Here is a 47,322-nt window from a genome sequence, read left to right on the forward strand (position 1 = left end):
CCCGCCCACGCCGCGCCCGACCCGCACGGCGCCACCGGCTTGCTGGTGGTGGACGACCACGACCTGCTGCGCCTGGGCCTGCTCACCCTGGTGCAGGCCCACGCCACCGACAGCGGGCGTCAGATCAAGGTGCTGGAATCGCGCACCCTGCAGGAGGCGATGGAGCTGTACGGCCGCTACCGGCAGCGCATCGGCCTGGTGCTGCTGGACCTGCACCTGCCCGACGCCCACGGCCTCTCGGGCCTGACGGCCTTCGTCAAGGCCTTCCCCGAGGCGCCGGTGGTGGTGCTCTCGGGCGTGAACGACCCCGGCCTGATGCGCCACGCCCTCTCGCGCGGCGCGCGCGCCTACCTCGCCAAGTCGGGCGACCTCAAGGAGGTCATCGGCTACATCCGCTCGCTGGGCCTGTTCGGGCCCGCGCCGGCGCCCGGACCCGCCGCGCCCACCGAGCCGGTGCTGCGCAGCGTGCGCAACAACGCCAATGGCGAGTCGCTGCAGCTCACCGACCGCCAGGTGCAGGTGCTGGAATGGGTGCTGGCCGGGCAGTCCAATCGCGACATCGCCGAACGCGCCCACCTCAGCGAAGGCACGGTGAAGAACCATGTCTCGGCGCTGCTGCTGCTCTTTGGCGTGAGGTCGCGCGCGCAACTCATCAGCCTGTTGCGGTGAGCGAAGCCGACACCGGCGACCTGACCCAGCAGCGCGTGCTGCGCGAGCAGGTCGCCGCGCTGTACGCCACTTCGCTGAGTTCCACCATCGCCGACGCGGTGCTGGCCTGGGCCCTGTGCGCGCTGTTCTGGTGGCAGCTGCGCGACCCCCTGATCTTCGTGTGGCTGGGCCTGCACACCATCCAGGTGCTGCGCTACCCGCTCATCCACGCCTACTTCCGCGACCGCCAGGCCGCCGCGCGCAGCGCGTTCTGGGCCCGGCGACAGTGGCGCGAGCTGCTGTACTACAGCGCCACCTGGGGCCTGGCGCCCTGGCTGTTCATGCCGGCCGACGACCTGCCCATGACCACGCTGCTCATGCTCATCATGCTCGGCCTCATCAGCGGCGGCGTGCCGTCGGTGGCGCCACGCTGGGCCTCGGTGCTGGCCTTCGTGCTGCCCATGATGACCGGCCTGATCTCCGCCCTGCTCTGGCGCGGCGACCCCACGCACCTCTTCCTCGGCGCCTGCGTCGGCATCTACACCGGCGCCATGCTGCACTTCGCGCGCCGCCAGCACCTGCTGCTCACCGCCTCGCTGCAGATGCGCTTCGAGAAAGAGGCGCTGGCCGAGCAGCTCGCCGGGCAGATGGCCGCCACCCAGCGCGCCAGCGAGGACAAGACGCGCTTCTTCGCCGCCGCCAGCCACGACCTGCGCCAGCCGCTGCACGCCATCGCGCTCTTCGGTGCCGTGCTCGACAAGGAACTGCAAGGCCAGCCCACGCACGCCCACGCGCAGCGCCTCATGGGCGCGGTGCATTCGCTGGGCACCTCGCTGGACACCATGCTCGACGTCTCGCGGCTCGACGCCGGCGTGATCGAGGCCGATGTGCAGGACGTGCCGCTCAACACCGTGCTGCAGGCCCTGCACCCCTCGTTCGCCTCGCGCGCGGAAGAGCGCGAACTGCAGCTGCGCCTGCGCGCCACGCCGGTGTGGGTGCGCACCGACCCGCACCTGCTGCGGCGCCTGCTGGGCAACCTGATCGAAAACGCCATCAAGTACACCGCGCGCGGCGGCGTGCTGGTGGTGGCGCGGCCGCGCGGCGCGCAGGTCTGGATCGACGTGGTGGACACCGGCATCGGCATCGCGCCCGAGCACGCCGACCGCGTGTTCGACGAGTTCTACCAAGTCGACAACCCGGGCCGCGACCGCACGCGCGGCCTGGGCATCGGCCTGTCCATCGTGCGCCGGCTCTCCCTGCTGTTGAACCACCCGGTGCGCCTGCGCTCCTGGCCCGGCCATGGCACGCGCTTTCGCGTCACCGTGCCCCGCGCCAAGCCCACGCCCGAGCCCACCCTCTACAGCCGGCCGGCCACCCTGGCGGCCAGCCAGGCGCTGCCGCGCCGCGTGCTGCTGGTCGACGACGAGGCCGACATCACCGATGCGCTGAGTGCCTTCCTCCAGACCTGGGGCGTGGCCTCGGAGACCGCGCGCGACGAGGACGGCGCGGCACTCGCCCTGCAGGCCGCCGCTGCGCGGCAAGAGCCCTTCGACGCGATGCTCTGCGACTACCGCCTGGCCGAGGGCGCCGACGGCCTGGCCGCCTCGCAGCGCCTGCGCGCGCGTTTCGGCCTGGCGCTGCCCGTGCTGCTGATCACCGGCGAGACCGCGCCCGATCGCCTGCAGCGCGTGCGCGACTCGGGCGTGCCGGTGCTGTTCAAGCCGGTCGATCCCGACCGCCTGCTGCAGGCCCTGGCCCGCCTCGCCCCGCCGGGCACCGCCCCCGCCGCCTTCACGTCGTGACTTTCGGCACTGTCGCGCGCACCGGGCTTTGCCTATCGTGCGGACCCAAGGGCAGCCCCACCGCCCGGAGGTCTTCATGTTCGCTGTCACACCATCCCCACGCCCACGCCTGTCCCTGCCGCTGTGGCTCATCGCCTGTGTGCTGCTGCCCGCGCTGCTCGGCGCCTGCGGCGGCAGCAGCAACCCGCCCGAGGCGCCGGCCGAGCCCGAGCGCGTGACGGCGGTGATCGGCCCGGCCGGCGGCACCCTCACCGGGCCCGATGGCGCGCAGGTGGTCATCCCGCCCGGCGCGCTGCGCGGCAACACCACCATCGGCATCGCGCGCTCCAGCGCGGGCGCGCCGGTGCGCGACGCCTTCTGGCCCGCGCCCGCCGCCACCTACGAGTTCACGCCGCACGGCATCGCTTTCGAAACCCCGGTCACGATCCGCCTGCCGGTGCCCGCCGGCACCACCGGCCCGACGGCGTGGATGGCCTCCACCGACGCCGACTGGCAGGAAAGCGAGGCCACCCTCGCCGGCGGTTTCGCCAGCGTGCGGCGCAACACCTTCTCGTGGGGCATGGTGATCGCGGCCTGTTCGACCCCCGCCAACGCGCCACCCAACCCGGACCGCTGCTTCTCCCCACGCGGGCACACCAGCGTGGTGGCCAACCCCGGCAACGCCCTCACGCTCACCGGCTACTCCAACGCCTACAACAGCTCGGGCGGCTCCTACCGGCTCGACGCCGCGGCCACGCTGACCTTCACCGCGGTCTACAACCTCTGGCCCAGTTGCGCGAGCGCGCGCGTCACCATGATCCGCCGCCAGCTCGACCGCCACCCGCAGGTGGTGGAAACGCTGTACGACCAGGCGAACATCGGCCTGACGCAGGGCGCCCATGGTGGGCGCGGCGCGGGTGGCACCACCGTGCTGCCGGTGCTCTCGCTCAGCCACCTCGACCAGGGCCGCCACGTGGTCGCCACCTACGTCGCCTGCCAGCGCGGCGACGGCTTCCAGGCGCGCTACTACGACGCCACGGTCATCAACGTGGCCGTCCCTGTGCCCACCACCACGCAGACCATCGGCGGCAACGTCAGCGGCCTCGCCGGCACGGTGGTGCTGCGCAACAACGGCGCGGACGACCTCGCCGTGAACACCGACGGCCCGTTCACCTTCCCCACGCCGGTGGCCACCGGCGTGCCCTACAACGTCACCGTCGGCACCCAGCCCGCCGGCCAGACCTGCACCGTGCAGAACGGCAGCGGCACGGCCAACGCCGACGTGAACAACGTGGCGGTGAACTGCACCGCTGGCGCGACCCAGGCCTGGCAGGGTGCGGCATTGATCGAATCGAACGATGTCGCCCGCGCCTTCAACCCCGTGGTCGCCACCGACAGCCAGGGCAACGCCTTCGCGGTCTGGGCGCAGGGCAACGGCAGCTTCGACAACATCTGGGCCGCGCGCTACACCCCAGGTGGCGGCTGGGGCGCGCCGCAGGTGATCGACGACCACTCCGGCAACGTCACCGAGCCCCGGATCGCGGTGGACAGCGCGGGCAACGCCGTCGCCATCTGGGTGCGCGAGAACATCGTCTCCCACCGCGGCCTGGTCGCGGCGAGCTACACCGCCGGCACCTGGGGCGCGCCGCAGGACGTGGAAGGCAATGCCGGCCACGCGCGCGCGCCGCAGATCGGCATGGACGCCAGCGGCGCGGCCCGCGCGATCTGGATCCAGCACGACGGCAACTTCGAGCGCGTGCGCAGCGCCCGCCTGCAAGGCGGCTCCTGGGACTCGACGGGCTCGTCCATCGACGGCGGCACGGGCGACGCCTCCGACGCGCAGATCCAGGTGTTCGCCAACGGCAGCGCCCTGGCGGTCTGGACGCAGATCAGCGCCGGGGTTCCGCGGGTCTGGCACAACCGGTTCAACGGCGTCGGCTGGTCCAGCGCCGACCTGCTGGACGACAACAACACCAGCTTCAGCCTGGGCGCACCGGCCCTCGCGGCCGACGCCACCGGCAACACCCTCGCCGTCTGGTCGCAGGGCACGGCCACCACCTCGTCCACCGTGTACGCACGGCGCTACGCCGGCGGCACCTGGGGCGCGGCCGAGGTCTTGTCGGGCGGCGGCACGGACAACAGCGCCCGGGCCCGCGTTGCGATGAACGCCAATGGCACGGCCACGGCGGTCTGGCAGGAATCGTTGGCCGACGGCCTGCAGACCTGGGCGCGCCGCCGCGTGGGCGCGGGCGCCTGGGGCGCGGCGGTGCGGCTGGACACCCCGCTGGGCGCGAGCGACAGCGAAGGCGAGCCCCAGGTGGCCATGGACCCCGCCGGCAACGCCACCGTGGTCTGGAGCCACACCCTCTCCGGCGGCAACCACCGCGACCTCTACGGCAGCCACCACCGCGTGGCCACCGGCAGCTGGAGCGCGCCCACGCTGCTCGACGCGGTGAACACCGGCGGCGTCAACCGCTGCTCGGTGGCCATGGACGCCAACGGCAACGCCCTCGTGGTGTGGGATCAGGACACCGTCAACGCGCGGCTGGACATCTGGGCCAACGTGTTCCGCTAGGGCCCTGGCCAGCAGGAAATCCCGGGCGCCGGTAGCATCGGGCCCGGTGCCGCCATCCGGCGGCGCCTTCCTGAGGACGACCACACATGAAGCTCTACTACTCCCCGGGCGCCTGCTCGCTCTCCCCGCACATCGCCCTGCACGAAGCCGGCCTGGCCTTCGAGGCCGTGCCCGCGCCCACCAAGACGCACCAGCTGCCCGACGGCACCGACTACTACACCATCAACCCGCTGGGCTACGTGCCCCTGCTCGAACTCGACGGCGGCGAGCGCCTGCGCGAAGGCCCGGCCATCGTGCAGTACATCGCCGACCAGGTGCCGCAGAAGAACCTCGCCCCGGCCAACGGCACGCTGGCGCGCTACCACCTGCAGGAATGGCTGAACTTCATCGGCACCGAGGTGCACAAGAGCTTCTCGCCGCTGTTCAACCCGGCCACGCCCGACGAGGTGAAGACCGCCACCAAGGACAAGCTGGGCCAGCGCCTGAAGTGGGTCGACAGCCAGCTCGCCGGCAAGCAGTACCTGATGGGCAACGACTTCAGCGTGGCCGACGGTTACCTGTTCACCGTCACCAACTGGGCGCCGCGCGTGGGCGTGGACATCACCGGCCTGGCCAACCTCACGGCCTACCGCGCCCGCGTGGGTGCCCGCCCGGCCGTGCAGGCCGCCATGAAGGCCGAAGGCCTGATCTAGAGAAGCACCCCCGCGCCGCCTGCGGCGTCACCCCCTCCAGGGGGCGTGCCTGGCGGCCCGGCAAAGCCGGTTCCACGGGCACCCTGGAGGGCGTTGTCTCACACCAGCGCCTTTTGCTTCATCGCGAACGCCGCGCCCAGCCACAGCGCGACGGCCGAGAACACCAGGCCGCGCGCCAGGCCGCCCGGGCCGTCGGCGATGAAGCCCACCACCGTGGGGCCGACGATCTGGCCGGCCGCGAACACGATGGTGAAGGCGCTGATGCCCGCGGCCCACTGCGCGGGCGGCAGGTTGTGCCGCACCAGCGCGGTGGTCGAGGCCACCACCGACAGGAACACCCCCCCGAACACCAGGCCCGAGGTCAGCACCAGCGGCCAGCTGCTGGTGAGCGCCGGCACGATGGCCGCCACGCCCAGCAAGGCGTTGAGCCGCGCCAGTGCCTGGCCGTCGCGGTGCCGGTCCAGCAGGCCGGCCCAGATGCGCGACGAGGCCACCACCGCCACCCCGAGCAAGGCATAGAACAGCGTGATCGAGCCGGACGAACCGCCCTGCTCGCGCAGCAGCGCGATCACGAAGGTCATGTAGCCGATGTAGCCCACGCCAAAGCCCGCGTAACCCGCGAGCGAGAACACGAAGTCGCGCACCTGGAACACACGCCCGCCGCCCGCCTGCGCGCTGGCCGATGGCACGGCGTGAGCGGCCAGCACGTGCGCCGGCCAGGCCATGAGCGCGGTGGCCAGCAGGCAGACCAGCGCCAGCCCCCACCAGGCCCAGGCCCAGCCGTGCGGCTGGGACGCCGCCGCCAGCACCGGCGGCACGCCCAGCGCCGAGACCACGATGCCCAGCCCCGTGCCGCCGTAGTACAGGCCCAGCAGGAAGCCGCTGCGCCGCGGCTGGCGCGCGCCCAGCCGCGCGGCCAGCAGCCCGCCCACGATGAACACCACCGCACTCGCCACACCCGCCAGCAGGCGCTGAGCGAGCAGCGGCGCGGCGGCCGTGAAGAAACCGCTCAGGCCCATGAACAGCGAGGCCAGCAGCGAGCCCGACAGCAGCAGGCCGGTGGGCGAAAAACGCCGCATCAGCCAGGGCGTGGCCAGCGCGCCGATCAGGTAGCCCAGCGCGTTGAAGGTGTTCATCGCGCCGGCCAGCGTGTAGCTCCAGCCCAGGTCCTCGCGCATCGGCGGCAGCAGCAGGCCGTAGGCGAAGCGCGTGATGCCCAGCGACACCGCCGCGCCGAGCGAGAGCGCCAGCGCGAGCCGCACGTAGGGCGTGGTGTCGGGCATGTCGGTGAGGGAGACGGGTTCGGTGCGTGGGTTCATGGCTGGGCCATTGTGGTCCAAGCGGTGCCCCACCGCACCGGTGCCAATTCGGCGCGCAACGAAATGTCCACTGCCACGCAGCGGCCCCACACCGCGCCACCGCGCTTAAGCTGGCGCCATGCCCGACCCTCGACACATCGCCGCGCTCCAGCAAGCCGAGCGCGAACGTTTCATCGCCACGCACCCGCAATCCCTGGCACTCGCCCAGGCCGCGCAGGCCCACTACCTGTTCGGCGTGCCCCTGCACTGGATGCGCGACTGGCCCAGCCCCGCCGCGCTGTTCGTGCGCGAAGCGCAAGGCGCCTCGCTCACCTGCGTGGACGGCCTGCGGCACACCGACTTCTGCCTCGGCGACACCGGCGCCATGTTCGGCCACAGCCCGGCACCGCTGGCCCAGGCCATCGCGCAGCAGGCCGCGCAAGGCCTCACCTGCATGCTGCCGGCGGCCAACGCGGTGGCGGTGGGCGAAGGGCTCGCGCGCGTGTTCGGCCTGCCGATGTGGCAGCTGGCGCTGACCGCCAGCGACGCCAATCGCTTCGTGCTGCGCTGGGCGCGCGCCATCACCCGGCGGCCCCAGCTGCTGGTGTTCGACGGCTGTTACCACGGCGCGGTGGACGACACCCTGGTGGACCTGGACCCCGCGACCGGCCGCACGCTGCCGCGCGCCTCGGTGCTCGGCCAGGTCCACAACCACGCGGCCTTCACGCGCGTCGTGCCCTTCAACGACCTGCCCGCGCTCGAGGCCGCGCTGGCCCGGGGCGATGTGGCCTGCCTGCTGGCCGAGCCCGCGCTCACCAACTTCGGCCTGGTGCCACCCGCGCCCGGCTTCTGGGACGCGGCGCGCGACCTGTGCCGCCGGCACGGCGCGCTGTTCGTGTGCGACGAAACCCACACCATCTCCACCGCGCTGGGCGGCTACGCGCGGGCCCACGCGCTGGAGCCCGATTTCCTGGTGGTCGGCAAGGCGGTGGCCGGCGGCCTGCCCTGCGCGGTCTATGGCTTCACCGCCGAGATGGCCGACCGCATGGCGCGCGCCAAGGACGCCGCGCCCGAAGGCCACAGCGGCATCGGCACCACGCTCTCGGGCAATCCGCTCACACTCGCCGCGCTGCAGGCCGCGCTCACCCACCTGCACACCGATGCCAGCTACACCCCCATGCTGGCGCTGGCCGAGCGGCTCGAAACCGGTTTGCGCGAGCGCATCGCCCGCGCCGCCAAACCCTGGACGGTGACGCGCCTGGGCGCGCGCCTGGAGCTGCAGTTCATGCCGCACACCCCGCGCGACGCGCAGGACGTGCGCGACCACGCCCAGGCCGGACTCGAAGCCCTCACCCACCTCTTCATGCTCAACCGGGGCGTGCTGCTCACGCCTTTCCACAGCATGATGCTGGTCTCGCCCGCCACCACCGCGCAGGACGTGGCGCAGTTGCTGCAGGTCTTCGATGCGCTGCTGACCGCGCTCGCGGCCTAGGCCTCGCCCAGTCCCAGCGGCGCGGGCGCGCGCAGCACGATGCGGGTGAACAGCCGGTCGAACTGCGGGTCGCGCGGCCTGCGCGGGTTCAAGGGGTCGGTGTGCCGGGTGAAGGCCTCGTCCAGCACGGCCCAGTCCGCCTCGGTCAGCACCTTCTCGGCCACCGGCAGCAGGGCGGTTTCTTCCAGCCGCATGTGGTCCAGATAAAACGCCACGTAGCGCTGCGCCTCGGCCACGAAGGCCGGGCGGTGCAGGTCGCCCATGTACTCCCAGGCCATCAGCAGGTGCATCAGTTCGCGCACCCGCATCTCGCCGCTCATGTGGTCGCGCTCGAGCTGTTCGATGATGGGCATCAGCTGCGGCGCCGCGAGCGCCAGGCGCGGGAACAGCAGGTTGGATTCCTTGGGGTGGTGGTTCTTCTCGGGGAAGGCGTCGATGTAGAACAGCATCGCGCGCAGCACGTCGAAGTAACGCTCGGGGCCGCCCTCGCCGGACGCATCGGGGCCGATCCGCACCATCTGCGACAGCGTGGTCAGCATCGCGCTCAGGCTGGCGTGCTCGTCAAGGATCACGCGCACGGCGTCGTGTGTCGTCGTCATGGGAAGTCTCCTCCTCCTGCAGGAGCCCCGAGCATCGCGCGACGGCCGCGCGCGCGCCTTGACGTGCATCAAGCCTTGAGCGCGGGCTCAGCGCTGCGGCGGCTTCCAGCGCTTGAGCAGCAGCGCGTTGCCAACCACGCTCACCGAGCTCAGGGCCATGGCCGCGCCCGCCACCACCGGGCTGAGAAAGCCCAGCGCGGCCAGCGGGATGCCGGCCACGTTGTAGGCAAAGGCCCAGAACAGGTTCTGCCGGATCTTGCGCACCGTGCGGCGCGAGATGTCCAGCGCGGCCGCCACCAGCAGCGGGTCGCCGCGCATGAGCGTGATGCCGGCGGCGTGCATGGCCACGTCGGCGCTCGCGCCCTGGCTGTGGCTCATGGCCATGCCCACGTCGGCGGCGGCCAGCGCGGGCGCGTCGTTCACGCCATCGCCCACCATGGCCACGGTGTGCAGGCGGTCGCCCACCACGGCCGCGCGCAACTTGCGCACCACGGTCGCCTTGTCGCCCGGCAGCACCTCGGCGATCACCTCGTCGTGGTCCGCGCGCAGGCCCAGCCGCGAGGCCATGGCCAGCGCCGCACCGCGGTTGTCGCCCGAGACCATGAACAGCCGCATGCCCTGCGCCCGCAGGCCGGCAATGGCCTCGGCCGCGCCGGCCTTGGGCTCGTCACCGAAGGCCAGCAGGGCCAGGGGCGCCCAGGTGGCGGCCGAGGCCGCATCACCCGGCGTCTGGCTGGCCAGCACCGACACCGTCGCGCCCTCGGCCTGCAAGGCCTTGGCGCGCTCGTCCAGCGGGCCCAGCTTCGCGCCGAGCTCACCCATCCAGCGCAGGCTGCCCAGGGCCAGCAGCGCGCCGTTGACGCGCCCCTGGCTGCCCCGGCCCGAGACCGCCTGCACGTCCTGCGCGGCGTCCGGCGCCACCTTGATGGACCTGGAGGCCGCGGCCTCCAGCACCGCGCGCGCCAGCGGGTGCGCGCTCTGCGCCTGCAGCGCCGCCGCCACCTGCAGCACGGCGATCTCGTCCACGCCCGGTGCGGCCTCGATCACCGTCAGGCGCGGGTGGCCCTCGGTCAGCGTGCCCGTCTTGTCGAAGGCCACCGTGTCGACCTTGTGCGCGATCTCCAGCGCCTGCGCGTCCTTGATCAGGATGCCGTGCTGCGCCGCCACGCCGGTGCCGGCCATGATGGCCGCGGGTGTGGCCAGGCCCAAGGCACAGGGGCAGGCGATCACCAGCACCGCCACCGCGTGCAGCAAGGCCTCTTCCATCGGTGCGCCAGTCCCCAGCCAGCCCAGCAGCGTCACCAGCGCGATCACCAGCACCACCGGCACGAACACGGCCGCCACCTGGTCCACCATGCGCTGCACCGGTGCCTTGCCGGCCTGCGCGTCCTGCACCAGGCCGATGATCTGGGCCAGCACGCTTTGCGCGCCGACCGCGCGCACCCGCACGTCCACCGCGCCCTCGCCGTTGAGCGAGCCGCCGGTCACGCCATCGCCCACGTCCTTGGACACCGGCAGGGACTCGCCGGTCAGCATGGACTCGTCGGCCTGGGTGTGCCCCTGCACCACCGTGCCGTCGGCCGCGAAGCGCTCACCCGGCAACACGCGGATCACATCGCCCGGCAGCAGCTCGTCCACCGCCACATCGGTGGTCTCGGTGCGGCGAATGCCATCGGGCAACAGGTGGGCCCGCTCGGGCCGCAGCGCATGCAGCGCGCGGATGGCCGTGGTGGTCTGGCGCTTGGCGCGCGCCTCCAGCCACTTGCCCAGCAGCACCAGCGTGATCACCACCGCCGAGGCCTCGTAGTACAGGTGCGGCACCTCGCCCGCTTCGGCGCGCCACCACAGCCAGGTCGACAGCGCCCAACCGGCCGTGGTGCCGATCGCCACCAGCAGTTCCATGTTGCCGGTGCGCGCCTTGAGCGCGTGCCAGCCGGCGCGGTAGAAACGCGCGCCCAACACGAACTGCACCGGCGTGGCCAGCAGGAACTGGATCCAGGCCGGCAGCATCCAGTGCTGGCCGAACAGGTCCCCCACCATGGGCAGCACCAGCGGTGCCGAGAGCAACACACCGATCAGCACCGGCAGCAGGTCGCGCGGCACGCCCATCACGCGCTCGGTGTCCTCCTCGTCCAGGGCTTCCAGCGTGCGCGGCTCGTAACCCGCGTCGCGCACGGCGCGCTTGATGCGCGCCAGCGATTCGGCCTCGTCCACGCCACTGAGCGTGACGCGCGCCGACTCGGTGGCCAGGTTCACGGTGGCGTCGCTCACGCCCGGTTGCTTGCGCAAGGCCTTCTCGACCCGCGTCACGCACGAGGCGCAGGTCATGCCGCCCACACCCAGATCGATCTGGGTCAGTGGATAGGTCGAGAAGGTGGCACCGGCGTCGGGAGAGGCAGCGATCGTGTTCATGGGGTCAGCATAAGCTTTACCACCATGGGAAGGTCAAACGCGCTTGTAGCGAACTGTGACAGCGCGGCCACCGCTTGACCTTGACACCATGTCAAGGATCACAATGGCTTCATGTTCCATCCACCTTTGAAGAAAGACACCATGAAACAAGTCCTCGATGTGCACGGCATGACCTGCGGCCACTGCGAAAAGTCCGTGACCACCGCCATCAAGCTGCTCGATCCCCAGGCCGAAGTCCGCATCGACCGCGGCCAGAACCGCGTCGAGGTGAACAGCACGCAGACGCGCGAAGCCCTGGCCGAAGCGATCCGCGAAGAAGGCTACCAAGTGGCGGCCTGACCCCATGGCCACCGACCGCCTTCTGCACGCGCTGGCCCCCGCCGGCGAGCAAGACCCGGGCGACGCGCTGATCCACTGGCCGGTCAGCATCGGCAAGGCGGCGCAGCTCAGCGGCATCTCGCCCAAGATGCTGCGCCACTACGAGAGCCTGGGCCTGCTCACGCCCGTGCCCCGCACCGACAGCAACTACCGCCAGTACAGCCTGGCCGACGTGCACACGCTGCGCTTCATCCGCCGTGCGCGCGACATGGGCTTCGGCCTGGACGCCATCACCGAACTCGTGAGCCTCTGGCACAACCGCCGGCGCAGCAGCGCCAGCGTCAAGCGCATCACGCAGAAACACCTGGACGAACTGGCCCAGCGCATCGAAGCCCTGCAGGCCATGCAGCGCACGCTGGACCAGCTGCTGCACCTGTGCCCCGGCGACGACCGACCCGACTGTCCCATCCTCGACGACCTGAGCCACCCCGCTTGCACAGTTGCTGCAAAAAGCAGCACAAAACTTTACAAACCCGCCACATCGGCGGCACGGGGTGGAAACACGCGCGCCAGACACTGAAACCACTCCGCAGCCCGACACCTGTCCTGTGGAGATCCATCCTCAACAGACACCAGGAGTCCTCATGAAATCGCTTCCGAAACGCGCGCTGATCGCCACCACCCTGGCCACCGCCCTGGTGGGCACCTTCGCCACCGCCCTGGTGCAGGCCTCGGCCCTGCACCCCTCGGCCCTGGCCGCCGGCACGGCCGACACCGTCGTGGCCCAGGCCGACACGGCGGCCAAGCCGGCCGTCAAACCCGCTGCCCCCACCGCCGAGCAGCGCGACCAGAAACGCGCCGAACGCCACGCCCAGATGCAGAAGCGCATGGCCGAGCGCCAGGCGGCCTTCAAGGCCGAGCTCAAGCTCACCCCCGAGCAGGAACCGGCCTGGAACGCCTTCATCGCCCGCACCCAGCCTCAGGTCGGCGCCATGCCGCGCCAGGGCACCCGGGAAGACTGGTCCAAGCTGACCACCCCGCAGCGCCTGGACAAGATGCAGGCCCTGAAAGCCGAGCGCGACGCCGCGATGGCCAAACGCGTCGACGCGATCAAGAGCTTCTACGCGGTGTTGAACGCCGATCAACAAAAAGTCTTTGATTCAAAACACCTGGGCGGCTTCCAGCGCGCCGGCATGCACCGCGGCCACCGGGGTGAGCATCGGCACCACGGCGAGCAACCGGGCGTGAAAAAGCCGACCTGAACAGGCGCCCGGACCGCGCCGGGTTCCCGTTCCACTATTCTTCTAAATCTTTAAATACAAAATAGCAGTAGTAGTAGAGGGCGCTGTCCGGTGTGGACAAGCGCCCTTTTTCTTGCTGGATCAAGGACTTGGCTCGCTCAGAAGCCTGTGTGAAGGGCACGGTTCCTTGGCGCTCGAAACGGGGATAACAAGGCAGTTACCCACTTTTCTGTGGATAACTCATGCGTTGTTAAAAAATTATTCACAGGTTTGTGCAAAACCCGCTCGTCGGTTGCTGAAACATGCCCTGACACCTGCACACCTTCCCGGGCCAAAACCCGTCAACCCGGCTGGTAAGATGCGCCGCTTCACAGCCAGACCTGCCGACCCGGCGTTCCTGCGGCTGGCCCGTTTTTGGATCTGTTTCGCCCATGTCTGTCGCCCTCGCAGGAAACGCGCCCGCCACCTTCGAAATCAAGAGCGCCCACCTGCCTTTGGTGGCCCTGATGCTCAAGTCGTCCAACCTGGATCTCCTGGCGCAGGAGTTCGCCCAGCGTTTTGGCGACATGCCCGATTTCTTCGACCACGATCCGGTGGTCATCGACCTGCACCCGTTGAACGTGGCCGAGGCCCATGCCCTGCCCGACTTCGGCGCGCTGCAGACCTTGCTGCGCCAGCACCGCCTCACGCCCCTGGCCGTGCGCGGCGGCACCATCGAACAGACCGCGCTGGCCGTGGCCGCCGGCCTCACGCCCGCGCCCGATGCCACCGTGCAACGGGCCGCCCCGTCGGCGGTACCGACCGAGACCGCCTCGCCGGAACCCGTGGCCGCGCCCCAGCCGATGCCCATGCCCGGTGCGCTGGTGATCGACAAGCCCCTGCGCTCGGGCCAGCAGGTTTACGCGCGCGGCCGCGACCTGGTGGTCATGGCCATGGTCAACCCGGGTGCCGAGGTGATCGCCGACGGCAACATCCACGTGTACGCGCCGCTGCGTGGCAAGGCCATCGCCGGTGCGCGCGGCTACGGGGAGGCGCGCATCTTCGCGCTGTCCATGGCGCCCGAACTCATTTCCATCGCCGGCATCTACCGCACCAGCGAAGTGGCCTTGCCCGAATCGGTCCAGGGCAAGACCGCGCAGGTGCGCCTGGTGCCCGGGCCCGATGGCGACAAACTCGTGATCGACGCCATCGGCGTCTGAGTCTCACCCCTTATTCGAATCGAAGGACTTTCACCATGACCAAGATTGTTGTCGTCACCTCCGGCAAGGGCGGCGTGGGCAAGACCACCACCAGCGCCAGCTTCGCCTCGGGCCTGGCCCTGCGCGGCCACAAGACCGCCGTCATCGATTTCGACGTGGGCCTGCGCAACCTGGACCTGATCATGGGCTGCGAGCGCCGCGTGGTGTACGACCTGATCAACGTCATCCAGGGCGAGGCCAACCTGAACCAGGCCCTGATCAAGGACAAGCAGTGCGACAACCTGTTCGTGCTGGCCGCCAGCCAGACGCGCGACAAGGACGCCCTGAGCCAGGAAGGCGTGCACAAGGTGCTGACCGACCTGTCGGCCATGGGCTTCGAGTACATCATTTGCGACTCGCCCGCCGGCATCGAGACCGGTGCGCTCATGGCCATGCACTACGCCGACGAGGCGCTGGTGGTGACCAACCCCGAGGTCTCCAGCGTGCGCGACTCCGACCGCATCCTGGGCATGCTGGGCAGCAAGACGCAGCGCGCCATCGAGGGCAAGGAGCCGATCAAGGAACACCTGCTGATCACGCGCTACAACCCGGGCCGCGTGGCCGATGGCCAGATGCTCTCGCTCAGCGACATCCAGGACATCCTGCGCATCAAGCTGATCGGCGTGATCCCGGAAAGCGAAAGCGTGCTGACCGCCTCCAACCAGGGCATGCCGGCCATCCACCTCAAGGGCACGGACGTGGCCGAGGCCTACAGCGACGTGATCGACCGTTTCCTCGGTGCCGACAAACCGCTGCGCTTCATCGAGGCCGAAAAAGTGGGCTTCTTCAAGCGCCTGTTCGGAGGGAAGTAAGGCATGTCGATCCTGTCTTTCCTGCTGGGTGAAAAGAAGAAAACCGCCAGCGTCGCCAAGGAGCGCCTGCAGATCATCCTGGCGCACGAGCGCAGCGGGCGCAGCGCTTCCGAGCCCGACTACCTGCCCGCGCTGCAGCGCGAGCTGGTCGCGGTGATCGGCAAGTACATCAAGATCAACCCGGACGACATCAAGGTCCAGCTCGACCGCCAGGACAACCTGGACGTGCTCGAGGTCAAGATTGAGCTGCCCGACCGCAAGTGATCGATGGCGGATCGGGTGAACTTTTGCAGTTCGCGCCGCCGATCCCCCATCTCGGGCCGTTTTCAGCCCACTTCATGCCACCGGTGCGCGGAACATCCGCCAATTCCTAGACTCCATGCTCTAGGGGGTGGCGCCGGCTTGCCGGCGTGATGCGGTGGAAGAGCCGCACCCATCCCGGGTTTCGCGGCGCTGCTATGTTCTTGCTGGAAGGGTGCAAGGACGCGGTTTCCAGCTTGTCTGGCTTCTCCTCTGGGCCTGTTTGTGGGGCAAATCGGGGCCGAGCAACGCCGCTTTTTCATTCCCCCGGGGCCGGGATGCCGCTGCGGCATTCGAACGGGCCCTGGATGAAGGTGTGGGGCTCGACGGTGCAGGGGCCCTCCAGGGATTCCGGGTAGACGTAGTCGTCGCCCCATGGCACCAGGTCCGCCGGCATGCGGCGCTCCTGCTCGGGCCGCTGGGCGACGGCGACCTTCATGTAATCCGTCCAGACGGGCAATGCCAGGCTTCCCCCGGTCGCGTTGCCCAGGCTGCGCGACTGGTCGTACCCGATCCACACCACCGAAGCGACGCCCGATGAATAACCGGCGAACCAGGCATCGCGTGCGTCGTTGGACGTGCCGGTCTTGCCGGCTGTGTCCTCGCGCCCGAGTGCGCTCGCTCGCCGCCCCGTGCCGTGCCGCACCACATCGCGCAGCATGCTGTCCATCACGTAGGCATTGCGTGGGGAGATCACCTGGCCGCGGGGCGACACCGGCGGCGCTTCGTAGAGCACCGCACCGCCGCGCTCGCTCACCTTGAGCACCAGGCGGGACTCGACCCGTTCTCCTTCGTTGGCGAACACCGCGTAGGCCTCGGTGAGCTGCAGCGGGGTCACCGCACCCGCGCCCAGCGCCAGCGGCAGGATCGGAGGATTGAGCTCGGCCGCGAAACCGAAACGGGTGGCGAACTGCTGCACATATTCCGTGCCGGCGGCGTCCATGAGGTTGACCGCCACCACGTTCTTCGAGCGCGCCAGGGCCCGCCGGGCCGTGATGAAGCCTTCGTACTGGTTGCCGTAGTTGCGCGGTCGCCAGGCCTTGCGGCCGCGCGCCGAGGGCGTGACCAGCCGCTGCGTGTCGTCGACCAGGGTGCCGGGGAAATAGCCTTTTTCCAGCGCGGCGGAAAACACGAAGGGCTTGAAGGTCGATCCCGGCTGGCGCACCGCCTGCACCGCGTGGTCGAACTGGTTGAACGCAAAGTCGAAGCCCCCGGCCAGTGCCAGGATCTCACCCGACCTCGCATCGATGGACACCAGCGCGCCCTGCATCTGCGGCAGCTGTGTCAGCCGCCAGCGCCCGGCCGTGTCGGCCACGACACGAACGACGGCACCCGGTTCGATGCGCCTGCGCGCCGGTGCGTCGGGTTTGAGCAGCGCGCTGCTGCCCGGGCTCAGCGTGTGGCGTGCAATGCGAATCACGGTGCCGTCGCGCAGGGCGGCCGTGATGCCGGCGGAGGTCGAGGCTTCCAGCACGGTGGCCACGCGCAAGGCGCCACTGTCCCGGTAGGGCGCGAGGGCCCGGCGGATGCCGGCCGGGTCGTCGGCCTGCACGGCTTGCTTCAGATGGCCTTCCGGCCCCGCGGGGCCGCGCTGGTGCTGTGCATTCAACAGGCCGGCGCGCAAGGCATGGGTGGCGGCGCGCTGCTCGGCCACGTGGATGGTGGTGGTCACATCCAGGCCCCGCGAGTAGGCCTCGTCCCCATAACGCTCCACCAGCATCTTGCGAACCTGTTCGACCGCGTAGGCCGATGCCGGGTCGGTCGACGGGTGGTTCAGCGCCAAGGTCAGGGGCTCGGCGCGGGCCTGCTCATAGGCCGGCTCATCGAGATGCCCCAGCTCGCGCATGCGCTTGAGAATGTGCTGCTGGCGCACGGTGGCGCGCTCGCGGTTGGCGACCGGGTTGTAGGCGGAGGGCGCCTTGGGCAGGCCGGCCAGCATGGCCGCCTCGGCGACGCTGAGCTGGTCGAGCGTCTTGTCGAAGTAGACCGATGCGGCCGCCGCGAAACCGTAGGCCCGTTCGCCCAGGTAGATCTGGTTCATGTACAGCTCCAGGATCTTGTCCTTGCTGTAGACCGATTCGAGCTTGTAGGCCAGCATGATCTCCATGACCTTGCGCCGGTAGGTCTTCTCCCGGCTCAGGAAGAAGACCCGCGCGACCTGCATGGAGATGGTGCTGCCACCTTGCGCGTGCCCACCGGCCAGGAGGTTGCCGAGCGCCGCGCGAACGAGGCCCGCGTAGTCCACCGCCCCGTGTTCGTGGAACCGCGCGTCCTCGATGGCCAGCAAGGCCTGCTGCATGCGCAACGGGATGCGCTCGATCGGCACGAACTCGCGCCGCTCTTCGCCGTACTCGGCGAGCAGGCTGCCGTCCCTGGCGTGGATGCGCATGGGCAGCATCGGTTCGTAGTGGGCCAGGTGACCAACCTCGGGCACCTGCTGCCACAGGCGGTGCAAGGCATGGGCGGCGCCGAGGGCAACGCCGATGCACAGGCCAAGGGCCAGCGCGGCGAAGAACCGGGCCGTGAAAGGGGTTCGAAAGGAGAACATGGGCAAGGCTCAGGTGAAAGCGCCTCTCCCCCTGTCCTTTTACCTGAGAGTTTCGACTGCGTCGGCAGTCTGCCCCTTCGGTGTGCCGGTGCGCGCGCGGTGCGGCTCGGCCTCTCTCCAGTCGGCGAAATGTGTCTGCGGTCCGGTGGCCTGAGCGATCATGGGAGTTTGCGCCTTCGGCGGAGGCGCGACACGCCTCGCTCTCCCGCAGAGCGTCGCAGTCTATCAGAGGGTCAAAACCCGGGCGTCACACCGGTGCGCGGGCACCCGTGCCACCCGGCCAGGGCGTGAGCACCTCGTGTCCCTCGGGCGTGACGGCCACCATGTGTTCCCACTGGGCGGACAGGGAGCGGTCTTTGGTCACGACGGTCCACCCATCGGCCAAGGTCCGGGTCTCGCGCCGGCCTGCGTTGAGCATGGGTTCGATGGTGAAGACCATCCCCGGCTCCAGCCTGAGCCCCTCGCCGCGCCGGCCATGGTGAAGCACGTTCGGTTCTTCGTGGTAGATCCGGCCAATGCCGTGCCCGCAGTACTCGCGCACCACGCTGAAGTGCTCTCGATGGGCGACGGACTGGATGGCATGGCCAATGTCCCCCAGCGTCGCGCCGGGCCTGACCTGCCGGATGCCGGCCAGCAGGGCTTCGTAGGTGGTCTCCACCAGACGCCGGGCCAGCACGTTGGGTGTGCCGACGAAGTACATGCGGCTGGTGTCGCCGAACCAGCCGTCCTGGTTGACGGCCACATCGATGTTGATGATGTCGCCCTTCTTCAGCAGCTTGTCGGGCGAGGGGATGCCGTGGCAGACCACCTGGTTGACGGAGGTGAGGATGGTCTTGGGGTACCCGTGGTACCCCAGGTTGGCCGGGATGGCGCCCTGGACGTTCACGATGTGGTCGTGGCAGATCCGGTCCAGCGTCTCCGTGCTGACCCCGGGGACGACGTGGGGCTCGATCATGCCGAGCACCTCCGCGGCCAGCCTGCCGGCGCGCCGCGCCATCTCGATGTCCTCGGCGGACTTGATGGTGATGCCGCGAGCCACTAGCGCTGGCCCGCCGGGGCTGTGCGGGACTTGCCCGGCGGGGTCGCGGCCGCCACGGTGATGTCCAGGCCCCCCGCGAGCTCCGCCCGCACCAACAGCTGGCAGATCTCCCGGTGGTCCAGCCCCGGGTGAAGCTCGGTCAGCATGCCAACCCGCATCCAGTGTTCGGCCTGCGCATTGATGGACCTGCTCAGCGCATTCCCCGCCACGCGCAGGTTCTCGTGCATCAGGTCCGAAATCTTGACGATCCCCATTCACCACCTTTATATGAAACGTATATGAATTATATACGCCTCAAGGTGGACGGCGGCTAGTTGGTGTTGGCCGGCGGGGTGGGTGGCGCGGCGGCCGGTGGGGGGTCCACCGGATCCAGCAGGCTCTTGGGCGGGTTGCGCTTCATTTCACCGGCCAGCGTCAGCTGCTCGGGACTCATGCATTCATCGGCCAGCCGCTTGCCCAGTTGCTGGCTCATGAGCATGGACTTGTTGCCCAACTGCAGCCACATGGCGCCCCGCTTCGGGTCTTCGAGACGGATGGCACCGGTGCGGCTTTCCACCGGGTGCATGTAGTACCGCGCGTTGCGCATGTTCTTCACCTGCACGATGAAGAACCCCTGCCGCTTGGCGGGCACGATCTCCACAGCCGAGCCGAGTTCGCAGGGGATGTTGCCGAGGTACACGCGCTGCGCGACCGCGAGATCGGCTTCGGTTAGGTTCACGCTGGAATCCTCTTCGATCGGCGTCACTTCTTCCACGGCCTTGGCCGCGGAGCGCGCCAGCGGCGCGCGTTTGGTCGTGGTGGTGGGTTTGGCCACCGGCTTGGCGGCGGGCTTCGCGGGGGTCTGCTGCGCCATCACCGGGATGGGCGCGAACGCCACGGCGCTCAGGGAGAAGACAAGGGCAAGGATTTTCATGGGCCCTAGTCTGCCCGCATGGCCGCTGAAATGCTGTTCGCAGATGTTTCGACCACATTCACCGTGGGCCGCCCATGGCGCGGCTAGGGAAAGAACAACAGCACAGCGAACACGGCAAACAGCGCGAGGTGCATGTAACCCTGCAGCGCCGAGGTGCGCTGGCCGTTGAAGGTGAGCATGCTCAGCACGGCGGTGGCCACAAACAGGGCCGTGTCCATGTGGGAGATGCCCATGACGACCTGCTTGTCGTACAACAAGCCAATGGCCAGCACCGCGGGAACCGTGAGCCCCACGGTGGAGACAAAGGCACCCAGACACAGGTTGACGGCCCGCTGCATCTCATTGCCCAGCGCCGCGCGCACGGCGGTCAAGGACTCGGGGGTGAACACGATCAGGGCGATGAGCACGCCACTCACGGCCACGGGCGCGCCCGCGGCCGCAATGCCGTAGTCGAGCACGACGGCCAGGTGGTGGCCCAGCAGAACGATCGGAACAATCATGGCCAGCAGCAGCAGCGAATGCACCCAGACATCCTTCCTGCTTTGCTGGACAGAACCCTCCGCCTTTTCGGTCTCGGTCGGCGCCCTGGAGGTGCGTTCCATGCGGCGCACCACCATCGCCCCGGGAGGGGGCTGAACGAAGAGGCGCTTGTGGCTGCCGATCTGCTTCCACAGGAAGGCCGCGTACAGCAGCGCGGTGAGGACACCGATGCCCATCGCCTGCTCAGGCCCGAATTCACCCGCCGTGCTGGTGAACTTGGGCAGCACCAGGGCCACCGTGGTCAACAGGGCAATCATCGACAGGTAGGCCGTCGCCCCCTGCGCATTGAACTCCTGTTCGCCATGCCGGGCAGCGCCCACCGTCAGGCAGATCCCCATCACGAGGTTCAGGATGATCATCAACACGGCAAAAATGGAATCGCGCCCGATCGTGGGGGCTTCCCCTGGTCCCAACAGCACCGAGGCAATCAGGATGACCTCGATGGACACGATGGACAGCGTCAGGATGAGCGTGCCGTATGGCTCGCCCAGTTTGTGCGCCAGGTAGTCCGCCTCATGCACGACACCAAACGACGCCGCCACGATGGTGGCCAGCAGCACGGCGAAGCTCAGGCCGGCGGCGCCGGGTGTGAGTGGCGCGGCCAGCCAGGAGGAACCGTAAAAAGAGAACAACCCCACCACGACCCATGCACCGAGCAGAAGCGCCCAGGTGGCCGGAGAGATGAGCCGCGCGCGCGCGGCGGGTGGGTGGAGGGGGGAGGCGTTGACCATGGCGACCACTTTCACAAGCAGTGCGGGGGCCGTCCCTCGCGGTTGAATCCATGCCGATGGGGTCGTCCCCATTCGGCCTCACACCTGGCGCGTGAGCCCCACAATTATAGGTTTCGAGCTTGTGACCCCGTGAACCGCCTCAGCCGCGCTTTCCTCTCAGGGCATTGGCGCGGACCTGAACAGGACCTGTGAAGCGGCCCTGTTCGGGCGCCATGCGGCTGGAGAAGAAACGGTGCTCGTGACCGCTCAGAGATGGGCCGATGCCATGTGGGCCATGGCCAAGGCCGTGTCCGGCGCGGAGCCGTCCTCCAGATGCCAGCAAGCGGAAAGGCCCGCCCAGGCCAGGATCCATTGAAGCAGCCGCCTGCGCTCGAGACCCGCCGAGGCGGCAACCACCTCCAGCCGGCGGAGAAACCGCTCTGGCGAGGTGGCGGTCTCAGCGTCGGGATTGCAGAAGAGGTTAGCGTAGTCAAAACCGCATTCGCCCCACAGGCCCTTGGGGTCGATCGCGAGCCAACCGCGCGGACCGAAGTCCAGGACGTTGCCGTGGTGGATGTCCCCGTGAAGCACACCGACATCCCGCGCCGAGGCCAACAAGTCCCGTGCGGTCGCTGCGGCCGTGGCGAAGATGCCGCCTCTTGCTGCCGCACAGGCCTCCAGCCCCTGAAACCAGGCGGGCAAGGCGGTGAGTGCCGGTGGCGGCCCTGGCCGAGGCGCGTGCAGTCGGGCGACCACGGCGCACAGGATGTTGCAGGCTTCATCGTCGCGCCCATGGCGAGCCATCTCGGCGAGCGCCATGCCGCCTGGCGCTCGCTCCAACAGCAGCGCCGGGCCCTCGTGGGCCAGCACCCTGGCCGCACCGTCGCCCTGCCACCAGGCCATCAATGCCGCGCCGGCCCGCTCTTCCTGTTGGGTGGACAGCTTCAACATGGCGGGCGTCCCGTGGAAGCGCACGGGCAGGAGCTGCCCGCTGTTCGTGACGACCGGCGGGCCGTCGGGCACCAGGCCCCAGCGATGGATGTGCTCGGCCCTCATTCCGACACCTTACTGCATGCCCCCTGTCACCTGCATTGCTCGTCAAACGTGCTCGTCATGGTGGACACCACTTCGGGGCGGATGCCGAGCCAGGTCTCGACCTTCATGTTCGTGGCCTTGGCTTCGCATTGGAGCCGCGCCTGTTCGGGAGGTTTTGCCGGCATCAGCTTGATCAAACCCGACAGGGCATCGCAATACTGTTTGAAGTTCTTCACGCGCAATGCGTTGTCTCTCTGGGTGCGGAGCTTGTCGTACTCGGCACACTGCGGATCGGGTGCCGCGGTGGACACGGCGGCGAGCAAGGACAGGGTCAGGCCAAGAAGGAGTTTGCGCATGGGAACGGGTCCGGGGCGGGACGTGGTTGGATCGGAAGGGGCGAGGGTCAACAGACGATCGCGAGTATTCATCGCGACCCTCCCTGGCGTGAAGTGACCCCGGTCACATGGCGGTGAGCGAGATCGGCAGATCAGCGCGCCAGCGCGTCCAGCAGCTGTTGCGCTTGCACAGGTTTGTGCAGGAAGGGCACACCGCTGGTTCGGATGTCGGTGATGCGTTGCGGCGCGGTCTCGCCGGTCACCAGCAAGGTGCGCAGGTGGGGTGAGGTGTTGCGCAGGACCAGGAGGTAGTCCAGGCCGTTGCGTTCTCCCGGGAGCCGGAAGTCGGAAACGACGGCGTCGATCGGGTGTCGCTGCAGCAGGTGCTGCGCCTGCGCCAGATCGCTGGCGGGATACACCGTGCAACCGCGCGCGGAGAGCACCAATGCCATGGCCTCGCGGCTGGCCGGCTCGTCGTCAATGACGAGCACATGGCGCGGCAGGCTGCTCGCGGCGTGAACCGGTGGAACAAGGCCAGCGTCTGCAGGGCTTGCCGGATGGAGCCTGCGCCCGTCGGCCTGTTTCACCCACACCCGAAAGCGTGTGCCTCGCGACGGCATCGATGAGAGCGCCATGGGATGTTCCAGCAGGCTCGAGAGCCGTTTGACGATGGACAGGCCGATGCCCAGACCGGATGCGCGGTCGCGTTGTGGATTGGCCAGCTGGTAGAACTCGTCGAACACCCGTTGTTGATGTTCTGTCGCGATGCCGATGCCGGTGTCGACCACCTCGAAGCGGATCCAACCGGCCCGTCCCGCGGGGACCCCCGCCCTTGCCGCGACGAGCACACCACCGGTGCGCGTGTATTTGATGGCGTTGTCGATCAGATTGCCGAGCAGGCGCGTGAGCAGCTGCACGTCGCTCACGACGACCAGATCGCCCGGCGCCCGGAACCGAAGCTGCAGGTCTCGCTCCTGGGCGCTGCCGGAGAACATGTGGTTCAGCGACAGGAACAGCTCGTGTACGCGCACGGGCGCCAGCGCGGGTTGCACGGCGCCCGCATCCAGCCGGGAGATGTCGAGCATGGTGTCCAGCGACTGGTTCAGCATGCGCACCGAGTGGCTCAACCGCGTGACCGTCTGTGCGCTGTCCGGATCGAGTTGGGACCGTTCCAGCACCGAGGTGAACAGCGAGATGGCATGAAGCGGTTGGCGCAGATCGTGGCTGGCGGACGCGAGAAAGCGGCTTTTTTCCCGGTTGGCGTTTTCGACCAGTTCCACCTGCTGGGCCAGGCGGCGGGCGAGGTCTTCCTTTTCAAAGCGCACCGTCAGCGACTGCTCGAGCAGGTCCGCCTGCTGGAACGTCCACTTGAGCGTCATCACCAGAAAAAGCGTCATGCAGAAGGCCAGCACCGAACCGACCAGGCCACCGTGCCAGAGGCAGGCGGAGATCATGCCGACCGCCGCCGGGACGCTGAACGCGGCGATGGTCTGGCGGTGGGTGGAGACGATCGCGGAGCCGAGCGATATCGCACCCATGATGAACACGGAGATGAGAATCAGAGGGTCCACGTTCCGGTGCGCGTTGAGCAGCCAGGGTGCGGCCCCCCACATGGCGCCCAGCAGAAAGATGTCCCGGACACGGCCTTGCAGGATGCGGGGCAACTCGTGGTCCTGCAGGGGGCCGTGGGCCTCCAGCTTTCTGCGCTGCACGTAGCTCGTGAAGACGACGATGTAGAACAGGCCGAGCCAGACCAGGGGAAGCAGGGACGTCCCATTCAGGTAGAACAGGATCGCCAGCGGCGTGGCGAAAGGGATGGGCGAGAGGATGCGCACCGGCCCGGTCTTTTGCAGCAGGAGCGCGAGCTGGATGCGCTGCACGGTCAGTGGCGACCGGGCTTGCACGCCCAGCGCCCGGTGAATGCTCGTCAGCAGCTTCTCGATCACACCAGGCTCAGGAAAACAGCCCGATCAGCTCGGCGCGGGAGCGAACGTTGAAGACGAGAAAAATCGTCGAAACGCAATTCTTCACCGAGCCCAGCACCAGCCCGGTTTCGGCGGCGATCGCCTGGTTGTCGAGGCCGCTGAGCAGCAGCTCCAGGACCTGGACCTGGCGGTCGGTCAACCGGACGCCAGGCCTCAGGTTCTGGCTGCGGGCCGCCGCGCCGTGTTTCCCCGGGCGATGGCTGGCCGTGGAGGCGCTCTCAATCGCCGCGAGCATGCCCTTCAATCCATGGGTATCGCCCGTCTTGCAGAAGTAGCCCCAGGCACCGTGCGCCAAGGCTTCTTCGCGAACGCGGGGATCGTGCGTGCCCGACACGACCACGATCGGCAACTGCGGATAGAGCTGTCGCAGGAGTTTGAGGCCGGTCAGGCCGCGGGTGTCGCCCAGGTTCAGATCGAGCAGCAGCAGAAAGACCTCCTCGGCGCGCTGCTTCAGAAACAGCAGGGCCTGCTCCAGGCTGTGCGCATCGGCCACATGGAAACGGTCGGCGAAGTGCTGAACGATCACCTGGCGCAGACCCATCCGCACCAGTTCGTGGTCGTCCACGGCCAGTATCGTTTTGCATCGCTGGGTTTCTGACATCGCCAGATGTTAGCCGCGGCAGCATCGCGGCCGCGGTGGGCGCAAGGATTCGCCGCTCATGCCTCGGGACGGCCCTTTTCCTCCTCGTCGCGCTCATACCGCCTGGCGAGTGGGAACGGTGGCAGCCAGGATTCGCGGCGCACGGTCCAGAGTTCGTAGGTGGGCACGAACTGGTCGGGCGCATCGAGGGTGCCCAGGTTGACTTCGATTTCGTCACCACTGCGCCCATACACCGACGAGCCACAGCGAGGACAGAAGAACCTGCCGGCGTAGTCGCTCGTTTCGCCTTCGACGGTCACGGCGTTCTGCGGAAAGATCGCGGAGGCGTGGAAGAGCGCGCCGTGGTGTTTCCGACAGTCGAGACAGTGGCACAGGCCCACCCGATGGGGTCGGCCGGTGGCTTCAATTCGAACGTTGCCGCACAGGCAACCACCCGTGAATCGGTCCATGCTGCGTCTCCTGGGATCGACCGCCATTGTCTCCCCGGCACCCGGTCTTCGAAAACGGTTTTTTTGACCACGGACCCACGGGCGTTCAGTAGGTGATGAACACCGTGTGCGCCTGGGTGCCCGAGCATGTGGGCCCGGTGCAGGTGCCTGCCTGACCCGCCTGCATGCTGCCGGTGAGCGTGACCGCCTGGCCGGTGTTGCCGTTGCCGCTGCCCGAAGCGGGCGACGGGGTGATGGTGTACCGCAGACCTTGGAGCACGGCGGGGTTCGGGCTCACAGAGATGGTCCACGGCAGGCCCGAGCTGCAGCGCAACATGAAGCTGGTGGTTGAGGTTTGTGCTGTGGCGCTGAACGCGGTGTAGTTGAACGCCAGGTTGCCCGGGTATCCGTTGTTCAAGTACACCGGCTCGGTTTCAGGCGCCGTTTCAAGCGTCGTGCCCCTTACCGTGAATGGGGTGCCCGCGAACATGCTTGCAATGGTCACGGACGACACCACCAACAAGGTGGTCAACCTGCAACTGACCTACCCGCTGTTCAAGTACACGGGCAACGCGACCGGTTTGCCGGTGCTCGGAACCGGGGCGCCCGCCGGCCTCACCACCACGATTGAAAAAGACGAATCCGATCCGCTCAACAAGCAGGTCGTAGTGAAGATCGCCCCGCCCACGTTGTACTGGGCGCCCACCGCGACCGACTGCAACATCTCCACCCAATGGGGCGGTGGCTCGGGCACATGGAACACCCTTGCCTCGAACCAGGTCTGGTGCGCGCAGGGCAATGCCGCTCGCGTGGGTTGGCAACAGGGTGCCAAGGCGGTGTTTCCGCGGCTCGCAGCCAGCGTGAGCGTGGCCGACGCGATCCAGTTCGAAAGCCTCGAATTCCAGGTGGCCGGTTACTCGCTCAACCTGGGCGCCGGGGGCCGGCTGACCGGCACTTCGACGGGCAGCACGGTGACCGCCATCACCACCAGCCATGCCGTCGGCACGACCACCACCATTGCCGCCCCTCTGGACGGCAACCTGCCCCATACGAAGGAAGGCACCGGGACGCTGATGCTGACCGGCAGCAACACCTTCGGTGGCAGCATCGCGGTCAATGGGGGTACCTTGCAGCTCGGCAACAGCAGCGGCACAAACCTGCTTTCGAGCACCACGGAGGTCAAACTCTCTGGTGGTGGGGTCCTCGCCTTGAATCTGGCCAACAACGCCACCTTCAACAACAAGATTTCCGGCGCAGGCGCGGTGAACAAAATTGACTCCGGGACCCTGAATCTGGGAGGGGTCAGTGATTACAGCGGCGTGACCACCGTGAGCGCCGGCACGCTGAAAATCACGCACGCCAATGCCCTGGGCGCAGGTGGTTCGGGCAATGGGACGGTCGTGGACGGCACCACCACCGGCACGCTGCACCTGCTGGTGGACGTGGCGGAACCTATCACGCTGCAAAACAACGGCAAGCTCCTGACCGATTCGGGGAGCCGCACCTTGAGCGGCGCGCTGAGCATGGGCACAGCAGGGGGAACGGTCGACGTGACCGGCACGGAGCTGCTCGTGACGGGCAACATGGGCACTGGCTCGACGGCTCTCAACAAGATTGGTGCGGGCAACCTGGTGCTGAGCGGGGTCAACAGCGCGCACACGGGGCCGATCAACGTGAACGCGGGCAAGCTGATCGCCGCCAACAACGCGGCCCTGTCCTGCCTAGACATAACAGTGTGGAGTTGGGTGATTGGGCTGGATCGCTCCAGAAGGCTTTCGGATCGCGGCGTCGTCCGCGCCGCTGAAGAGGTGGGGGTTGTTGGCGTTGGCGTCGCCTGCAAGGCGGACCAAATGATGCTTGTCCATCATCTACCGGCCGAGGTTTTCGCTGCGCGGTTGGGTACGAGTTGCGGCTTTTTTGGTTCGAGTCGCTTTGCATTGGCATCGAACGACGGCTTCAGCCCAGTCGGTCGCGTTGCCTGGTTGCCGCCCGAGGGCAGCCCTGGGGGCTGTCCTTCAAGAATCTGGACATAAGTCACGTTTGAACTTTTTGTTGAGTTTCGGCGCGTGCTCGTGCTGCGCTATCTGCATTTGGTGTCCCTGTTGTCGGATGCCTCGTTGGTGCTGATGCAATGCACTCCAAGGCGATGACGGGCGGAGCTTCCATCGAAGTTCCGTCGCCGCAAGCCGCTTCCCTGGTTGGGAAACACCGTTGTCGCAGCTTTCCCACGGCGGCGGACTTTTGAAGGAGCAGGTCAAATGGACGGATCCGATGTCAAATTCCTGGCACCCAGCACGCCGCAGGAGTCAAAATTCGAGATTGCTCAAGGAATCGTGTCCATCGAGGGGCGATCCCTGGGGTTTCGCGGTTTTGGTGGTGTGCGCCACCTGAGCCTCAGTTCGGGATGGTCTTTCGATCTGACCTCCGGCGTCGGAGGCGCGGAGCAACTGCGACTATGTGGCGTGAGCGAAGACTATTGCGCTTCCATGAAGGGCAATGTGTTGACCCTGAGTCATCTGGCCCAAGGCACCATCGTCAAGCTCCAGGCGGGGCGCGGCCCTTGCCGCATTGTCTTTGACGATGGGTTTGTCGGGGTCGGTGATCTTTGGCGCAACATGACGCAGGCGGCGGCCTTGTCCAGATTGACGGGTGAGTCAGGCCTCACGGACAGCGCCATGGTGGCGAGTCACGTTCACCCCAGCCGGGACGCGGCCTTCCTCGTCGGTGCGCACGTCCTGCCCGAAGGGGCCCTGCTGAGGGCGGCCGGTCTGGATCGGGTGGAAACCGTCTATGAGCCCGACGCCGGTCTGCCCATCTGTCTGGAAGGTGCTTTCGCGGACTATGGCGTGACCGCCCAGGGAATGGTGATCGCGTTGGATCGGCAGCGGCATGGCTGCTTCGAAGGCGTCTATCTGGTGGGGGCCTCGCAATTGAATTTCGCGGATGGACAGGTCGAGATGGGTGCATTGCGAGACGCGCTTCAATCCTTGTGCCTCGGGCCCATGTCGGAGGACTTGTTTTCTCCTCAGATGGACGAGCCCGTCGCCACATCGGTTGCGCTCTCGATAGAGCCGACCGCGTCGTGTTCGGAGTCCTGGTTCGGCGGTCTCTTTCATGGAGGACTGTTGAGCGGTCTGTGCGTTGGACAGGTGTTCGAAGTGGCCGTGTCCTTCAACGAGGCAATGTGTGTGTGGGGTGCTCCGCAGGTGGAGCTTCGCCTGGGGCGGCTGAACCGGGTGGCTCAATACCGGGGGCGAAGTGGTGGTGAAACCTTGCGTTTCACCTATGTCGTGACGGAAGATGACGTGCTTGAAACCTCGCTGAACGCGGCCGAGGTGAGCGTTGCCCGCGCTGAACGCCTGCGCCTGGATATCGAGGTGGGCAACCTGTTGCTCAATGGCGCGGAGATTCACCCCTTTTCTGACCTTCGGTATCGGCATGCGGGGGTGGCTCGCGAGGAAGGCATGCACACGGTCACACCGGACTATCACCGGATGCTTCAGGAAAGAGCGGGTTTTCGGATGAAGGTGGATGTGAACCTGGATGAGCTGGAGCGCGTCGACGACCTGCTCTGCCATTGAGTCAATCGCCCCCCGGCGGTGGGTCGCCGGGTGCAGTGGCCGCACTCGCTGCGCGGTGAACTGAACGGTGCGTGGAATGTGCCAGGCATATTCGTGTCAAAAAACCGCAACTCGTTCCAAAAAACCGTCGATTCGTTCCAATCTCGATGGTCCACGGGAGGCGTCCGTGATCATTGATGCACTTTCTGACCACATGATCATTTGTATGTCAGCCCGTGCTCCAACTTTCACAAGGCTCAACGGGGGGCTGTGAGGCAACGCGGCGTGCTTGAATTATTTTCCTAAAAAGCATGCCGAAGAGTTCGTTCCCCATCCCTGCGGGATTTCCCTTCGGCCACGACGGAACGATGAGCACCTATGGAAAAAAACAGCAGAAAATCCCGGCACTCCCCGGCGCCGTGTGACATGCCGCTTTTTTTGGCCGATCCGATTTTCGCATCGGCCCAAGGAGAAGAAGATGGGTCCCATCAGAGTCGTGATTGCAGAAGACGACGTGCACCAAGCGGAGGGCATTGCCTCCATGGTGCGCCAACTCAGGTCCAGTTGGTTGGTCCAGAACCTTGTTCATGATCGTGACCAGCTGGTTCAAGCGCTCGAAGAGGTCGTTCCGGATGTCTTGTTGCTGGATTTGCACATGCCGGAGCGCGCGTCGAACACGCAGAGCATCCTGCAGTTGGTGCGGTCCACGGTGGCCCCCCCCATCGTCATTCTGATCACGGGCGATCCGACGAAAGCGCTGGAAGCGTATGAAAGCGATGTGGTCGATTACGTGGTGAAACCGGTTCGCCCGGCGCGCTTGGCGCAGGCGCTCGAGCGGGCGGAAGAAATGTTCTATGCCCGCCGGGCCGGTCGGGCCGGCTTGGTCAACGCGGTGCAAACGACTTCGCAGGTGCCCAATAGCTGGCTCAGTGGCGTGCGGGGTCGAGACATCGTGCTGATAGACCCTGTCAACATCATCTATCTGCAAGCGGAGCGCAAGTACACGGTGGCCTTCCTGTCGGACGGGCAGGCGCTCATGCGGTTTGGTATCTCCGATGTGGAGGCCAAGCTCGACATGAGTGCGTTTGTGCGCATCCACCGCAGCACGATTGTCAATGTCAAGCGCATCGACTTTCTTCGTCGCGATGAAATGGGGCGTCTTCGCGTGCACATGAAGGGACGCACGGAAAGCCTGATCGTCAGTCGCACGTTCGAGCACGCATTCAAGGGGGTTTGAAGTTAGGCCAGATCTTCCGAGGCGGAATGGGTGGAGGGTGCCACCCGTCGCGTCGCTTTTCACCCAGCGGCCCATTTCACAGGTGTTGACCTTGGCCGTTGGCCAAGTGTTGTCCGTTCCGGTGTTGGTCTGTGAGTGGGCCGCTTCCTCACCGCGGTTCGGGGCTTGGTTGGTGTCGCTGTTTGCACTGACGGCTTTGGTCTGTGCTTTGGCTTTCATCGTTTGGCGCTTCAGGCTGTTGCGATCGGCCCTCAATGCACAGCCCTTTGCCATGTCGGATCAGCCCACTTTTCGCGGACTGACAAAGCTCTCGTTGGTCTATGGCGTGGTCTGGGTGATCGCTTGCATCTGGATCTTTGTGGGCAGGGGCCCCTTGGCGCAAGGCTTTCAAGTGCTGTTGTTGACGCTGCAAGCTGGCGTGCTCCTGTCCTTGCTCTTTCACGTGGATGGACCATTGAAGCGAGCGGCTTGGGCACTGCTCTTCATGCAGGTCTTGTGCGTGGCAGGGATCGCGATGGCCTCAGACCAGTTTGAGCACCTCTATCCGCAGGTCATCGCGTCTCTGGTCTTTCTTCTGGTGGGCTATGCCGTGGCGTCGTTTCGGGCTCAAGAGCACGCGCACGTCCGCAAGATCCAGAAGGAGCGGCAAGAGGAAAAGGGCCATCTGGCTCAGCAAATCGCACACCTTCAAGAGGCGCACGCGGCCAAGGCACGCCTGTTGGCGATGGTCAGCCATGACTTGCGGCAACCCGTTCACGCGCTGGGACTCATGTTGGGGCGCTTGAGGCGCGAAGCCTCGCTGTCGTCGCTGCGGGTGGAGGTCGAAGCGGTGAACGAAGTGGTCAACTCGCTTTCGAAATCCCTCACCATGTTGATGGCCGTCACACGGCTGAACTCCGGGCAGGTCACGACGTTGTCGGAGGCCATCTCGCTGGAAAAGATGTTCAGCTCCTTGGCCAATGAGTTTGAAGAGACGGCCAGCACCAGCGGTTTGAGCGTCGTTTTCGAGGCGCACGAACTGAACGTGCTGACCGATCCCCATCATCTGAGAACGATCCTGACGAACCTGCTGTCCAACGCCATCAAGTATTCGTCGCGCGGCCTGGTGCGGATCACTGCCACGTCGCCGGCGCCCCAGTCGGTGGTGATCACCGTCGCGGACAACGGGATCGGCATCCCGACGGACGACCTGAACAAGATATTCGAGCCTTTTGTCCGATTGCCTTATCGAAAGGACTCGGTGGATGGCATCGGGCTTGGTTTGGCCATCGTCAAACAGACGGCCGATCTCATCAAAGCCCCCATTCAGGTGGAATCGCTGGTGGGGCAGGGAACCACCTTCTTCCTGACCCTGCCCCGCAGCCAGGACCTGCAGGCGGTGGTCGCACCCGCCAAGGACACCTACCTTCGTGGGTTGCGCATCGTCGTCGTGGACAACGATGAAATCGTGCTGGAAAGCATGGCGCGCACGCTGGAGGAGTGGGGTTGCCGCGTCATCGCCGCGTGCGACTGGGTTGGCCTGGAAGCCAAGCTGGAAATGACGTCCAGCCCGATCGACCTGATCCTGACCGACTTTCATCTGGACGCCGGACTGTCCGGCTATGAATTGATCAAACGGGTCCGCAAGCGGGCCGGGGCACAAATCCCGTCCATTCTGCTGACCGGGGATGTGGAAATCCGGCATGGCCCGGAAAGCACCGCCACCGCCGTTGTCATCGCCTACAAGCCCCTGCCCTACGAAAAACTGGCGAATCTCATCCAGGAGACCATTTCTTCCTTTGGGGCCCAGGCGTCAGGCGGCGCCTGAGGGCAGCCAGCGCGGCTGGCTCTTTTGTGTTACATTACGCAGTCGCCTTGAGCGACCAGCCGCATCCCGACTTCACTGCCAGGATGCAACCGCCCCCGGCAGAGGGGCTGCTGGTCCAGCCCCTCCAAGGTGCCGCCACACCGCTTTCTCACAGCACCGTGGCCTTCTTCCTCCCTGCTGTTGCCGATGCCTCTGCCGTGGCTCGTGCGCCGGTTCTGGCCTGACGCATCCGCGCCACGCCGAGATCGGATGAACCGGTGGGGCACCCCGGCGCATGGGGCTGCCACCTGTTATTTGTTTCGGGCATCCACGACGCCACGGTACCGACCGCGCGTCCCGCCCACTGATGTTTTTGATGATTCACACGAACGACACAACGATTACGAGACTGTCTCCCCTCACCATGGGCAAATATCGCATCGCGGCTTTGCCCCGCCTTCTGCCGGACGGCCTTTTTGCCGCGCAGGTCTCCATTGCCAGCGGCCATGGCAGCGCGTCCACCGACCGGGTGATCCGGTTCGACAGCGCCTTTCCCACACACGACGCGGCGGCGGATTACGCCCTTGCGCAAGGCATTGACTGGGTGCACGACTCGGTCCGCCTTTCCGCCCGCCCGAACTGACCGATACACTTCAAGCAAAGGAAACACCATGGCCAAAGAAGAACTGATCGACATGATGGGCATCGTCAACGAGGTGCTGCCCGACACGCGCTTTCGCGTCACGCTGGACAACGGTCATCAATTGATCGCTTATTCGGCCGGCAAGATGAAGAAGAACCACATCCGCATCCTGGCGGGTGACCGGGTGTCGCTGGAGCTCTCGCCCTACGACCTGACCAAGGGCCGCATCAACTTCCGCCACATCGAAGGCCGCGGCCCGATGGTGCCGCGCAAGCCGCGCTGATCCTTCGTTTTTCTCAGTAGAACAGCGCCTGCAGGTCGACGCTGCTGCGTCGGCCCACGTCGGCGTGGTGCGCCGACAGCCAGGCGCTGCCGTGCTCGCGGCCCAGCGCGAACAGCATTTCAAAGAAGCGCATGTTCGCCGCGGCCTTGCTCTCGGCGCTCAGCTCGCGCATGACCTCGCTGGCCTCGATCACGTGAAAGTGCGTGCCGGCCAAGCGCCGGTCGAGTTCGCCCCGGCGCCACCAGGGGCTGTGGGCCGCGCGCTCGCGCAGGTGGGCAAACATGCGCATCTCGCGCAGGAAGGTGGCGTTGAACGCCAGTTCCATCATGCGGCTCTTGATGTCCGCTGCCGACTGCGGCGTGGCGCTGTGCTTGAGCGGGGCCAGCATCACCAGCACGATGTCGCGCGCGCGGCACTCGTGGAACAGCGGGAACACCGCCGGATTGGCCGCGTAACCCCCATCCCAGTAAGGCTCTCCATCGATCACCACGCTGCGGTGCATGGTGGGCAGGCAGGCCGAGGCCAGCACCGCGTCGGGCGTGAGCTCCCCCGAGCGGAACAGCCGCAGCTTGCCGGTGTTGACGTTGGTCGCCGCGACGAACAGCTTGACCGGGCTGCGCGCGCGCAGGCGCTCGAAATCGACCTGGCTCGACAGGATCTTGCGCAAGGGGTTGAGGTCGAACGGGTTGAGCTGCTCGGGCGAGAAGTAGTGGGTCCACTGCAGCATGAGCTGCATGGCCGGCGCCAGCCGCATGTCCTTGCCGTCGGCCGTGGGCAAGGCCACCTCGAACGGCATGCTGGCCGCCACGGCGCTCCAGAAGCCCCTGAGCGCGGCGCGCGCGCCCTCCGCTCCCCCGGCCATCAGGCCTTGCGCCAGCAGCACCGCGTTCATCGCGCCCGCGCTGGTGCCACTCACGCCGTCGAAGCGCAGGCGCCCTTCCTCCAGCAGGGCATCGAGCACCCCCCAGGTGAAAGCGCCGTGCGCGCCGCCGCCCTGCAGGGCCAGGTTGACGGTGGGCGGACCGCGCCAGCGCAGGGCCATGGGGCCTACCCGCGCGTGCGCCGGGCCCGCACGGCGGCCGCCAGGCCTTCGAGCACCGGCACGGTCTGCTCGAACGAGATGCAGGCATCGGTCACGCTCACGCCCGCCTGCAGGGGCTGGCCGGGCACGATGTCCTGCCGGCCTTCGTGCAGGTGGCTCTCGATCATCACACCGACGATGCGGCGCTCGCCCGCGCCGATCTGCGCGGCCACATCGGCGGCCACGTCGATCTGCCGGCGGTGCTGCTTGCTGCTGTTGGCGTGCGACACATCGACCATCACCTGTTCGCGCAGGCCGGCTTTCTGCAGCAGGCCGCAGGCAGCGGCGACGTCCGCGGCGCTGTAGTTGGGCTGCGCGCCGCCGCGCAGGATCACGTGGCAGTCGTCGTTGCCACGCGTCTCGAAGATCGCGGCCTGCCCCATCTTGGTCATGCCCATGAAGGCGTGCGCGGCGCGCGCGGCCTGGATCGCGTCGGACGCGACCTTGACCCCGCCGTCGGTGCCGTTCTTGAAGCCCACCGGGCAGCTCAGCCCGCTGGCGAGCTGCCGATGGCTCTGGCTCTCGGTGGTGCGCGCGCCGATCGCGCCCCAGCTCACCAGGTCGCTGATGAACTGCGGGCTGAGCAGGTCCAGGAATTCGGTGCCCACCGGCAGGCCGAGCGCGAGCACCTCCAGCAGCAGCGCGCGCGCCATCTCCAGCCCTTCGTTGATCGCGAAGCTGCCATCGAGGTGCGGGTCGTTGATGTAGCCCTTCCAGCCCACCGTGGTGCGTGGCTTCTCGAAGTACACACGCATCACCACCAGCAGGTCCTCCTGCAGGGCGTCGGCCTGGGCCTTGAGGCGCTCGGCGTAGTCGATGGCCTGGGCGTGGTCGTGGATGGAGCACGGGCCGACGACGACCACGAGGCGGTCGTCCTGCCCATGCAGCACGCGCGAGATCGCGGCGCGGCTGCTTTCCACCAGGGCTTGCGCGGGATCGGGCGCGGGCAGCCATTCCTGCAGCAGGGCCGGCGTGATCAGGGGGCGCACCGCGCCGATGCGCAGGTCGTCGATGCGGGTGGTGTCGTGGGTGGACAGGACGGTGTGCGGGGTGTGGGTTTTCATGGCAGATCGAAATGTCGGGCGGATGACAAAGAAGCGGCCCGAGGTCCGTGGGCGCGCAAAAAGGTCACGTTCGGTGGATTCTGGGGCATGGGCGGTTTCAGGCGCCGAAGCGCGCGGTCGACACAGACGGAGACAGGCCCACCGTGTGGGCGATGGAAGATGGACAGGACGATGAAGACCTTTTACCTCGGACTCGTGGCAGTGTGCCTGGGCAGCGGCCCGGCCCTGGCGCAGACGACCGCGCCCGGCGACCCGCCCGCGAGGGTGGTGGAGCCTTTCAAGAGCGAGGTCTGGATCAACGTGGGCGGCTTCTCGCGCCACTTTGCCCGCCACAACGGCTACAACGAGAACAACCTGGGCCTGGGCGCCGAGTACCGCACCAGCGCCGAGCTGTCGTACATGGCCATGAACTGGCAGCCCTGGTCGCTGGGGCCGATCAAGCTGCGCGTGGTTTGAGGGCCTGCGCATCCGGGCGCTGTGTGTGCGTCTGGATGAAGCGGGGCAGGGCGGCGCGCGTGCAGCGCTGCAGGGCCATCAGAAAACCGTGATCGGGCTCGTCCACACCATGGTTTGCGCGCAGGTCGTGCTGGATGCGGCCCAGCAGCTCGGCCGCCATCTCGGCGTCGGCCAAGGCCCGGTGTGCCTGGCCGGTGCGCGGCAGCCGAAAAAAATCCACCAATGAACCCAGCTTGTGGCTCGGCGCCTCGGGGTAGAGCCGGCGCGAGAGCAGCACGGTGCAGGCAAAGGGTTGCGGCGCCTGCGCGCCGGCGCGCTCGAGCTCGGCCGTCCAGAAGCGGCGGTCGAACGCCGCGTTGTGCGCCACCATGGGCACCTCGCCCACGAAACGCGCGGCCTCGCGCATCACGGTGTCGGCCGGTGGCGCGGTCTCGATCATGGCGTTGGTGATGCCGGTCAGCTGCGTGATGAAAGACGGGATGCGCACGCCCGCGTTCATCAGGCTCTGGTAGCGGTCCACCACGCGCCCCTGTTCGGTGATGACGATGGCCACCTCGGTGGCGCGGTCGCCCATGGTGGGCGAGATGCCGGTGGTTTCGAAGTCGATGACAGCAATGCGGGACATGGGGCTGAACTGTAGCGCGGCGCGCACCCCATGCGCCGAAGCCCCGACATCGCTGAAAGACGCCGGGGTTCCGGTGGGCGGGCCGTTCAGCGCTGGACCACCACCAGGGTCTGCGTCATGTAGCGGTGCGGCGCCTGTTCGCGGTAGGTGATGCCGGTCTGGCCGTCGGCCACCAGCTCACCGCGCGCCCAGGCGGTGCGCAGCTCGGCCCGCACGTCGGCGCGGGTCTTCATCGATGCCATGGGCATGGTGGCGTAGCGGCCAGGGTTCAGGTCGCGGTAGGTGGCACCGGTCTGGCCATCGGCGATCAGCGTGCCGTTGCGCTGCGCTTGGGCGAGTTCGGCGCGCACCTGGTCGCGCGTCTTGGGCGACGCAGCGTCGGCGGCCAGCGCCATGCCGGCGCAGGCGGTGGAGAGGGCCAGGGCGATGAGGGAGAGGCGGGCGAGTTTCATGGGAGGCTCCTTGGGGTTGTGCCGGCGGTGCCGGCGTTGGCTTGCCCACTGGATACGCGCTTATCCCGCCACTGGATTCAACCCGGTGCGCGCTCAGCCCGCCGCCTTGGGGTACAGCACCATCTGCGTGCAGCGGAACAGGGCAATCGTCTTGCCTGTCTCGCGGTGCGTGACCACCGCGTCCCACACCTGCGTGGTGCGGCCCAGGTGCGCGGGTTTGGCCACGCAGTCGATGGTGCCTTCCAGCGCCGTGCCCAGGTGGTTGCTCTTGAGCTCGATGGTGGTGAAGCCGTTGGCCTCCTTGGGCAGGTTGGCCACGCAGCCGTAGCCGCAGGCCGTGTCGGCCAGCGTGACCACGCTGCCCGCGTGCAGGAAACCATTGGGTGCCATGGTGTGGGGCTGCACCGCGAGTTCGGCGCGCACCTCCTGCGGGCTCACCTGCGTGAAGACCAGGCCGAGATGGCCCGGCAGTTTGCCCACGCTGCGTTGGTTGAATTGTTCGGTGAGGTCGGTCATGCGGGTCTCCTGTTTTTTGGAATGAAAGGGCGAGGGGCTCAGCGCGTCCAGCTGCCCAGCCGGATCGCGATCGCCAGGGTGGAACCATAAACGACCAGGCTGAGCGCGACCACCGCGAACAGGCCGCTGGCCGAGGTCTGGAACACGTGCACGCAGAGCCAGCCGCCCACCCCGAGGATGACGAGGCGGCCCATGCTGCCCGCGAGCGGCCAGAACATGCGGCCCGCGCCCTGCGAAGCGAAGAACAGCGCCAGGCCCAGGCCGAAGAAGCCGTAACAGCCGCCCACGATGTTCAGGTAGCTGGCGCCGAAGGCCAGCACCGCGGCGTCCTGCGTGAAGAGGTTCATCCACAGCCCGGGTGCGATCGCGGTCGCCACGCCGATGGCGCCCGTGATGGCCGCCACCACCGCGCCACCGGCCCAGGCCACGCGCACCGCGCGCGGGGCCTGCCCCGCGCCCATGTTGGTCGCGACCATCGCGGTCAGCGCGGTGCCGAAGCCGAACGCGATCGGTACCAGGATGTACTCGAGCCGCGCCGCCACGCCATAGCCCGCGAGCGCGGCCGTGCCGTAGTGGCCCACGAACGCCGTGGCCACCGCGATGGAGGCGTTGCTGATCACCGGGCTGAGCGAGGCCGGCAGGCCCACGCGCAGGATCTCGCGCCACAGCGAGCGCTGGGGCCACCACGGTGTGCGCCCCAGGTGCACCGCGCCGTCGCGGCGCAGCAGCCAGGCCACCATCACCACGGCCGACAGCGCGTTCACCGTGAGCGTGCTCAGGGCCGCGCCGGCCACGCCGATGCCCGGCACCGGGCCCCAGCCGAACACCAGCAGCGGGCTCAGGCCCAGGTGCATCAGCGCGGTGGCCACCAGCAGCAGCGAGGGCAGCAGCATGTTGCCCGCGCCGCGCACCACGGCGGCCAGCACGTTGGTGAACCAGATCACCGCGGCGCCCGCGAACAGCGCGTTCGAATACGCCAGCGCCGCCTCCAGCGCCGGCCCGCGCCCACCCATGGCGGCGAAGATGCCGCGCCCGCCGCCGAGCATGGCCGCCATGAACAGCACTGCCAGCAGCGCGGCGATCAACAAGGCCTGCTGCGCCAGCCGGCTCGCGTCCTCGCGCCGGCCCGCGCCCAGCGCGCGCGCCACGGCGGCGGTGGTCGCGCCGCCGATGCCACCGGCCGACATCTGCAGCATCAGCATCGACAAGGGGAACACCAGCGCGATGCCGGCGAGCGCGTCCGCCCCCACCAACCCGAGGATGTAGCCGTCGTAGCCGATCACGATGGTCATGGCGAACAGGCCCATCACATTGGGCGTGGCCAGCCGGAACAGCGTGGGCAGCAGCGGCGCGTGCAGCATCTGCTGCACGCGGGTCTGGGCGGGGTCGGCGCGCGGTGCGTCGACGGGCAGGACAGCGCTCATGGGGGGCTCCGCTCAGGCGCGCGCATCGCGCAGGTAGATGCCGGGTTCGGCCGAGAGGCCGCGTTTGACCTGCTGCGTGAGCTCGTCGCCCAGCACCTCCTCGGCACCGGCTTCCAGCGCGTCGAAGGCGCGGCGCACGATGGCCTCGGGCGTGGACTTGGGCATCTCGATGCCGCGCGTGAGGTCGGTGTCCACGAAACCCATGTGCAGGCCCAGCACCTGCGTGCCCTGCGCGCGCAGGTCGTGGCGCAGCCCGTTCGTGAGCGCCCAGGCGGCGGACTTGCTCGCGCCGTAGACCGACAGCATGGGCGAGTTGATCCAGCTCGCGATCGACAGCACGTTGAGCAGCGCGCCGCCGCCGTTGGCCGCGAGCACCGGCGCGAAGGCCTGGCTCACGCGCAGCAGGCCGAAGAAGTTGGTCTCCAGGTGCGCGCGCGCCGAGGCCTCAGCCCCATCGGCGAAGAAGCCGCCCAGCGAAGCGATGCCGGCGTTGTTCACCACCAGCGTCACGTCGCTCGCGTGGCGCGCCGCGGCGGCGACCGCCGCCGGGTCGGTCACGTCCAGCGCGATCGGCTCCACGCCCGGCAGCGTCACGCTGGCCGGGTTGCGCGCCCCGGCGTAGACCTTGCGCGCGCCGCGCGCCAGCGCCTCGCGCGCGAAGGCCAGGCCGATGCCCCGGTTGGCGCCGGTGATGAGAACGGTGGCGTTGTGAAGCTGCATGGTGAAAGTCCAGTCAATGAAGGTAGGGAGACAAGGTAAATATGACGATCGTCATATTTGTGGGCGAAGCAAAACGGGGCACATGAAAGCCGGCAGGGTTCAGGTGGAAGGGGAAGAAGAAACGTCGTGCCGCGCCAGCAGGGCGCGGCGGTTGTCGGCCAGCAGGGCCTTGCCCTCGGCGTTGTCGCCCAGCGCGCGCGCCAGCTGCAGCGCGCCCACCAGCTGGCTGGCGATGGCGGCGGCCAGGCCGGGGGTCGCGCCCTCGGGCAGCGCGCGCTCGACCGCCGACACCAGGCCGCGCACGCGCTCGGCGGCGGCGGCGCGCACATCGGGCGACTGGCGCGGCATCTCCGACACCAGGGCCGCGACCGCGCAACCGTTTTCGGTGCCGCTCAGGTGGCGCTCCGACAGGTAACCGTCCACCAGCGCGCGCAGGGGGCTCGCACCCTCGGCCTCGCGCGCGGCGTTGCCCTTGGCGATGCGCGCCGCGCTCTGCTGCCCGGCGTGCGCCAGGGCCTCGGCCAGCAGCGCGTCGCGCGAGGCGAAGTGGGCGTAGAAGCCGCCGTGGGTCAGGCCGGCCTCTTTCATGATGTCGGCCACGCCCACGCCCTGGAAACCCGCGCGGCGGATCGCCCGCGACGCGGTGTCCACGATGCGTTCGTGCGTGAGGGCCTTGCGGTTGGGCGCGATTTCCATGGTGGCGGGATTGTAGCCGTCAATATGATGATCGTCATATTTCACCCGATCAACGGCGCAACCGCGCCCGGCGCTAACGCTTCGACGCCACCACCACCGAGCTGCGCCACGAGGCCATCGCGCAGTCCACGATGCGCAGCAGCTGTTCCTCGCCCATGCCGTCGCGCGCCTGCATCGACAGGCCCTCGAGCACCGTGGTGTAGTACATCGCGAGCAGCGCCGAGTCGACCTGCGGCGGCACGTCGCCGTCGGCGATGCCGCACTCGATGCGGTGCTGGATCGCGTCCTGCGCGCGCAGGCGCAGCTCGCGCAGGTGGGCGCGCACCTTCTCGTTGGCCGGCACGCCCACGGTGGCGCCGAGCACCACCATGCAGCCGCTGGGCCGGCTCGGGTTCACGTAGGCGATGGCGTGGCTGCGCAGCATGGCCGCGATGGCCTCGAAGGCCGTGGGCTCGTCGGTCAGCGCCAGCTCGGCCTCGGGATTCTCCGTGCGCTCGTAGAGGTCCACCGCCTCGCGGAACAGCGCTTCCTTGGAGCCGAAGGCCGCGTAGAGGCTGGGCGGGTTGATGCCCATGGCCGTGGTGAGGTCGGCGATGGACGTGCCGTCGTAGCCGCGGTCCCAGAACACCAGCATGGCTTTGGCGAGCACGGCATCGCGCGTGAAACCGGGTGGGCGACCTCGGGTGGCCATGGCGTTTCCTTTCTGTATGAGTGGTCGAAGAATTCGGGCCGGGCGCGAACCGGTCCGCCTTTCTACCATTTTGAAGTCATCACTACGAAAAGGACTCGACATGAAACCGCTCCAGGGAAAAGTGGCGCTCGTCACCGGCGGCAGCCGGGGCATCGGCGCGGCCATCGCGCGCCAGCTCGCGCAGCACGGCGCCGAGGTGGCCTTCACCCACCAGCACGTCTCGGCGCAGGCGCAGCGCACCCACGACGCCATCGTGGCCGAGGGCGTGCGCTGCAGCGCCATCCAGGCCGACAGCGCGGACCGCCTGGCCCTGGTCGCCGCGGTGGGCCGCGCGCGCGAGGTGCACGGCCGGCTGGACATCCTGGTCAACAACGCGGGCATCTACGCCGGTGGCGCCATCGACGAGACCACCGATGCGCAGCTCGACGCGCTGGTCGCCGTGCACATGGCCGCGACGGTGATCGCCACGCGCGCCGCGGTGCCGCACATGGCGCCGGGCGGCAGCGTGATCAGCATCGGCAGCTGCCTCTCGGAGCGCGTGCCGGAGGCGGGCTGGAGCCTGTACGCGATGAGCAAGGCCGCGCTGGTCGGCCTCACCAAGGGCCTGGCGCGCGACCTCGGGCCGCGCGGCATCACGGCCAACCTGGTGCTGCCCGGCCCGATCAACACCGACATGAACCCGGCGGACAGCCCGCAGGCCGAGGGCGAGCGCGCCCATGTGGCGCTGGGCCGGTACGGTGAGCCGCACGAGGTGGCGGCGCTGGTGGCCTTCCTGGCCGGCGACGGCGCGCGCTTCATCACGGGCGCATCGATCGCCGTCGACGGGGGGTACGCCGCATGATCGCCTCTCAGGAAAAAACCGCCTGGCTGATCCTGCTCTTCGCGGCCCTGCTGGAGCCGGTGTGGCTGATCGCGCTCAAGCGCTCGCAGGAGTTCACCGTGTTCTGGCCCAGCGTGATCGGCCTCGGCGTGGTCGCGCTGAGCCTGGGCCTGCTGACGCTGGCCCTGCGCGACCTGCCCATGGGCACCGCCTACGCCGTGTGGGTGGGCGTGGGCTGCGTGACGGTGGCGCTGTCGGGCATCACCTGGATGGGGGAGAGCGGCGACCCGTTCCGGCTCGCCTGCATGGGCCTGATCCTGGTCGGCGTGGCCGGCCTCAAGGCCACGACGTAGCGCCGCTCAGGCGGCGGCGGTGGCGGGCCTGCGCCGGGGCGCCTTCTTCGCGCGCTGGGGCGTGGCGGCGGCGGGCGCGTCGATCATCTGCAGCACCACCAGGCGCACGCCGGCCTGCAGGGTGGCGATGGCCTTCCTGTCGCCCGAGAGGTGCTTGAGCAGGGCTTGCTGGAACAGGCCGTCGAGCAGGGCGTAGGCCACCTCGCTCGGCGCCTTCACCGGCGCGCCCGCGAGCTCCGAGAGGCGCTGCATCACGCGCCAGATCATTTTCTCCAGGCTCTTGTCGATGGCCTCCACGTCGTCGCGCAGCGCCTCCTCGAACAGCGCCTGCGAGCGCAGGTCGTACCAGAGCCGGTGCATGGTGGTCTCGGTGCGCAGCGTCTCGCCCAGCGCGTCGGCAAAACCGTCGAGCAGTTGTTCGAAGTGGGTGGAGGTCGTCGTGACCTCGTCGTAGCGCGTCACGCAGCGCGCCTTGTACTGGCGCACGCTGCACAGGATCAGGTCGAGCTTGTCGGTGAAGTAGTAGTGCAGCACGCCGTGCGAGAACGCCGAGTTCTGCGCGATCTCGCGCAGGCTGGTGCGCGCGTAGCCCAGGTCGGCCAGCGTCTGCAGCGCGGCCTCGCCGAGTTCGGCGCGGCGTTCGTTGAACTTGTCGTTGCGGGGGGGCGCTTTGCTCATCGGGCCATTGTAAGGACGGCCGCCCGCCCGCGCCATTCGAATTTGGACAGTCGTCAAGAAAAATCTTGACACTTGTCAAGAAATCTCCGTAGCATGGAGCCGTTCCTCGAAGAACACGGTCCACACACACCAGGAGACAAACATGGCGAAGTTCGATCTGACCGGCCGCAAGGCCCTGGTCACCGGGGGCGCGCGCGGCCTCGGCGAAGGCATGGCACAGGCGCTCGCGGCAGCGGGTGCCTCGGTGATGATTGGCGACGTGCTCACGTCGCTCGGCCAGGAGACGGCGGGCAAGCTGCCCGTCACCGGCGGCGCGAAAGCCGGTTTCGTGAAGCTCGACGTGACGCAGGAGGCCGACTGGCAGGCCGCCGTGAAGGCCACGGTGGACACGCTGGGCGGCTTCGACATCCTGATCAACAACGCCGGCATCGAGGTCACCGCGCTGGTGGCCGACATCGAGCCCGAGGCGCTGCGCAAGATGCTGGACGTGAACATCGTCGGCACGGCGCTGGGCCTCAAGCACGCCTTCCGCGCCATGCGGCCCAACGGCGCTGCCGGCCAGGGCGGGGCGGTGGTCAACATCTCGTCGGTCGCCGCCACCATCGCCTTCCCCGCCATCGCGGGCTACTCGGCCACCAAGTCGGCGGTGGACCGCCTCACCCGCGTGGCCGCGATGGAGGCCGGCAAGCTCGGCTACGGCGTGCGCGTGAACTGCATCTACCCCGGCCTGGTGCCGACCGAGATGGGCATGAAGCTGGCCACCGACGTGGTGGCCGCCGGCCTGTTCGCCTCGCCCGACGCGGCGGTGGGCGCGATCATCGAGCAGACCCCCTCGGGCCGCTTGGGCGAGGTGGGCGACATGGCGGACGCGGTGGTCTTCCTCTGTTCGGACGCGGCGCGCTTCATCAACGGCGCGGGCCTGCCGGTCGACGGCGGCATGGGCATGTGAACCGGGAGAACACCATGAGCAAAACCAGCAAGAAACCCGTCATCGTCTACGGCGCCTCCGGCTACACCGGCCGCCTGGTCTGCGAGTACCTGCGCGAATACAACATCCCCTTCATCGCCGCCGGCCGCAGCGCCGACAAGCTCAACGCCGCCATGCAGGCCAACGTGCCCGGCATCGAGACCGCGAGCTTCGAGGTGGTGGAGGTCGAGCACTCGGTCAAGGCGCTCACCGAGCTCTTCAAGGGCGCCTCGGTCGTGCTCAACACCGTCGGCCCGTTCGCGAAGTTCGGCCCCGAGGTGGTGCAGGCCTGCCTGGCCGCGAAGTGCCACTACACCGACACCACCGGCGAGCAGGACTGGCTGATCACGCTGGACGAGCAGTACGGCGAGAAGTTCGCCAACGCCGGCCTGCTGCTCTCGCCCGGCCTGGCGCAGATGTACACCACCGGCGAGATCGCCGCGCAGCTCTGCCTGGAGACGCCGGGCCTGGACACGCTGGACATCGCGGTGTTCTGGGGCGGCAGCCCGACCATCGCGTCCACGCAGACCATCCTGGTCAATGCCGCCATGGCCAAGGCCTACCACCTGCAGCAGAACCAGTTCGTCGAATGGCAGCCCGACGCCGGGCTCTACCAGCTGGCGATTCCCGGCCAGCACGAGATGGCGCTGGCCCTGCCCTGGGGCGGCACCTCGCACCCGGTGTGGTTCAAGCGCGATCCGCGCGTGGCCAACGTGAAGGTGCTCGGCGGCGTGTTCAACAAGCCGCTGATGCAGGGCGTGCCGCTGATCGTGGCCGCCGCGCTGGAAGCCACCAAGGACATGAACCCCGACGACCGCTACGCCGCGCTCGCGCAGACCGCGGCCGGCGTGATGAACACCATGCCGCCGCGCGAGAACCCGCGCATCAACAAGTCGGTCGACTCGGTGCACGCCTCGGGCCCGCTGGGTCGCGCGCACTGCGTCATCTTCGGCAACTGCAACTACAAGCAGACCGGGATGATGCAGGCCTTCGCCGCCAACTGGCTGCTGCAGCAGCCACCGAAGCGCGTGGGTTTCGCCTCGGGCTGCCAGGCCTTCGGCCACCACGAGCTGCTCGGTGCGTTGCGCGGCTTCGGCCTGGTGCAGGCCCCGGTGCTGACCGTGCACGTGTGAAACGGGCCCCTCCATGCGACTGATCGACTACCTCGACAAGGGGGCCATGCTCGGCCCGGACGCGCCCTGTCTCTCGATGGGTGGCATGGACCTGAGCTACGACGACGTGCGGCGCATCAGCCACCGCGTGGCGCGCGCGCTGGCGCGCACCGGCATCGACCCCGGCGCCAAGGTGGCGGTGCTCTCCAGCAACGACGCGCTGGCCTTTGCCTGCGTGTTCGGCATCTCGCGCGCGGGCGCCGTGTGGTGCCCCGTGAACCCGCGCAACGAGGCCTCGGAAAACCGCTACGTGCTCGACGCCTTCGACTGCAGCTGCCTGATCTTCCACAGCGCCTACGCGCCCATGGTCGAGCAGATGCGCGCGCAGCTGCCCAAGGTGCGCGTGTACGTGTGCCTCGACGCCGTGCTGCCCTTCGCGCCCTCCTGGGCGCAATGGGCCGACGGCACCAGCGACGAGCCGGTGGAGGTGCCCCCGGTGGACGACCTGGCCATGATCGCGGGCACCGGCGGCACTACGGGCAGCCCGAAGGGCGTGATGCTCTCGGGCCGCAACCTGGAGACCATGAGCGCGCTCACGCTCATGGGCTACCCGTTCGACGGCCGGCCCACCTACCTGGCGCTCGCGCCGCTCACGCACGCGGCCGGCGTGTTGTGCCTGCCGGTGATGGCGCTGGGCGGGCGCGTGGTCATCATGCCCAAGCCCGACCTGGGCGAGTTCCTCGCGCTGATCGAGCGCCACCGCGTCACCCACACCTTCCTGCCGCCCACGCTGATCTACATGCTGCTGCAGCACGAGCGGCTGGCGACGACGAAGCTCGATTCGCTGCAGTGCTTCTGGTACGGCGCCGCGCCGATCTCGGCCGCGCGGCTGGAAGAAGCCTTGAGCAAGATCGGCCCGGTGATGGCGCAGCTCTTCGGCCAGACCGAGGCGCCGATGATGATTTCCATGATGTCGCCGCGCGAACACTTCCACGCCGACGGCAGCGTGGCGCGCGAGCGCCTCTCGTCCGCCGGGCGGCCCGGCCCGCTGGTGCAGGTGGCGACCATGGACAGCGAAGGCGTGCTGCTGCCCCCGGGCGGGACCGGCGAGATCGTGGTGCGCAGCTCGCTGGTGATGATGGGCTACTACCAGGATCCGAAAGCCACGGCCGAGGCCGGCCGCTTCGGCTGGCACCACACCGGCGACATCGGCCGGCTGGACGCGGACGGTTTCCTCTACATCGTCGACCGCGCCAAGGACATGATCATCACCGGCGGCTTCAACGTCTACTCGGTCGAGGTCGAGCAGGCGCTGATGCAGCACCCCGACGTGCAGGACAGCGCCGTGATCGGCCTGCCCGACGAGAAGTGGGGCGAGGCGGTGGTGGCGGTGCTGCAGCCGCACGCGGGTCGCGCGCTCGTGCCCGAGGAGATCATCGCCTTCGTGAAGGCGCGCATCGGCAGCGTGAAGGCGCCCAAGCGGGTCGAGGTCTGGCCCGACCTGCCGCGCTCCAAGGTCGGCAAGGTGATGAAGAAGGACATCCGCGCCGAGCTGCTGGCGCGCATGGGGCGCTAAGCCGGCGCCTGAGCGAGCAAAGGCGCCGTGCGCTCCACGATGAAGTCGCGCAGGCAGCGCACCAGCGGCGTGAGTTGGCGCCGGCTGGGCATCACGAGGAACAGCGGCACGGCCTCGGTGGTCCAGTCGGTGCACAGGGCCTGCAGGCGGCCCTGCGCCAGGTCGTCGGCCACGTCGAAGAACGACTTGTAGGCGATGCCCTTGCCCAGCAGGGCCCAGCGCCGCACCGCGTCGCCGTCGTTGGACACGTTGACGCTTTTCACGCGCACGGTGATCTCCGGGCTGGCGTCCCCGCGCGAGAAGCGCCAGCGGTCGTGCACCTCGTCGTGGAGCATGAAGCACAGGCAGTCGTGCCCGGTCAGCTCGTGCGGTGTCGCGGGCGCGCCGTGCCGCGCCAGGTAGGCCGGCGAGGCGCACAGCACGCGCCGGTGCGAGGCCGCCAGCGGCAGGGCCACGAGGTTGGAGTCCGGCGGTTTGCCATAACGGAAGGCCGCATCCACCGGGCTGCTGTAGACGTTGGCGATGCTGTCCGACAGCAGCAGGCGGATGTCCACCTGCGGGTGCGCGTCCTGGAACTGATTGAGCCAGGGCAGCAGCAGGTTGCGGCCCAGGTCGGACGGCGCGGCGAGCTGCAGCAAGCCGCGCAGGGCCTGTTCGCCCGCGCCGATCTGCTGGCTCGCCTGCTGCAGCGCCTCCAGCGCCGGGCGGCATTGTTCGAGGAAACGCTCGCCCTGTTGCGTGAGCCGCAGGCTGCGCGTGGAGCGGACGAACAGCGGCACGCCCAGTTCGGCCTCCAGCCGCTTGAGCGCGGCGCTGGTGGCGGCCGGCGTGAGGTCGAGCGCGCGCGCCGTGGCCGACAAGCTGCCGCTGTCGACGGTGCGCACGAAGATGTCCAGGTCCTGCAGGGCTTTCATGATTTTCAAATTCTGCTTGAAGATGGATTCAAAGACCAGGTGGTTTTTCAAATGAATGGATCGCGAGACCATGCTGTCCATTCCCACTTCACCGAAAGCCCGCCATGACCTCCCCCCTGTTCCGCCCC

The 47,322-nt window shown here is 68.1% G+C and carries 48 protein-coding genes and 1 riboswitch; of the genes, 23 read left to right on the top strand and 25 right to left on the bottom strand.

Annotated elements, in window-relative coordinates; all coding sequences use genetic code 11:
* The 4 genes from AC3WPZ_RS15170 to gstA form a co-directional block, all read left to right on the top strand.
* The coding region (locus tag AC3WPZ_RS15170) for a response regulator transcription factor (RefSeq protein WP_492440355.1) at positions 1–669 on the top strand (669 nt) is incomplete at its 5' end.
* The gene (locus AC3WPZ_RS15175; RefSeq protein WP_492440357.1) at positions 666–2,450 is read left to right on the top strand and encodes an ATP-binding response regulator; all 1,785 of its coding nucleotides are present in this window, start codon (positions 666–668) and stop codon (positions 2,448–2,450) included. The genes AC3WPZ_RS15170 and AC3WPZ_RS15175, both read left to right, overlap by 4 nt.
* Positions 2,451–2,526: 76 nt before the next feature.
* Positions 2,527–5,004, top strand: a complete 2,478-nt coding sequence (locus tag AC3WPZ_RS15180; protein WP_492440359.1) for a hypothetical protein — start codon at positions 2,527–2,529, stop codon at positions 5,002–5,004.
* Between the two features lie 86 nt (positions 5,005–5,090).
* Positions 5,091–5,696, top strand: coding sequence for a glutathione transferase GstA (gene gstA, locus AC3WPZ_RS15185; protein WP_382322649.1), 606 nt, complete (start codon positions 5,091–5,093; stop codon positions 5,694–5,696).
* Between the two features lie 98 nt (positions 5,697–5,794).
* Here gstA and AC3WPZ_RS15190 read toward each other — a convergent pair whose 3' ends face one another.
* Positions 5,795–7,015: a YbfB/YjiJ family MFS transporter gene (locus AC3WPZ_RS15190; RefSeq protein ID WP_492440361.1), complete on the bottom strand. Its 1,221-nt coding sequence runs from the start codon at positions 7,013–7,015 to the stop codon at positions 5,795–5,797.
* Between the two features lie 118 nt (positions 7,016–7,133).
* On the opposite strand from AC3WPZ_RS15190, the gene AC3WPZ_RS15195 reads away from it, so the two are divergent.
* Positions 7,134–8,486 carry a transaminase gene (locus AC3WPZ_RS15195; RefSeq protein WP_492434533.1) on the top strand — a complete coding sequence of 451 codons (1,353 nt, stop codon included), beginning with the start codon at positions 7,134–7,136 and terminating at the stop codon, positions 8,484–8,486.
* Here AC3WPZ_RS15195 and AC3WPZ_RS15200 read toward each other — a convergent pair.
* On the bottom strand, positions 8,483–9,085 hold the full coding sequence (locus AC3WPZ_RS15200; RefSeq protein ID WP_492440363.1) for a hemerythrin domain-containing protein: 603 nt from the start codon (positions 9,083–9,085) through the stop codon (positions 8,483–8,485). The genes AC3WPZ_RS15195 and AC3WPZ_RS15200 overlap by 4 nt on opposite strands.
* Positions 9,086–9,172: 87 nt before the next feature.
* The gene (locus tag AC3WPZ_RS15205; RefSeq protein ID WP_492440365.1) at positions 9,173–11,497 is read right to left on the bottom strand and encodes a heavy metal translocating P-type ATPase; all 2,325 of its coding nucleotides are present in this window, start codon (positions 11,495–11,497) and stop codon (positions 9,173–9,175) included.
* 141 nt (positions 11,498–11,638) lie between these two features.
* Between AC3WPZ_RS15205 and AC3WPZ_RS15210 the strand changes: the two genes are divergently transcribed.
* From AC3WPZ_RS15210 to minE, 6 genes are all read left to right on the top strand, one after another.
* Complete coding sequence (locus AC3WPZ_RS15210; protein WP_444687794.1) at positions 11,639–11,836, top strand: cation transporter; 198 nt, start codon at positions 11,639–11,641, stop codon at positions 11,834–11,836.
* Positions 11,837–11,840: 4 nt separating this feature from the next.
* On the top strand, positions 11,841–12,395 hold the full coding sequence (cueR, locus tag AC3WPZ_RS15215) for a Cu(I)-responsive transcriptional regulator (protein ID WP_444687793.1): 555 nt from the start codon (positions 11,841–11,843) through the stop codon (positions 12,393–12,395).
* Positions 12,396–12,459: 64 nt separating this feature from the next.
* The gene (locus AC3WPZ_RS15220; RefSeq protein WP_492434529.1) at positions 12,460–13,077 is read left to right on the top strand and encodes a Spy/CpxP family protein refolding chaperone; all 618 of its coding nucleotides are present in this window, start codon (positions 12,460–12,462) and stop codon (positions 13,075–13,077) included.
* Between the two features lie 410 nt (positions 13,078–13,487).
* Complete coding sequence (gene minC / locus AC3WPZ_RS15225; RefSeq protein WP_382322644.1) at positions 13,488–14,255, top strand: septum site-determining protein MinC; 768 nt, start codon at positions 13,488–13,490, stop codon at positions 14,253–14,255.
* A 35-nt stretch (positions 14,256–14,290) separates the two neighbouring features.
* Positions 14,291–15,106 carry a septum site-determining protein MinD gene (gene minD / locus AC3WPZ_RS15230; protein ID WP_291116397.1) on the top strand — a complete coding sequence of 272 codons (816 nt, stop codon included), beginning with the start codon at positions 14,291–14,293 and terminating at the stop codon, positions 15,104–15,106.
* 3 nt (positions 15,107–15,109) lie between these two features.
* Entirely contained in the window at positions 15,110–15,370 is a 261-nt protein-coding gene (minE, locus tag AC3WPZ_RS15235) for a cell division topological specificity factor MinE (RefSeq protein WP_204735402.1), read from the top strand.
* A gap of 295 nt (positions 15,371–15,665) precedes the next feature.
* Here the strand turns inward: minE and AC3WPZ_RS15240 are convergent, their stop codons facing one another.
* The 11 genes from AC3WPZ_RS15240 to AC3WPZ_RS15290 all read right to left on the bottom strand — a co-directional run bounded on the left by AC3WPZ_RS15240 (position 15,666) and on the right by AC3WPZ_RS15290 (position 25,958).
* A complete protein-coding gene (locus tag AC3WPZ_RS15240) occupies positions 15,666–17,954 on the bottom strand; it encodes a penicillin-binding protein 1A (RefSeq protein WP_492440368.1) in 2,289 nt (762 codons plus the stop codon).
* A gap of 128 nt (positions 17,955–18,082) precedes the next feature.
* A riboswitch (glycine riboswitch) is annotated at positions 18,083–18,172 on the bottom strand.
* Positions 18,173–18,201: 29 nt separating this feature from the next.
* Entirely contained in the window at positions 18,202–18,993 is a 792-nt protein-coding gene (map, locus tag AC3WPZ_RS15245; RefSeq protein WP_492440370.1) for a type I methionyl aminopeptidase, read from the bottom strand.
* Entirely contained in the window at positions 18,993–19,247 is a 255-nt protein-coding gene (locus AC3WPZ_RS15250) for a ParD-like family protein (protein WP_492440372.1), read from the bottom strand. The genes map and AC3WPZ_RS15250 overlap by 1 nt, the downstream gene beginning before the upstream one ends.
* Positions 19,248–19,303: 56 nt before the next feature.
* Positions 19,304–19,906, bottom strand: a complete 603-nt coding sequence (locus AC3WPZ_RS15255) for a hypothetical protein (RefSeq protein WP_492440374.1) — start codon at positions 19,904–19,906, stop codon at positions 19,304–19,306.
* A gap of 83 nt (positions 19,907–19,989) precedes the next feature.
* Positions 19,990–21,177, bottom strand: coding sequence for a calcium:cation antiporter (locus AC3WPZ_RS15260; protein WP_492440376.1), 1,188 nt, complete (start codon positions 21,175–21,177; stop codon positions 19,990–19,992).
* Positions 21,178–21,423: 246 nt separating this feature from the next.
* Positions 21,424–22,212: an aminoglycoside phosphotransferase family protein gene (locus AC3WPZ_RS15265; RefSeq protein ID WP_492440378.1), complete on the bottom strand. Its 789-nt coding sequence runs from the start codon at positions 22,210–22,212 to the stop codon at positions 21,424–21,426.
* A gap of 26 nt (positions 22,213–22,238) precedes the next feature.
* Positions 22,239–22,547, bottom strand: coding sequence for a hypothetical protein (locus tag AC3WPZ_RS15270; RefSeq protein ID WP_382163624.1), 309 nt, complete (start codon positions 22,545–22,547; stop codon positions 22,239–22,241).
* Between the two features lie 131 nt (positions 22,548–22,678).
* Entirely contained in the window at positions 22,679–24,472 is a 1,794-nt protein-coding gene (locus tag AC3WPZ_RS15275; protein WP_492440381.1) for an ATP-binding response regulator, read from the bottom strand.
* Between the two features lie 7 nt (positions 24,473–24,479).
* The gene (locus AC3WPZ_RS15280) at positions 24,480–25,076 is read right to left on the bottom strand and encodes a response regulator (protein ID WP_492440383.1); all 597 of its coding nucleotides are present in this window, start codon (positions 25,074–25,076) and stop codon (positions 24,480–24,482) included.
* A 92-nt stretch (positions 25,077–25,168) separates the two neighbouring features.
* Entirely contained in the window at positions 25,169–25,561 is a 393-nt protein-coding gene (locus tag AC3WPZ_RS15285; RefSeq protein WP_492440385.1) for a GFA family protein, read from the bottom strand.
* Between the two features lie 85 nt (positions 25,562–25,646).
* On the bottom strand, positions 25,647–25,958 hold the full coding sequence (locus tag AC3WPZ_RS15290) for a hypothetical protein (RefSeq protein ID WP_492440387.1): 312 nt from the start codon (positions 25,956–25,958) through the stop codon (positions 25,647–25,649).
* Here AC3WPZ_RS15290 and AC3WPZ_RS15295 point away from each other — a divergent pair.
* The 6 genes from AC3WPZ_RS15295 (at position 25,951) to infA (ending at position 33,049) form a co-directional block, all read left to right on the top strand.
* Complete coding sequence (locus AC3WPZ_RS15295) at positions 25,951–27,573, top strand: autotransporter-associated beta strand repeat-containing protein (RefSeq protein ID WP_492440389.1); 1,623 nt, start codon at positions 25,951–25,953, stop codon at positions 27,571–27,573. The two genes, AC3WPZ_RS15290 and AC3WPZ_RS15295, sit on opposite strands and share 8 nt — an antisense overlap.
* A 225-nt stretch (positions 27,574–27,798) precedes the next feature.
* Entirely contained in the window at positions 27,799–29,121 is a 1,323-nt protein-coding gene (locus AC3WPZ_RS15300) for a hypothetical protein (RefSeq protein WP_444687782.1), read from the top strand.
* A gap of 457 nt (positions 29,122–29,578) precedes the next feature.
* Positions 29,579–30,337: a LytR/AlgR family response regulator transcription factor gene (locus AC3WPZ_RS15305; protein WP_492440392.1), complete on the top strand. Its 759-nt coding sequence runs from the start codon at positions 29,579–29,581 to the stop codon at positions 30,335–30,337.
* 91 nt (positions 30,338–30,428) lie between these two features.
* Positions 30,429–32,144, top strand: coding sequence for a hybrid sensor histidine kinase/response regulator (locus AC3WPZ_RS15310; RefSeq protein ID WP_444687779.1), 1,716 nt, complete (start codon positions 30,429–30,431; stop codon positions 32,142–32,144).
* A gap of 355 nt (positions 32,145–32,499) precedes the next feature.
* A complete protein-coding gene (locus AC3WPZ_RS15315) occupies positions 32,500–32,766 on the top strand; it encodes a hypothetical protein (RefSeq protein ID WP_382163640.1) in 267 nt (88 codons plus the stop codon).
* A gap of 28 nt (positions 32,767–32,794) precedes the next feature.
* Positions 32,795–33,049: a translation initiation factor IF-1 gene (gene infA / locus AC3WPZ_RS15320; RefSeq protein ID WP_056265133.1), complete on the top strand. Its 255-nt coding sequence runs from the start codon at positions 32,795–32,797 to the stop codon at positions 33,047–33,049.
* Between the two features lie 13 nt (positions 33,050–33,062).
* Here infA and AC3WPZ_RS15325 read toward each other — a convergent pair whose 3' ends face one another.
* Positions 33,063–34,091, bottom strand: coding sequence for a patatin-like phospholipase family protein (locus AC3WPZ_RS15325; protein ID WP_492440395.1), 1,029 nt, complete (start codon positions 34,089–34,091; stop codon positions 33,063–33,065).
* A gap of 5 nt (positions 34,092–34,096) precedes the next feature.
* Complete coding sequence (locus AC3WPZ_RS15330; RefSeq protein ID WP_492440397.1) at positions 34,097–35,194, bottom strand: 3-deoxy-7-phosphoheptulonate synthase; 1,098 nt, start codon at positions 35,192–35,194, stop codon at positions 34,097–34,099.
* A gap of 171 nt (positions 35,195–35,365) precedes the next feature.
* Here AC3WPZ_RS15330 and AC3WPZ_RS15335 point away from each other — a divergent pair, with 171 nt between their 5' ends.
* Positions 35,366–35,650, top strand: coding sequence for a hypothetical protein (locus AC3WPZ_RS15335; protein ID WP_492440399.1), 285 nt, complete (start codon positions 35,366–35,368; stop codon positions 35,648–35,650).
* On the opposite strand, the gene AC3WPZ_RS15340 is transcribed toward AC3WPZ_RS15335, so the two are convergent.
* The 7 genes from AC3WPZ_RS15340 to AC3WPZ_RS15370 all read right to left on the bottom strand — a co-directional run bounded on the left by AC3WPZ_RS15340 (position 35,631) and on the right by AC3WPZ_RS15370 (position 40,774).
* Positions 35,631–36,275 (bottom strand): 3'-5' exonuclease, encoded by a 645-nt coding sequence (locus AC3WPZ_RS15340; protein ID WP_492440401.1) that lies wholly within the window; start codon positions 36,273–36,275, stop codon positions 35,631–35,633. The genes AC3WPZ_RS15335 and AC3WPZ_RS15340 overlap by 20 nt on opposite strands.
* Positions 36,276–36,361: 86 nt before the next feature.
* Entirely contained in the window at positions 36,362–36,727 is a 366-nt protein-coding gene (locus AC3WPZ_RS15345; protein ID WP_444687775.1) for a DUF4148 domain-containing protein, read from the bottom strand.
* Between the two features lie 93 nt (positions 36,728–36,820).
* Positions 36,821–37,243 carry a PaaI family thioesterase gene (locus AC3WPZ_RS15350; protein WP_492440403.1) on the bottom strand — a complete coding sequence of 141 codons (423 nt, stop codon included), beginning with the start codon at positions 37,241–37,243 and terminating at the stop codon, positions 36,821–36,823.
* Positions 37,244–37,281: 38 nt separating this feature from the next.
* A complete protein-coding gene (locus tag AC3WPZ_RS15355) occupies positions 37,282–38,667 on the bottom strand; it encodes an MATE family efflux transporter (protein WP_382163653.1) in 1,386 nt (461 codons plus the stop codon).
* A 12-nt stretch (positions 38,668–38,679) separates the two neighbouring features.
* The gene (locus AC3WPZ_RS15360; protein WP_382163655.1) at positions 38,680–39,387 is read right to left on the bottom strand and encodes an SDR family oxidoreductase; all 708 of its coding nucleotides are present in this window, start codon (positions 39,385–39,387) and stop codon (positions 38,680–38,682) included.
* Between the two features lie 99 nt (positions 39,388–39,486).
* On the bottom strand, positions 39,487–40,083 hold the full coding sequence (locus AC3WPZ_RS15365; RefSeq protein ID WP_492440405.1) for a TetR/AcrR family transcriptional regulator: 597 nt from the start codon (positions 40,081–40,083) through the stop codon (positions 39,487–39,489).
* Between the two features lie 73 nt (positions 40,084–40,156).
* A complete protein-coding gene (locus tag AC3WPZ_RS15370; RefSeq protein ID WP_444687773.1) occupies positions 40,157–40,774 on the bottom strand; it encodes a TetR/AcrR family transcriptional regulator in 618 nt (205 codons plus the stop codon).
* 100 nt (positions 40,775–40,874) lie between these two features.
* On the opposite strand from AC3WPZ_RS15370, the gene AC3WPZ_RS15375 reads away from it, so the two are divergent.
* Entirely contained in the window at positions 40,875–41,615 is a 741-nt protein-coding gene (locus AC3WPZ_RS15375) for an SDR family NAD(P)-dependent oxidoreductase (RefSeq protein WP_492440408.1), read from the top strand.
* The gene (locus AC3WPZ_RS15380) at positions 41,612–41,947 is read left to right on the top strand and encodes a DMT family transporter (RefSeq protein WP_291111674.1); all 336 of its coding nucleotides are present in this window, start codon (positions 41,612–41,614) and stop codon (positions 41,945–41,947) included. Before AC3WPZ_RS15375 ends, AC3WPZ_RS15380 begins: the two co-directional genes overlap by 4 nt.
* A gap of 6 nt (positions 41,948–41,953) precedes the next feature.
* Here the strand turns inward: AC3WPZ_RS15380 and AC3WPZ_RS15385 are convergent, their stop codons facing one another.
* A complete protein-coding gene (locus AC3WPZ_RS15385) occupies positions 41,954–42,625 on the bottom strand; it encodes a TetR/AcrR family transcriptional regulator (RefSeq protein WP_492440410.1) in 672 nt (223 codons plus the stop codon).
* A gap of 142 nt (positions 42,626–42,767) precedes the next feature.
* Here AC3WPZ_RS15385 and AC3WPZ_RS15390 point away from each other — a divergent pair, with 142 nt between their 5' ends.
* Genes AC3WPZ_RS15390 through AC3WPZ_RS15400 form a run of 3 tightly spaced genes read left to right on the top strand, consistent with a single transcriptional unit; the run spans position 42,768 to position 46,280 of the window.
* The gene (locus AC3WPZ_RS15390; RefSeq protein ID WP_444687769.1) at positions 42,768–43,574 is read left to right on the top strand and encodes an SDR family NAD(P)-dependent oxidoreductase; all 807 of its coding nucleotides are present in this window, start codon (positions 42,768–42,770) and stop codon (positions 43,572–43,574) included.
* A gap of 14 nt (positions 43,575–43,588) precedes the next feature.
* A complete protein-coding gene (locus tag AC3WPZ_RS15395) occupies positions 43,589–44,725 on the top strand; it encodes a DUF5938 domain-containing protein (RefSeq protein WP_382327797.1) in 1,137 nt (378 codons plus the stop codon).
* Positions 44,726–44,738: 13 nt separating this feature from the next.
* Positions 44,739–46,280 carry an AMP-binding protein gene (locus AC3WPZ_RS15400; protein ID WP_492440412.1) on the top strand — a complete coding sequence of 514 codons (1,542 nt, stop codon included), beginning with the start codon at positions 44,739–44,741 and terminating at the stop codon, positions 46,278–46,280.
* Here the strand turns inward: AC3WPZ_RS15400 and AC3WPZ_RS15405 are convergent.
* A complete protein-coding gene (locus AC3WPZ_RS15405) occupies positions 46,277–47,194 on the bottom strand; it encodes a LysR family transcriptional regulator (RefSeq protein ID WP_492440414.1) in 918 nt (305 codons plus the stop codon). The two genes, AC3WPZ_RS15400 and AC3WPZ_RS15405, sit on opposite strands and share 4 nt — an antisense overlap.
* Positions 47,195–47,322 lie beyond the last annotated feature (128 nt).

It is taken from the genome of Hydrogenophaga sp. FW305-3-2-15-A-LB1, from assembly GCF_058787875.1.

Bases quoted from the DNA above. Each gene is read 5' to 3' on its own strand.
- AC3WPZ_RS15180 (WP_492440359.1), top strand. From the start codon at position 2,527: ATGTTCGCTGTCACACCATCCCCACGCCCACGCCTGTCCCTGCCGCTG.
- gstA (WP_382322649.1), top strand. From the start codon at position 5,091: ATGAAGCTCTACTACTCCCCGGGCGCCTGCTCGCTCTCCCCGCACATC.
- AC3WPZ_RS15190 (WP_492440361.1), bottom strand. From the start codon at position 7,015: ATGAACCCACGCACCGAACCCGTCTCCCTCACCGACATGCCCGACACC.
- AC3WPZ_RS15195 (WP_492434533.1), top strand. From the start codon at position 7,134: ATGCCCGACCCTCGACACATCGCCGCGCTCCAGCAAGCCGAGCGCGAA.
- AC3WPZ_RS15200 (WP_492440363.1), bottom strand. From the start codon at position 9,085: ATGACGACGACACACGACGCCGTGCGCGTGATCCTTGACGAGCACGCC.
- AC3WPZ_RS15205 (WP_492440365.1), bottom strand. From the start codon at position 11,497: ATGAACACGATCGCTGCCTCTCCCGACGCCGGTGCCACCTTCTCGACC.
- AC3WPZ_RS15210 (WP_444687794.1), top strand. From the start codon at position 11,639: ATGAAACAAGTCCTCGATGTGCACGGCATGACCTGCGGCCACTGCGAA.
- cueR (WP_444687793.1), top strand. From the start codon at position 11,841: ATGGCCACCGACCGCCTTCTGCACGCGCTGGCCCCCGCCGGCGAGCAA.
- AC3WPZ_RS15220 (WP_492434529.1), top strand. From the start codon at position 12,460: ATGAAATCGCTTCCGAAACGCGCGCTGATCGCCACCACCCTGGCCACC.
- minC (WP_382322644.1), top strand. From the start codon at position 13,488: ATGTCTGTCGCCCTCGCAGGAAACGCGCCCGCCACCTTCGAAATCAAG.
- minD (WP_291116397.1), top strand. From the start codon at position 14,291: ATGACCAAGATTGTTGTCGTCACCTCCGGCAAGGGCGGCGTGGGCAAG.
- minE (WP_204735402.1), top strand. From the start codon at position 15,110: ATGTCGATCCTGTCTTTCCTGCTGGGTGAAAAGAAGAAAACCGCCAGC.
- AC3WPZ_RS15240 (WP_492440368.1), bottom strand. From the start codon at position 17,954: ATGTTCTCCTTTCGAACCCCTTTCACGGCCCGGTTCTTCGCCGCGCTG.
- AC3WPZ_RS15250 (WP_492440372.1), bottom strand. From the start codon at position 19,247: ATGGGGATCGTCAAGATTTCGGACCTGATGCACGAGAACCTGCGCGTG.
- AC3WPZ_RS15255 (WP_492440374.1), bottom strand. From the start codon at position 19,906: ATGAAAATCCTTGCCCTTGTCTTCTCCCTGAGCGCCGTGGCGTTCGCG.
- AC3WPZ_RS15260 (WP_492440376.1), bottom strand. From the start codon at position 21,177: ATGGTCAACGCCTCCCCCCTCCACCCACCCGCCGCGCGCGCGCGGCTC.
- AC3WPZ_RS15265 (WP_492440378.1), bottom strand. From the start codon at position 22,212: ATGAGGGCCGAGCACATCCATCGCTGGGGCCTGGTGCCCGACGGCCCG.
- AC3WPZ_RS15270 (WP_382163624.1), bottom strand. From the start codon at position 22,547: ATGCGCAAACTCCTTCTTGGCCTGACCCTGTCCTTGCTCGCCGCCGTG.
- AC3WPZ_RS15285 (WP_492440385.1), bottom strand. From the start codon at position 25,561: ATGGACCGATTCACGGGTGGTTGCCTGTGCGGCAACGTTCGAATTGAA.
- AC3WPZ_RS15300 (WP_444687782.1), top strand. From the start codon at position 27,799: ATGGACGGATCCGATGTCAAATTCCTGGCACCCAGCACGCCGCAGGAG.
- AC3WPZ_RS15305 (WP_492440392.1), top strand. From the start codon at position 29,579: ATGGGTCCCATCAGAGTCGTGATTGCAGAAGACGACGTGCACCAAGCG.
- AC3WPZ_RS15315 (WP_382163640.1), top strand. From the start codon at position 32,500: ATGATTCACACGAACGACACAACGATTACGAGACTGTCTCCCCTCACC.
- infA (WP_056265133.1), top strand. From the start codon at position 32,795: ATGGCCAAAGAAGAACTGATCGACATGATGGGCATCGTCAACGAGGTG.
- AC3WPZ_RS15325 (WP_492440395.1), bottom strand. From the start codon at position 34,091: ATGGCCCTGCGCTGGCGCGGTCCGCCCACCGTCAACCTGGCCCTGCAG.
- AC3WPZ_RS15330 (WP_492440397.1), bottom strand. From the start codon at position 35,194: ATGAAAACCCACACCCCGCACACCGTCCTGTCCACCCACGACACCACC.
- AC3WPZ_RS15335 (WP_492440399.1), top strand. From the start codon at position 35,366: ATGAAGACCTTTTACCTCGGACTCGTGGCAGTGTGCCTGGGCAGCGGC.
- AC3WPZ_RS15340 (WP_492440401.1), bottom strand. From the start codon at position 36,275: ATGTCCCGCATTGCTGTCATCGACTTCGAAACCACCGGCATCTCGCCC.
- AC3WPZ_RS15345 (WP_444687775.1), bottom strand. From the start codon at position 36,727: ATGAAACTCGCCCGCCTCTCCCTCATCGCCCTGGCCCTCTCCACCGCC.
- AC3WPZ_RS15350 (WP_492440403.1), bottom strand. From the start codon at position 37,243: ATGACCGACCTCACCGAACAATTCAACCAACGCAGCGTGGGCAAACTG.
- AC3WPZ_RS15355 (WP_382163653.1), bottom strand. From the start codon at position 38,667: ATGAGCGCTGTCCTGCCCGTCGACGCACCGCGCGCCGACCCCGCCCAG.
- AC3WPZ_RS15360 (WP_382163655.1), bottom strand. From the start codon at position 39,387: ATGCAGCTTCACAACGCCACCGTTCTCATCACCGGCGCCAACCGGGGC.
- AC3WPZ_RS15365 (WP_492440405.1), bottom strand. From the start codon at position 40,083: ATGGAAATCGCGCCCAACCGCAAGGCCCTCACGCACGAACGCATCGTG.
- AC3WPZ_RS15370 (WP_444687773.1), bottom strand. From the start codon at position 40,774: ATGGCCACCCGAGGTCGCCCACCCGGTTTCACGCGCGATGCCGTGCTC.
- AC3WPZ_RS15375 (WP_492440408.1), top strand. From the start codon at position 40,875: ATGAAACCGCTCCAGGGAAAAGTGGCGCTCGTCACCGGCGGCAGCCGG.
- AC3WPZ_RS15380 (WP_291111674.1), top strand. From the start codon at position 41,612: ATGATCGCCTCTCAGGAAAAAACCGCCTGGCTGATCCTGCTCTTCGCG.
- AC3WPZ_RS15385 (WP_492440410.1), bottom strand. From the start codon at position 42,625: ATGAGCAAAGCGCCCCCCCGCAACGACAAGTTCAACGAACGCCGCGCC.
- AC3WPZ_RS15390 (WP_444687769.1), top strand. From the start codon at position 42,768: ATGGCGAAGTTCGATCTGACCGGCCGCAAGGCCCTGGTCACCGGGGGC.
- AC3WPZ_RS15395 (WP_382327797.1), top strand. From the start codon at position 43,589: ATGAGCAAAACCAGCAAGAAACCCGTCATCGTCTACGGCGCCTCCGGC.
- AC3WPZ_RS15400 (WP_492440412.1), top strand. From the start codon at position 44,739: ATGCGACTGATCGACTACCTCGACAAGGGGGCCATGCTCGGCCCGGAC.
- AC3WPZ_RS15405 (WP_492440414.1), bottom strand. From the start codon at position 47,194: ATGAAAGCCCTGCAGGACCTGGACATCTTCGTGCGCACCGTCGACAGC.